General features: G+C 39.4%; 40 protein-coding genes, 11 tRNA genes, 3 rRNA genes, 3 pseudogenes and 1 other annotated feature (1 of these 58 cut by a window edge). Of the genes and pseudogenes, 55 read left to right on the plus strand and 2 right to left on the minus strand.

Annotation, left to right across the window (positions count from 1 at the left end; genetic code table 11):
* The 9 genes and pseudogenes from TZ94_RS01665 to TZ94_RS01705 all read left to right on the plus strand — a co-directional run.
* Window positions 1-258 (plus strand): annotated as a pseudogene (locus TZ94_RS01665) (ROK family protein) (its annotated part extends 63 nt beyond the left edge of the window); the annotation flags it as partial.
* A gap of 449 nt (window positions 259-707) precedes the next feature.
* Window positions 708-1,166 (plus strand): annotated as a pseudogene (locus TZ94_RS01670) (DUF4365 domain-containing protein); the annotation flags it as partial.
* 940 nt (window positions 1,167-2,106) lie between these two features.
* The gene (locus tag TZ94_RS01675) at window positions 2,107-2,682 is read left to right on the plus strand and encodes a DUF6287 domain-containing protein (protein ID WP_045613559.1); all 576 of its coding nucleotides are present in this window, start codon (window positions 2,107-2,109) and stop codon (window positions 2,680-2,682) included.
* Window positions 2,683-2,891: 209 nt separating this feature from the next.
* Window positions 2,892-3,578, plus strand: a complete 687-nt coding sequence (locus tag TZ94_RS01680) for an XRE family transcriptional regulator (protein ID WP_045613560.1) — start codon at window positions 2,892-2,894, stop codon at window positions 3,576-3,578.
* Window positions 3,579-3,581: 3 nt separating this feature from the next.
* Window positions 3,582-4,997: a Y-family DNA polymerase gene (locus tag TZ94_RS01685; RefSeq protein WP_045613562.1), complete on the plus strand. Its 1,416-nt coding sequence runs from the start codon at window positions 3,582-3,584 to the stop codon at window positions 4,995-4,997.
* Entirely contained in the window at window positions 4,994-5,356 is a 363-nt protein-coding gene (locus tag TZ94_RS01690; RefSeq protein ID WP_045613564.1) for a hypothetical protein, read from the plus strand. Before TZ94_RS01685 ends, TZ94_RS01690 begins: the two co-directional genes overlap by 4 nt.
* Complete coding sequence (locus TZ94_RS01695) at window positions 5,349-5,642, plus strand: DUF5960 family protein (RefSeq protein WP_045613566.1); 294 nt, start codon at window positions 5,349-5,351, stop codon at window positions 5,640-5,642. The genes TZ94_RS01690 and TZ94_RS01695 overlap by 8 nt, the downstream gene beginning before the upstream one ends.
* A gap of 245 nt (window positions 5,643-5,887) precedes the next feature.
* Window positions 5,888-7,696: a glutamine--fructose-6-phosphate transaminase (isomerizing) gene (gene glmS / locus TZ94_RS01700; RefSeq protein ID WP_045613568.1), complete on the plus strand. Its 1,809-nt coding sequence runs from the start codon at window positions 5,888-5,890 to the stop codon at window positions 7,694-7,696.
* Between the two features lie 105 nt (window positions 7,697-7,801).
* Window positions 7,802-8,329, plus strand: coding sequence for a hypothetical protein (locus TZ94_RS01705; protein ID WP_045613569.1), 528 nt, complete (start codon window positions 7,802-7,804; stop codon window positions 8,327-8,329).
* 75 nt (window positions 8,330-8,404) lie between these two features.
* On the opposite strand, the gene TZ94_RS01710 is transcribed toward TZ94_RS01705, so the two are convergent.
* Together TZ94_RS01710 and TZ94_RS01715 are read right to left on the minus strand one after the other, a co-directional pair.
* Window positions 8,405-9,880 (minus strand): M protein trans-acting positive regulator PRD domain-containing protein, encoded by a 1,476-nt coding sequence (locus tag TZ94_RS01710; RefSeq protein ID WP_045613571.1) that lies wholly within the window; start codon window positions 9,878-9,880, stop codon window positions 8,405-8,407.
* Window positions 9,881-10,037: 157 nt separating this feature from the next.
* Complete coding sequence (locus TZ94_RS01715; RefSeq protein WP_045613573.1) at window positions 10,038-11,522, minus strand: DUF1846 domain-containing protein; 1,485 nt, start codon at window positions 11,520-11,522, stop codon at window positions 10,038-10,040.
* Between the two features lie 149 nt (window positions 11,523-11,671).
* Between TZ94_RS01715 and TZ94_RS01720 the strand changes: the two genes are divergently transcribed.
* The 46 genes and pseudogenes from TZ94_RS01720 to TZ94_RS01940 all read left to right on the plus strand — a co-directional run bounded on the left by TZ94_RS01720 (window position 11,672) and on the right by TZ94_RS01940 (window position 50,312).
* Window positions 11,672-13,282 (plus strand): glycoside hydrolase family 13 protein, encoded by a 1,611-nt coding sequence (locus TZ94_RS01720; protein WP_045613575.1) that lies wholly within the window; start codon window positions 11,672-11,674, stop codon window positions 13,280-13,282.
* A 171-nt stretch (window positions 13,283-13,453) separates the two neighbouring features.
* Window positions 13,454-15,421, plus strand: coding sequence for a peptide ABC transporter substrate-binding protein (locus tag TZ94_RS01725; RefSeq protein WP_045613577.1), 1,968 nt, complete (start codon window positions 13,454-13,456; stop codon window positions 15,419-15,421).
* 160 nt (window positions 15,422-15,581) lie between these two features.
* Window positions 15,582-17,540 (plus strand): peptide ABC transporter substrate-binding protein, encoded by a 1,959-nt coding sequence (locus tag TZ94_RS01730; RefSeq protein ID WP_045613579.1) that lies wholly within the window; start codon window positions 15,582-15,584, stop codon window positions 17,538-17,540.
* A gap of 194 nt (window positions 17,541-17,734) precedes the next feature.
* Window positions 17,735-19,183 carry an LCP family protein gene (locus TZ94_RS01735; protein WP_045613580.1) on the plus strand — a complete coding sequence of 483 codons (1,449 nt, stop codon included), beginning with the start codon at window positions 17,735-17,737 and terminating at the stop codon, window positions 19,181-19,183.
* Window position 19,184: 1 nt separating this feature from the next.
* Window positions 19,185-19,916, plus strand: coding sequence for a capsular polysaccharide biosynthesis protein Cps4B (gene cps4B, locus TZ94_RS01740; RefSeq protein WP_045613583.1), 732 nt, complete (start codon window positions 19,185-19,187; stop codon window positions 19,914-19,916).
* Window positions 19,917-19,924: 8 nt separating this feature from the next.
* Complete coding sequence (locus TZ94_RS01745; RefSeq protein WP_045613585.1) at window positions 19,925-20,617, plus strand: CspC family polysaccharide chain length determinant protein; 693 nt, start codon at window positions 19,925-19,927, stop codon at window positions 20,615-20,617.
* A 10-nt stretch (window positions 20,618-20,627) separates the two neighbouring features.
* Window positions 20,628-21,329: a tyrosine-protein kinase gene (locus TZ94_RS01750; protein WP_045613587.1), complete on the plus strand. Its 702-nt coding sequence runs from the start codon at window positions 20,628-20,630 to the stop codon at window positions 21,327-21,329.
* 16 nt (window positions 21,330-21,345) lie between these two features.
* Window positions 21,346-22,716, plus strand: coding sequence for a sugar transferase (locus tag TZ94_RS01755; RefSeq protein ID WP_045613589.1), 1,371 nt, complete (start codon window positions 21,346-21,348; stop codon window positions 22,714-22,716).
* Window positions 22,717-22,720: 4 nt separating this feature from the next.
* Window positions 22,721-23,506 (plus strand): LicD family protein, encoded by a 786-nt coding sequence (locus TZ94_RS01760; RefSeq protein ID WP_045613591.1) that lies wholly within the window; start codon window positions 22,721-22,723, stop codon window positions 23,504-23,506.
* Window positions 23,507-23,525: 19 nt separating this feature from the next.
* Window positions 23,526-24,248, plus strand: a complete 723-nt coding sequence (locus tag TZ94_RS01765; protein WP_045613593.1) for a WecB/TagA/CpsF family glycosyltransferase — start codon at window positions 23,526-23,528, stop codon at window positions 24,246-24,248.
* On the plus strand, window positions 24,223-25,308 hold the full coding sequence (locus TZ94_RS01770) for a glycosyltransferase family 4 protein (protein ID WP_045613596.1): 1,086 nt from the start codon (window positions 24,223-24,225) through the stop codon (window positions 25,306-25,308). The genes TZ94_RS01765 and TZ94_RS01770 overlap by 26 nt, the downstream gene beginning before the upstream one ends.
* Entirely contained in the window at window positions 25,305-26,399 is a 1,095-nt protein-coding gene (wecB, locus tag TZ94_RS01775; protein WP_045613598.1) for a non-hydrolyzing UDP-N-acetylglucosamine 2-epimerase, read from the plus strand. Before TZ94_RS01770 ends, wecB begins: the two co-directional genes overlap by 4 nt.
* Window positions 26,399-27,364, plus strand: coding sequence for a glycosyltransferase family 2 protein (locus TZ94_RS01780; RefSeq protein WP_045613600.1), 966 nt, complete (start codon window positions 26,399-26,401; stop codon window positions 27,362-27,364). The genes wecB and TZ94_RS01780 overlap by 1 nt, the downstream gene beginning before the upstream one ends.
* Before the next feature lie 6 nt (window positions 27,365-27,370).
* The gene (locus tag TZ94_RS01785) at window positions 27,371-28,786 is read left to right on the plus strand and encodes a flippase (protein WP_045613602.1); all 1,416 of its coding nucleotides are present in this window, start codon (window positions 27,371-27,373) and stop codon (window positions 28,784-28,786) included.
* Between the two features lie 217 nt (window positions 28,787-29,003).
* Window positions 29,004-30,152: a hypothetical protein gene (locus TZ94_RS01790; RefSeq protein ID WP_045613605.1), complete on the plus strand. Its 1,149-nt coding sequence runs from the start codon at window positions 29,004-29,006 to the stop codon at window positions 30,150-30,152.
* Between the two features lie 114 nt (window positions 30,153-30,266).
* Window positions 30,267-31,364: a UDP-galactopyranose mutase gene (glf, locus tag TZ94_RS01795; RefSeq protein ID WP_045613607.1), complete on the plus strand. Its 1,098-nt coding sequence runs from the start codon at window positions 30,267-30,269 to the stop codon at window positions 31,362-31,364.
* A gap of 15 nt (window positions 31,365-31,379) precedes the next feature.
* Window positions 31,380-32,435 (plus strand): sugar transferase, encoded by a 1,056-nt coding sequence (locus tag TZ94_RS01800; RefSeq protein ID WP_045613609.1) that lies wholly within the window; start codon window positions 31,380-31,382, stop codon window positions 32,433-32,435.
* A 375-nt stretch (window positions 32,436-32,810) separates the two neighbouring features.
* Window positions 32,811-34,002 (plus strand): annotated as a pseudogene (gene ftsA / locus TZ94_RS01805) (cell division protein FtsA); the annotation flags it as partial.
* Complete coding sequence (locus TZ94_RS10150) at window positions 33,978-34,178, plus strand: cell division protein FtsA C-terminal domain-containing protein (protein WP_414308116.1); 201 nt, start codon at window positions 33,978-33,980, stop codon at window positions 34,176-34,178. The pseudogene ftsA and the gene TZ94_RS10150, both read left to right, overlap by 25 nt.
* A 16-nt stretch (window positions 34,179-34,194) precedes the next feature.
* Window positions 34,195-35,448 (plus strand): cell division protein FtsZ, encoded by a 1,254-nt coding sequence (ftsZ, locus tag TZ94_RS01810; protein ID WP_045613614.1) that lies wholly within the window; start codon window positions 34,195-34,197, stop codon window positions 35,446-35,448.
* Between the two features lie 5 nt (window positions 35,449-35,453).
* Complete coding sequence (locus TZ94_RS01815) at window positions 35,454-36,131, plus strand: YggS family pyridoxal phosphate-dependent enzyme (RefSeq protein ID WP_045613616.1); 678 nt, start codon at window positions 35,454-35,456, stop codon at window positions 36,129-36,131.
* A gap of 2 nt (window positions 36,132-36,133) precedes the next feature.
* Window positions 36,134-36,682 carry a cell division protein SepF gene (locus TZ94_RS01820; protein ID WP_045613617.1) on the plus strand — a complete coding sequence of 183 codons (549 nt, stop codon included), beginning with the start codon at window positions 36,134-36,136 and terminating at the stop codon, window positions 36,680-36,682.
* Window positions 36,682-36,942, plus strand: coding sequence for a YggT family protein (locus tag TZ94_RS01825; protein ID WP_045613619.1), 261 nt, complete (start codon window positions 36,682-36,684; stop codon window positions 36,940-36,942). The genes TZ94_RS01820 and TZ94_RS01825 overlap by 1 nt, the downstream gene beginning before the upstream one ends.
* A complete protein-coding gene (locus TZ94_RS01830; RefSeq protein ID WP_045613621.1) occupies window positions 36,939-37,724 on the plus strand; it encodes an RNA-binding protein in 786 nt (261 codons plus the stop codon). The genes TZ94_RS01825 and TZ94_RS01830 overlap by 4 nt, the downstream gene beginning before the upstream one ends.
* A 6-nt stretch (window positions 37,725-37,730) precedes the next feature.
* Window positions 37,731-37,991 (plus strand): DivIVA domain-containing protein, encoded by a 261-nt coding sequence (locus tag TZ94_RS01835; RefSeq protein ID WP_045613622.1) that lies wholly within the window; start codon window positions 37,731-37,733, stop codon window positions 37,989-37,991.
* 16 nt (window positions 37,992-38,007) lie between these two features.
* Window positions 38,008-38,820, plus strand: a complete 813-nt coding sequence (locus TZ94_RS01840; protein WP_045613625.1) for a DivIVA domain-containing protein — start codon at window positions 38,008-38,010, stop codon at window positions 38,818-38,820.
* Window positions 38,816-39,028 (plus strand) — a binding site (T-box leader). It overlaps the preceding gene by 5 nt.
* A gap of 46 nt (window positions 39,029-39,074) precedes the next feature.
* Window positions 39,075-41,867 carry an isoleucine--tRNA ligase gene (ileS, locus tag TZ94_RS01845; RefSeq protein WP_045613627.1) on the plus strand — a complete coding sequence of 931 codons (2,793 nt, stop codon included), beginning with the start codon at window positions 39,075-39,077 and terminating at the stop codon, window positions 41,865-41,867.
* Window positions 41,868-41,965: 98 nt separating this feature from the next.
* On the plus strand, window positions 41,966-42,334 hold the full coding sequence (locus TZ94_RS01850; protein WP_045613629.1) for a hypothetical protein: 369 nt from the start codon (window positions 41,966-41,968) through the stop codon (window positions 42,332-42,334).
* A 132-nt stretch (window positions 42,335-42,466) separates the two neighbouring features.
* Window positions 42,467-43,159 carry a phosphoglycerate mutase gene (locus TZ94_RS01855; RefSeq protein WP_045613631.1) on the plus strand — a complete coding sequence of 231 codons (693 nt, stop codon included), beginning with the start codon at window positions 42,467-42,469 and terminating at the stop codon, window positions 43,157-43,159.
* Window positions 43,160-43,280: 121 nt separating this feature from the next.
* Window positions 43,281-43,433, plus strand: a complete 153-nt coding sequence (gene rpmG, locus TZ94_RS09415) for a 50S ribosomal protein L33 (RefSeq protein ID WP_001809375.1) — start codon at window positions 43,281-43,283, stop codon at window positions 43,431-43,433.
* A gap of 11 nt (window positions 43,434-43,444) precedes the next feature.
* Complete coding sequence (secE, locus tag TZ94_RS01865; protein WP_045613633.1) at window positions 43,445-43,621, plus strand: preprotein translocase subunit SecE; 177 nt, start codon at window positions 43,445-43,447, stop codon at window positions 43,619-43,621.
* Window positions 43,622-43,670: 49 nt separating this feature from the next.
* Entirely contained in the window at window positions 43,671-44,207 is a 537-nt protein-coding gene (nusG, locus tag TZ94_RS01870) for a transcription termination/antitermination protein NusG (protein ID WP_045613635.1), read from the plus strand.
* Between the two features lie 135 nt (window positions 44,208-44,342).
* Window positions 44,343-44,414 (plus strand) — tRNA-Glu (locus TZ94_RS01875).
* Between the two features lie 228 nt (window positions 44,415-44,642).
* Window positions 44,643-46,190: ribosomal RNA gene (locus TZ94_RS01880) — 16S ribosomal RNA — on the plus strand.
* A 50-nt stretch (window positions 46,191-46,240) separates the two neighbouring features.
* A tRNA-Ala gene (locus TZ94_RS01885) sits at window positions 46,241-46,313 on the plus strand.
* A 125-nt stretch (window positions 46,314-46,438) separates the two neighbouring features.
* Window positions 46,439-49,340: ribosomal RNA gene (locus tag TZ94_RS01890) — 23S ribosomal RNA — on the plus strand.
* A gap of 77 nt (window positions 49,341-49,417) precedes the next feature.
* A 5S ribosomal RNA gene (gene rrf / locus TZ94_RS01895) occupies window positions 49,418-49,533 on the plus strand.
* Together the 16S, 23S and 5S rRNA genes with 11 tRNA genes alongside form the textbook arrangement of a ribosomal RNA operon.
* Before the next feature lie 4 nt (window positions 49,534-49,537).
* Window positions 49,538-49,610: transfer RNA gene (locus TZ94_RS01900), tRNA-Val, on the plus strand.
* A 2-nt stretch (window positions 49,611-49,612) separates the two neighbouring features.
* Window positions 49,613-49,685: transfer RNA gene (locus TZ94_RS01905), tRNA-Asp, on the plus strand.
* An 18-nt stretch (window positions 49,686-49,703) separates the two neighbouring features.
* Window positions 49,704-49,776: transfer RNA gene (locus TZ94_RS01910), tRNA-Lys, on the plus strand.
* Between the two features lie 5 nt (window positions 49,777-49,781).
* A tRNA-Leu gene (locus tag TZ94_RS01915) sits at window positions 49,782-49,863 on the plus strand.
* A 12-nt stretch (window positions 49,864-49,875) separates the two neighbouring features.
* Window positions 49,876-49,948, plus strand: a tRNA-Thr gene (locus TZ94_RS01920).
* A gap of 27 nt (window positions 49,949-49,975) precedes the next feature.
* Window positions 49,976-50,047: transfer RNA gene (locus tag TZ94_RS01925), tRNA-Gly, on the plus strand.
* Window positions 50,048-50,054: 7 nt separating this feature from the next.
* Window positions 50,055-50,140, plus strand: a tRNA-Leu gene (locus TZ94_RS01930).
* Between the two features lie 11 nt (window positions 50,141-50,151).
* Window positions 50,152-50,225, plus strand: a tRNA-Arg gene (locus tag TZ94_RS01935).
* 13 nt (window positions 50,226-50,238) lie between these two features.
* Window positions 50,239-50,312, plus strand: a tRNA-Pro gene (locus TZ94_RS01940).
* The last annotated feature ends 3 nt before the right edge of the window (window positions 50,313-50,315 follow it).

The raw sequence follows: 50,315 nt of genomic DNA on the forward strand, positions 1-50,315 counted from the left end.
GATGGACAACTTGTAGAGTCTCACGAAGTAGCAACTGAGGCACATAAGGGTGGTCTGCATATCTTACAAAAAACAAAAGACATTGTAGCTAGCTATCTCGAAAAAGGTCCAGTAGCAGGTGTGGCGATTTCCTCTGCGGGAATGGTTGACCCTGATAAAGGTGAGATTTTCTATGCTGGTCCACAGATTCCAAATTATGCTGGGACTCAATTTAAAAAAGAAATTGAAGAAAGTTTCCAAGTTCCTTGTGAGATTGAAATAGAAACATTCATTTTGTAGATAAAGAAAAAACATTGGAAACGCTACCATTTTCACTTGCTTTTTTACTGTATTTTTTTTATAATAATTGTGTACCGAAAAATGTACAATTTCCTGAATAAGGTGTCTCTCCTAAATTATGACACTTTATGTCCTCAATTAATTTCGAGGGAATACTTTCAATTTATTCAATCTAATTCCCCCGATTGGACAAAAAGCGACCGTAGTTCTCCCAACTACGGTTTTTTGTTCAAGTATAATAGAATTATCTCGAAGGAGTGTATGGTAAATTTATTGTCAGAAAATCATTAATTTAGAAAATATATTGAACTTATGATAAAAATTTTCATAGTATAATTTACGGGTAATTTAAGTTATTATTTACTATATGTTTTTCTTTGTTAATGGTATAATGTAAGATACATAGAGCAATGTATTGAGGTGAGAATTTGGCAAATAATCAAAAGACTGAAACATTAGGTGTTTCACATCTGTCAACATTCATAGATAAGCATGAGTTACTTCAATCTTATTTTGATAAAAATGATAAAACTCCAGCGTGGGATGGAGAAATTCATGTTCTTAAGTCATCTAGTGAGAAAAAAAGCGAAATACTTGGTAAAGTGCCTGTTCAAATTAAAGCCACTAGGCAAAAAAATGATATACTCAAATCATTTTTATTAGATATAAGTGATCTAGAATTATATAAATCCAATGGTGGTGTGGTTTTATTTGTAGTTTGGTTAAATGAAGATAATGGTTTAAGAGATATTTACTATAAGTCATTACCTCCTCTGTCTATAAAGAATTTGCTCAAAAAGAGTAAATTAAAAAATAAATCTACCAATAAAAAGAAACTTTCTATACAGATTTTCAAACTGGATGAGAAAAAAATGTATCCAATGTTATAGGTATAAATCAATCTGTAGTAAATACATCTGCTAAGTGTTCTATAGCCTTTTGCCTAATTAGGTATACAATTGTTCTTGACTTTCCTATATCATCTACAATTTTATCAACTACAACATATTAGATTAAAACTTATTACAGAAAAAATCGCTCACTAAGACGAAAACAATAGAATGAAATAAACACACTGAGACAAGTATTTCAGTGTGTTTTTATGGTAAAATATAATAGATTAATAAACGAAGAGTAGATATTATCAGTTAATAATCAGTGAATAGTATGCTGAGAATCTTAGCAATTAATTTAAAACAACCTCAAATTTATCGTATTTATCGAATAATTATGGGAGTAGTTTGATTAATTATGTTCACAAAAAATTGTATAAAACGACAATTTAAATGGTGTGAACTTTTAGGTAAAATCTAGCTCAATTCGTGTATTTTTAGGGTAAAATTCACACCATTCAAATGAAAGTTATTCAAATTAGATGAAATTCTGTTTTCTGTAAATGTGGGAAAACATTGATTTTAAGCCCATCTTGAAACTTATTCAAATAGAAATGTTTCCAACCAGGTCTTAAGAAAGCTCGTAAAGCATCACAATTTAGTAAACGTTAATTCGAAAGAATTACTATACTTACAAAGAGCACCTTTCGGGGTGTTCTTTTTTATACTTTCTTACTAAATTGGTGCAATTGACACAGTTGTTGCGACTTTAGTCGCTTACAAATGTGGCTGCAACCTGACAAAGTCAGTTGCCTCAAAACGTTAATCAACACGATTATATCAACGTTTACAGACATTCAAGAATTTACTCTTGGATGTCTTTTTTGTTTCAAAAAATCAAAGTTCACCCCAGTAGTTTTTGTCTTATACAATTTCTTCCTAGTATTAGTTTAGTATGATATAATTAAATAAGAATAATATAAAGGAGTTATAAATGAAAATAGGAAAAGGCATCAACTGGCTGTTGATTTTGTTATGTTCCTTAATCTCGGTAGTGCTGATAAGTTTTCTCTTCTTTAATCATAAGAAGCAAGATGCAGAAGTAGTGAATACTCCTACAACGGAACAGCGTTCTACTACTAGTACGACAACGACTAGTTCAACAACCACTAGTTTAACGACTACCCAAGATAGTATTACTACTACGGAGGAGGAAAGACCTTCGACACAAGAAGAGAAAACGAATGCTGAATCACAAAAAATAGATGAGCAGGCCATTCTAAACGGAGATTACTCTACTCTAGCTGGGACATGGAGAAATGGACTTGGCCAAGAGTTTACATTCGATAAAAATGGATTAGTAAACAGTGGGAACATTGAGAAAGTGAGCATGGGTAACGATGGGAGTATTAACTTTAGCGTTAGATCTGGAGCTACAGGATTTGGCATGAGTATTTATCCTGCGGGGACTACTATGAAATGGGTTGATTCTGACTTAAGTAAAAACAGACTTACTGCTGGTCAAGCTGCTCCAACTAGCTCAGAACAAGTTTTTTATAAAGTAGACTAAATGATTAACCATCTCAGATTTGATGAGATGGTTTTCTTCTTTATTTGTGAGTCATTATCACTTTATGAAGATGAAGCAAGTAGGTTTAAAATTTGATTTTCCCAGTAGACATTTGTCTACTTTTTTTATATAATAAAACTAAATCAAAATGGTTGAGTTTTAAAAATAGAGTCAACCTTCAATGAAAGTATCACACTAGGAGGGAAGTCATGTACCAACCAGAAAAACTAAAGGCTCGGAGAAAAGAGTTAAAGCTAACACAGAAAGAAATTGCAGAGCAGCTTGGCATTAGTTTTCAGGCTTATTCAGCCTGGGAACGTGGAGTCAAGGAGCCTTCTGAAGAAAAGGTTAGTCAGCTAGAAAAAATCTTAAAAGTACCCAAAGGCTATTTCACCCAAATTGAGATTGTCCGTCTCTATAATAGCCTCTCTAACCAAGGGAAAGAAAAGGTGGTAGTCTATGCTCGCAACCTGGCCCAAGAAGAACAAGCCAAGAAAGTGACTGTCATGCCAGAAAAACTTTTCGAGTATCATGTCTACGAACGCATGTCGGCTGGTATCGGTGCTTCAGTTTATGATGATCGGAATTTTGATACGGTTTACTTTAATGAGGAACTAGCTCACGATTTTGCTTCCTGGGTCTCTGGAGATTCTATGGAACCCAAATATCAAAATGGTTCCGTGGCTCTGATTCGAGAGACTGGATTTGATTATGATGGCGCTGTCTATGCAGTGGTTTGCAATAACCAGACCTATATTAAACGAGTTTACCGAGAAGAAGATGGTCTGCGTCTGGTCTCTATCAATCCTAAATACAAGGATATTCACATTTCTTACGAAGAAGATCCGCGAATTGTAGGCATTATCGTGGGTAATTTTGTACCGATGGAGGGATAGCCGATGGGCTACTTTGATTATTCCAGAGAGCCTAAAAGTGATATTGCCTTTGTTGATATGAAGTCTTTTTATGCCAGTGTTGAGTGCGTAGAAAGAGGACTTCATCCCCTCAAAACTTCCCTTTGTGTCATGAGTCGAGCAGATAATTCTGTTGGTCTAATCCTTTCCTCCTCTCCTATGTTTAAAAAGGTCTTTGGGAAAGCAAATGTAGGTCGTGCTTATGACCTCCCTTTTGATATCAAAACACGTAAATTTTCATACTACAATGCCCAGAAACAAGGTTTACGGACAGACCCATCCTATGTGAAATTTATCGAAGACTGGGCTCGGTTGACCGTGATTGTCCCTCCTAGGATGGATAAGTATATCGCGGTCAATATGGAAATTCAACGAATTTTTCAGAATTATAGCAGTCCAGATGATATTTATCCTTACTCTATTGATGAAGGTTTTATCGATCTGACTAGTTCACTTAATTATTTTGTCCCAGACCAGCAGATTTCTCGTAAAGATAAGCTGGATATGCTTTCGGCTCGTATCCAGAGGGATATCTGGCGGCAGACAGGGATTTACTCGACAGTCGGCATGTCTAATGCCAATCCTCTGCTTGCTAAGTTGGCCTTGGATAATGAAGCCAAGCACACACCGACTATGCGAGCTAATTGGTCTTACCAGGATGTGGAAGACAAAGTTTGGTCCATTCCAAAGATGACCGACTTTTGGGGGATTGGACATCGGATGGAGAAGCGCTTGAATGGTTTAGGGATTTATTCAATTAAGGAATTGGCTAATAGAAATCCTGATGTTCTGAAGAAAGAACTTGGTCAAGCTGGACTTCGCTTGTGGTTTCATGCCAATGGGATAGATGAGAGTAATGTTCATAAACCCTATAAGCCAAAATCTCATGGCCTTGGCAATTCACAAATTTTACCGCGAGATTATGTCAAACAGCGAGACATCGAAATTATCCTCCGAGAAATGGCGGAACAAGTAGCTATCAGACTTCGAAGAGCTGGTAAAAAGGCGACAGTGGTATCTATCCACCTTGGTTTTTCTAAGCAGGAACAGAAACGCTCCATTCATACCCAGATGAAGGTTGAACCGACCAATAACACCAGTATTTTGGTCGGTCATGTCCTGGAATTATTTCACAGCAAATATACTTCTGGGGCCGTCAGGAGTGTTGCCGTTAGTTATTCAGGATTTGTGGACGAATCCTTTGGTTTGATTTCCCTTTTTGATGATGTATACAAAGTAGAAAAAGAAGAAAGGCTCCAGACTGCCATTGATTCCATTCGAGAGCAATTCGGATTTACTTCTCTCTTGAAGGCGACTGCCTTAGAGGATGCCTCAAGAAGTATTGCCAGAAGTAAGCTGATCGGAGGGCATTCTGCTGGAGGATTAGATGGACTCAAATGATTGATCGTTCTTACTTACCTTTTCAATCCGCGAGGGACTACCAGGATCCAGGGATGCAGAAGTGGATGGGCTTCTTTTTATCAGAGCATACGAGCTCGCTCAGTGAAGAAAAAAATCGTGTCGATTTGTCGACTGATTTGGATCAAGTTGAGAAGTTGTTGTTACTTTCCCAGCTATACGTCGGACGACTAAAAGGCTCTTTTGTGGTCAAGGGGAATAATCATAAAAGTACGATAATCGGTGAAGTAAGAGAATTGTCTCCTGAAGAGGTCTCGGTTAAAACTGATGAGAGCTATAGACTGCTAAGGGTCCAAGACATTCTCGCAATCCAACTTTGTCAGGAGGAAGTTTATGACTAGAAGAGAGCTATATGAAAATAAATTGCAGATGGACTATTTCTCAGATAACTATATTCGTTTCGAGGAAGATTTCCAAAAATACTCTGCCATGAATGTGCCCCTGATTTTTCTGATTGACGACATCTTACGAACCATGGCCATTAACCAAAAGGACTATTTTGTCTTGAATAAGGAAAATACCAAGGACGGCAGGGAGCATAGGTTTTATTTTAGGGTGAAGATGAAAAAAGATTGTCCACGAACCCGAACTTATGTCTATCTTGGACTTGGGCAAAATTATCAGTAAAGATTTTGGTCTTAAATATATGTTGTTGCAATAATAACGCTGCAAACAACTATCATTTCCAGCCATTCAAGAGAGATTTCTTGAATGGTTTTTTGTTTGTATTTTAAAAGCAATTGAACTATACCAATTTTTATCCTTGACAAGTGAAAGAAACAAGTATATACTGTTTTTGCTGATTCTGCAAATCGAGAATTAGACTATACCAATTTAAGGAGAAAGCACAGCTGGTCTGTGTCGTATATACTATGTGTGGAATTGTTGGTGTTGTTGGAAACACAAATGCAACTGATATTTTGATTCAAGGACTTGAAAAACTCGAATACCGTGGTTATGATTCGGCTGGGATTTTTGTCCTAGGTGGTGCTGAAAGCCATTTGGTGAAAGCGGTTGGTCGTATTGCAGAATTGTCTGCCAAGACAGCTGGAGTGGAGGGAACAACTGGTATCGGACATACTCGTTGGGCCACTCACGGGAAACCAACAGAAGACAATGCTCACCCGCACCTCTCTGAGACTGGTCGTTTTGTCTTGGTTCATAATGGAGTGATTGAAAACTACCTTGAAATCAAGGAAGAATACCTTGCAGGTCACCACTTCAAGGGACAAACAGATACAGAAATCGCTGTTCACTTGATTGGTAAATTTGCGGAAGAAGACGGCTTGTCAGTACTTGAAGCCTTCAAAAAAGCCCTTCACATCATCCGTGGTTCATATGCCTTTGCCTTGATTGACTCTGAAAATCCAGATGTCATCTATGTAGCGAAGAACAAATCACCACTTTTGATTGGTCTTGGAGAAGGCTATAACATGGTCTGCTCAGATGCCATGGCTATGATTCGTGAGACTAACCAATACATGGAAATCCATGACCAAGAGTTGGTAATTGTGAAAGCTGATAGTGTCGAAGTTCAAGATTATGATGGCAACAGTCGTGAGCGTGCTAGCTACACTGCTGAACTTGACTTGTCAGATATCGGTAAGGGAACATATCCTTACTACATGCTTAAGGAAATCGACGAGCAACCAACGGTGATGCGTAAGTTGATCAAAGCCTACACAGATGAAGCTGGTCAAGTTGTCGTAGATCCAGCTATCATCAAGGCTGTTCAAGACGCAGACCGCATCTACATCCTTGCAGCTGGAACATCTTATCACGCAGGATTTGCTTCTAAGAAGATGCTAGAAGAATTGACAGATACGCCTGTTGAACTTGGGATTTCCTCTGAGTGGGGCTACGGCATGCCACTTCTCAGCAAGAAACCACTCTTTATCTTTATCAGTCAATCTGGTGAAACAGCTGATAGCCGTCAAGTTTTGGTTAAGGCTAATGAAATGGGTATCCCAAGCTTGACAGTGACAAACGTGCCAGGATCAACGCTGTCACGTGAAGCCAACCATACTATGTTGCTTCATGCAGGTCCTGAAATTGCCGTAGCATCAACTAAGGCTTATACAGCCCAAATCGCATCCCTTGCCTTCCTTGCAAAAGCAGTCGGTGAAGCAAATGGCAACGAAAAAGCCAAAGCCTTTGACCTAGTTCACGAATTATCAATCGTAGCTCAGTCTATCGAGTCAACCCTTTCAGAAAAAGAATTGATTGATGCGAAAGTTCGTGACCTCCTTGAAACAACACGCAACGCCTTTTACATCGGACGTGGTCAAGACTACTATGTGGCTATGGAAGCGAGTCTCAAACTCAAAGAGATTTCTTACATCCAATGTGAAGGTTTTGCGGCTGGAGAACTCAAGCACGGAACGATTGCCTTGATCGAAGATGGAACACCTGTTTTGGCCCTCTTATCAGATCCAGTTCTTGCTAACCACACTCGTGGAAATATCCAAGAAGTGGCAGCTCGTGGAGCTAAGGTCCTCACCATCGCAGAAGAAAATGTTGCCAAAGATACAGACGATATCGTTCTTACGACGGTCCACCCTTACCTCTCACCAATCTCAATGGTCGTACCAACACAATTAGTCGCTTACTTTGCAACCCTACATCGTGGACTCGATGTAGATAAACCACGTAATCTTGCTAAGTCTGTAACGGTAGAATAAGGGAAATCCTGCTGTTACTCTTCAATTTTTCTTGTCATCCTATAAAAATCTTGTTATACTATTGAAAAGTAGTAAATAGTGAAGTATAAGGAGATTGAGGCGGGGATGAAAAAAGGGAAAATTTCAACTATCATAGGACTCTTGTTTGCAAGCTCGTTTTTGATTCGAACTGTCATCATTCATCAAATGAGAGCTTCAAAGAAACAAGAGAGTGAAAAGATTGCTGCAGTTCAGAAATTTATCAAATCTCAAGAACAGGCAGAGTCAGAAAAACAAAAAGGTTTTTATACGGATATCCTTCGAAATGGATCAGAAACTTCTGAGCCAAGACCTAGCTACGACAAAACTATATTTATGAATCAACAATACAATATTGGTGTTAGAGATGGAGCCTATTATCTACTGACACTCAGTAGCAACAAAGAAGTCTTGCTAGAAGGGGTCGACGACGCCTACGCCCTAGATGTTAAGAATGAAGATAACAATAAACAAGAAGTTGCCATGGTTGTTCATAAAGATGGAGCTTGGCATGTTATAAATGGTGAAGGGGAAATCACAGTAACTCTTGACCGACAATACATCACAGCTCATACCAAGCTTGTGATTAAGGATCAGACAGTTGATTTTGAATAATGTAACTGTTGTATGATTTTTAGAAATAAATAGATTTCAAAAACCTCCTAGAATTTTTCTAGGAGGTTTTTAAAATTATAAATCTTGCATAGAAATCTTATTAAGTTCGTTGACAACTTGTAGGATAGATAGTCGACTGATGTTCATAATTCTCTTGTTATCAATTCCTTTAATATCAAAATTAGTGACAATGGCATCATAGTCGCTTTGCCTAATTTCGTCAATATTTAAGGTTTCCTTGTCCCATGTTTCGTACTGAATATTATTAGAAGTGTGAAATTCATAGAGGGATATCAAGAATTGTGGATGGGCAAAGTCATATTCACTGAGAACCAAGACTCTAACTTTCTTTTTATATTCAAATAATTGATCTGTAAGGCCCTCTGCGTGGGTGAATAAGGTGTAGATTAGGTGAGAAAGGGCAGAAGTTTTTTCTTTTTGTCCCATAATATTCTTATATCTTACCATTTCAAGTACTGTTGCATCATAAAATTGGGGGAAGAATTTTTTAATTTTTCTAAGGGTATAATCTTTATTTTGTGAGATGATGGATTCAGAGTTAATTTCTCTTCGTTCAAGTAAGGCAGTGTTGTGCAAGTTCCAAATCAAGGTATCTGTATTGGAAAATTGGACACCAAATTCCCGAGTTAGATTATCTAGTATGTCCCGTGCTGCGTGATAAGAACGATTAACTTGTTCGTTGCTTTGACGGGCATCTAAGAAATCTTCAACTGTAAAGAAGAGCGTAGATTCAGTGAATGGACTGAAAATTTGACAGAGGTTGTCAGGTGTAATTTCAATATCTAATTGTTGGGCCAAGTCTTGTAATAGATTCTGAAAATCGGGAAGCTGATCGAATATAGGGTTCAACCAAGCAGCGTTTTGTTCTGGCAACTGAACCAGGCATCCTCTCTTCATTCTATGCAAATCTACAGAAGCTTGAGTTTTAATTTGATAAAGATTCTGATATTTCGCAGGGAATTTTGCTAATCCTAAGAATAGAGAAACAAAACGATCAATATTTTCTTCTTTGACTCCCGTAAAAGGCCACTCCAAAAAGTTATAAGCTTCGTGAAAATATTGGGAGAAGAAAAATCGAATATCTTTTTCATCTCCAATGATAGAAATTGGGGTTACCTTGAGTTTAAAGCGGTAGGTTCCATCAAGTGTCTTATTGATATCCGCAACCTTTTTTCGTAAAGACGGAAGGGAAATATCCAGAGTTTCAAAAAGATGTTCGTAGGTAAAAGGACTATCTAAAAAGAAGAAGGCCTTTAAAATTTGAAAATAATCAGATGTCTGCAAAAAATATTGGTAAATTCGTTCAATACCATTATTTTGTGTATTCACCATCATAATTCCTGCAGTCGAGTGTCTGATATCAAAATCAGGAAAGATTTCACGTAATTCTTTGATATCACTTTTAATGATGCGGGCATTGTAACCAATGGTTTTAGATAAAACATCTAGATAAATCCAATCAGGATTTTCGAATAAATACTCTAAAATCTTTAATTGTCTTTGTTCTTTAGGGCTGAGTAATTCTCTCATTGTAAATAAACTCCTGCAGTAACTTTTGAAAATTAGGAAATAAGATAGGTGGAGGACACCGAGGTTGTTTGCGTAAAATAAAGTCACCCCTTAGGAGAGATTAGGAATCTAACGATTAGGGGTGATAGTGGGTAAAAGAGTTCAACTAGCTTTCAATCTACTTGCGATACAAGCGGTCATATTGGTAGTAAGGATCAAAAGTTACGTTGATTCCAAGTTTACGAAGGACGTTCTTGTCTTCATCCGTTAAGATAATTGTAGAATGGGCTTCGCTTCCTTTGAGATTTCCGAGTTCTTTCATGGCATGATCTGCATCAGGATTTTGCATAGCTGTGATGGCTAGTGCAATGAGAATTTCGTTAGAATGAAGACGTGGGTTGCGACTGCCCAAGTGATTGATTTTCAAACCTTGGATTGGTTTTACCACTTCAGGTTCGATTAATTTTGTTTCTGCATCGATATTAGCTGATTTTTTGATAGCATTAATCAAGGCAGCTGCTGTTGGGCCAAATAGTTCTGAGTTCTTACCTGTAACGATTTCACCAGAAGGTAATTCAAGAGCTAGGGCAGGTCCGTCTGTTTCTTCAGCACGTTGTCGAGCGGCTACAGCTACCTTACGGTCAGCTGGTGTGATCCCCAGATCATTCATGAGAAGCTCAATCTTCTTCACAGCTGTTTCTCCAACCTTCTCAGCTTTGAAGTCAAGAACTGTCTGGTAATAGCGACGGATAATTTCCTGTTTTGATGCTTCGATGGCAGCGTCGTTATCAGTGATGGCAAAACCAACCATATTTACACCCATGTCAGTTGGAGATGCATAAGGAGACTCACCCAAGATACGTTCGAGCATACGCTTAAGAACAGGGAAAATCTCGATATCGCGGTTGTAGTTAACTGTTGTTTCTCCGTAAGTTTGGAGATGGAATGGGTCAATCATATTAACATCATCTAGGTCTGCTGTGGCAGCTTCATAAGCTAAGTTGACTGGATGATGGAGAGGGAGATTCCAGACTGGGAAAGTTTCAAATTTAGCATAACCAGACTTGATACCATTCAGTTGGTCGTGGTACATGTTAGACATACAAGTTGCCAACTTACCTGAACCAGGCCCAGGAGCAGTCACGACAATCAAATTGCGACTAGTTTTGATATAGTCGTTTTTCCCCATACCTTCAGGAGAAATGATGTGATCCATATCTGTCGGATACCCCTTGATAGGGTAGTGAAGATAAGAGTCGATTCCATTTTTCTCTAATTGATTACGGAAGGCATCTGCTGCCGGTTGACTAGCATATTGAGTAATGACAACAGAGCCAACAAAAATCCCCAATTCATTGAATTTATCGATCAAACGAAGCACTTCTTGGTCATAAGAAATACCCAAGTCGCCACGTGCTTTAGAATGCTCAATGTTGCTCGCATTGATGGCAATGACAACTTCTACTTGTTCTTTCAACTCTTGTAAGAGCTTGATTTTGTTGTCTGGTTCATAACCAGGAAGGACACGAGCAGCATGGAAGTCTTCCAACATCTTGCCCCCAAACTCCAAGTAGAGTTTACCGTCAAATTGGTTGATACGCTCCAAGATATGGTCGCGTTGTAAATTTAGATATTTTTCAGAACTAAAAGCTTGTTTTTTCATTATTTTACCTCTATTTTCTATTATATAAAAAAAATAGAAGATAAGAAACTAGAGAGTCACAAAAGTGAGAAAAAAGATAAAGCAAACGCTTGCACAAATTGCAAAAAAAGTCTATGATGGAGTAAAGTTAATTTAAAAGAGGTAAAAAGATGCAAGAAAAATGGTGGCATAATGCAGTCGTCTATCAAGTTTATCCAAAAAGTTTTAAGGATAGCAATGGTGATGGGATTGGCGATTTACCTGGCATTACCAGCAAATTAGACTATCTAGCGAAGTTAGGGATTACAGCAATCTGGCTTTCTCCAGTCTATGATAGCCCCATGGATGACAATGGTTATGATATTGCCAATTATCAAGATATTGCAGCTATCTTTGGAACCATGGAAGATATGGATGAGCTGATTGCTGAAGCTAAAAAACGAGACATTCGAATCATTATGGATTTGGTGGTCAATCATACATCAGATGAGCATGCTTGGTTTATCGAAGCGCGTGAAAATCCTCAAAGTCCCGAACGTGACTACTATATTTGGCGTGATGAACCTAACAATTTGACGTCAGCTTTTAGTGGTTCTGCCTGGCAATACGATGAAAAGTCTGGTCAATACTATCTCCACTTTTTCAGTAAGAAGCAGCCAGACCTCAACTGGGAAAATGAAGAACTTCGCCAAAAAATCTATGAGATGATGAATTTCTGGATTGATAAAGGGATCGGCGGTTTCCGTATGGACGTCATTGACATGATTGGGAAGATTCCGGATCAGAAGATTGTCAACAATGGCCCTATGCTTCATCCTTATCTTAAGGAAATGAATCAGGCAACCTTTGGCGATAAAGATTTACTGACAGTAGGGGAAACTTGGGGAGCAACACCAGAGATAGCAAAACTCTATTCGGATCCAGATGGGCAAGAATTGTCTATGGTCTTCCAGTTTGAACATATCTGTCTTCAGTATCAGGAAGGACAACCCAAGTGGCAGTACCAAAAAGAGTTAAATGTAGCGAAATTAAAAGAAATTTTCAACAAATGGCAGACAGAGTTGGGAGTTGAAGATGGCTGGAATTCCCTCTTCTGGAACAACCATGACCTCCCTCGTATTGTTTCTATCTGGGGAAATGACCAAGAATACCGCGAAAAATCTGCTAAAGCGTATGCCATCTTGCTTCATCTCATGAGAGGGACTCCTTATATTTACCAAGGGGAGGAGATTGGGATGACCAATTTTCCGTTTGAAAGCTTGGAGCAAGTAGAGGATATTGAATCCCTCAACTATGCGCGTGAAGCTCTTGAAAATGGTGTTCCAATGGAAGAAATCATGGATAGCATCCGTGTCATCGGTCGTGACAATGCCCGTACCCCCATGCAGTGGGATAGGACAAAAAATGCTGGTTTCTCAGATGGTCAACCTTGGCTTGCTGTAAATCCAAACTATGCGAAGATAAATGTAGAAGAAGCTTTAGCAAATCCAGAATCAATCTTTTACACTTATCAAAAACTGGTAAACATTCGTAAGGAAAATAGCTGGTTGATTCGTGCTGACTTTGAACTTCTCGAAACGGCTGAAAAAGTCTTTGCTTATATCCGTAAAGATGGAGACTGTCGCTTCCTAGTTGTGGCCAATTTGTCCAACCAACAGCAAGAGTTTACAGTAGAAGAGTCAGTCAAGTCTATCTTGATTGAAAACACCTCAGTAGAAAAAGCTTTGACTACACAGACCTTGGCTCCTTGGGATGCCTTCTGTGTTGAATTAACAAATTAAACCCATAAAAACTCAAGTGTCCAAAGATGCTTGAGCTTTTTTCTAAAATAAGTGTAAAAAATTCTTTAATAAATATTAGTTTGAATTTTCTAAAAAATTCCATGAAAACCCTTGCTTTTATAAAAAAATAGGGTATAATGGTGAAAAATAGTATTTTAAAGGAGAATACCGATGAAATCGAAAAAGTGGCTCGCAGTAGCAGGTATAACGATGAGTGCAGCTCTACTTTTGGCAGCCTGTAACAAGGCTGAGAAAAAAGCAGATGCTCCAACGACATTTTCATACGTATATGCCATCGATCCGACAACATTGGATTATAGCATTACTAGTAAAAGTTCAACATCAGACGTCATCGCCAACTTGGTCGACGGACTCTTGGAAAATGACAAATACGGGAACTTGATTCCATCGCTTGCTGAAGACTGGTCTGTTTCACAGGACGGTTTGACCTACACCTACAAGCTACGTAAAGGTGTCAAATGGTATACTTCAGAAGGAGAAGAGTATGCTGAAGTCAAGGCACAAGACTTTGTGACAGGTTTGAAGCATGCTGCAGATGGTAAATCAGATGGTCTAACTCTTATCCAAGACTCTATCAAAGGTTTGGCAGAGTATGTCAGCGGTGAGACAAATGACTTCTCAACAGTCGGTGTCAAAGCAGTTGACGATTATACAGTTGAGTATACTTTGAACAAACCAGAAAGCTTCTGGAATTCCAAGGTGACAACAGCGACTATGCTTCCTGTTAATGAAGAATTCTTAAATTCTCAAGGAAAAGATTACGGTGCGGCAGCGCCTTCGGGTATTCTCTACAATGGTCCGTATATTTTGAAGAACTTCACTTCAAAATCAGTGATCGAGTACGAAAAGAACCCAAATTATTGGGACAAAGACAATGTTAAAATTGACCACGTCAAGCTTACCTTCTACGATGGTTCTGACCAAGAATCATTGATTCGTAGCTTTGCGTCAGGCTCATATACAACAGCTCGTCTCTTCCCAACTAGCTCAAGTTTTGATTCAACGAAGAAAGAATACGGCGATAAGATCGTTTATAGTCCGCAAGAAGCGACAAGCTATTACTTTACTTTCAACGTAAATCGTCAGTCTTACAATAAAACAGCTAAGACAGATGATGCCCAAAAAACATCAACTAAAGAAGCGCTTCTTAATAAAAACTTCCGTCAAGCTATCAACTTCGCTCTTGACCGTCATGCTTACTCTGCACAGATGAATGGTGAAGAAGGTGCAGACAAGATTATCCGTACCAGCCTTGTGCCTTATGACTATGTACAGGTCGGCGAAAAGACCTTCGGTGAATTGGCTCAAGAGCAACTGGTAACATACGGAGATCAATGGAAAGATGTTGCTTTGACAGATGGTAAGGATACTCTTTACAATCCAACAAAAGCAAAGGCTGCCTTTGAAAAAGCAAAAACAGAATTGCAAGCCAAAGGTGTAACATTCCCAATTCATTTGGATATTCCAGTTGAACAGACAGATGTTATTGCTGTGCAACAAACCAACTCTCTCAAACAGTCTGTCGAAGCAGCACTTGGAAGTGAAAATGTTGTCATCGATGTACTTCAAATGACTGACAATGAGAAAATGAGTATCACATCTCAAGTCAAAGTGCCTTCTCAGAAAGACTATGACTTGAACGGAACTGGTTGGGGGCCAGATTATCAAGACCCAGCAACCTACCTCAATATCTTAGATGCTAAGAAGGGTTCTGCCCTTAAACACTTGGGGATCACAAAAGGGAAAGATCCAGAAGTCATGGCTCAAGTTGGACTTGATGAGTACAAGAAACTCTTGGATGATGCGGCGTCAGAAACCAGTGATCTCAACAAACGCTATGAAAAATATGCCAAAGCACAAGCTTGGGTATCTGATAGCTCACTTCTCATCCCTGTAGCATCTTCAGGTGGTTCTCCGACAGTTAGTCGCACAGTGCCATTCTCAAAAGCATACTCTCAAGTTGGTATCAAGGGAGATCCATTTGTATTCAAAGGCTTAGAATTGCAAAATGATATTGTAACTGCTAAAGAATACGAAGAAGCTCTCAAGAAATGGCAAAAAGAAAAAATTGAAACAAATGCCAAATATCAAAAAGAGTTAGTGAATCACGTTAAATAATCTTTAACTATCCGTAAAGAAATCTTGTTTTTAGCAGGATTTCTTTCTTTTTTTCTATTGCAAATAAGAGGTCGAATAGTATATAACTTTACTTTTAGACTAAAATTTGATAAAATAGTTGTATGTCATAAAACCTAACATAAAAGGAGAAAAATGGATCATGAAACTCAAAAAACAACTGATTGGAGCGGGGTTGACACTTGCCGCAGCGGTCTTATTGGCGGCATGCGGGAAATCAGCATCAGATGCTAAAACCTACTCGTCAACATTTGGTGCTGACCCGACAACCTTCAACTACCTGTTGGACTACTCTGGTGATAATACCGCTGTTGTAACCAACTTGGTGGATGGTTTGCTTGAAAATGATAATTACGGAAATCTTATTCCTGCTCTTGCAGAAGATTGGAGCGTTTCTAAAGATGGTTTGACTTATACTTACAAACTTCGTCAGGATGCTAAATGGTTCACTGCTGATGGGGAAGAATATGCTTCAATTAAAGCGCAAGATTTCGTCACAGGTATCAAGTATGCAGCTGACAACAAGAGTCAAGCACTCGATTTGATTCAAAACTCAATTAAGGGCTTGGATGATTATGTCACAGGCGTAAATACTGACTTTTCAAATGTTGGAGTTAAGGCTCTAGATGATTACACTGTCCAATATACCTTGACACGACCAGAACCATTCTGGAACTCTAAGACTACAAATAGTATCTTATTCCCTGTTAATGAAGAATTCTTAGCTTCTAAAGGTAAAGAATTTGGAGAATTAAAACCAGATGGTATTCTTTATAGCGGTCCGTATCTGTTAAAAGAATTTACATCAAAATCATCTCTTGAGTACATGAAGAACCCTCATTACTACGACCAAGAAAAAGTAACGATTGAAAAAGTTAAATTGGCTTATGTTGATGGTTCTGACCAAGATATGACTATCCGCAATTTCGAAAGCGGAGCTTACTCATCTGCCGGTGTCTACCCAAATAGTTCAAACTTTGCAAAGACGAAAGAGAAATACAAGGACAACATCGTCTATAGCTTGCAGGACGCGACTTCTTGGTACTATAATTTTAACGTTAATCGCCAAACATACAATCATACAGCTAAGACTAGTGATGAACAAAAACAAGCTACCCAAGCTGCTATTTTAAATAAAAACTTCCGTCAAGCAATCAACTTTGCAATTGATCGTACAGCCTACTCAGCTCAGTCTAATGGAGAAGAAGCTGCTAAAAATACTCTTCGTAACACACTTGTACCACCGACTTTTGTACAAGTTGGAGACAAGACTTTTGGTGAGACAGTCGCATCTAAGTTGGTAAACTACGGTACACAGTGGTCAAATATGAATCTTGAAGATGCTCAAGATGGATACTTCAACAAAGAAAAAGCACAAGCTCAATTTGCAGAGGCTAAAAAAGAATTAGAAGCACAAGGTGTAACCTTCCCGATTCATTTGGACTTGCCTGTAGACCAAGTTAACAAAACATTGCTTCCAAAGATTAATTCGCTTAAACAATCTGTCGAATCAACTCTTGGGGCAGAAAATGTAGTGATTGATGTAGTTCAAATTTCAACAGAAGACTATGCAAATGCGACTTTCCAAGCGCCAACCACAGCTGATCATGACTATGACTTGAACTTGGATGGTTGGTCTGCAGACTACCAAGATCCATCGACTTATCTCAATCCTTTCAACGCTGAGGATGGATTCTATCTCAAGATTTTAGGACTTGATCCAAGCAAGGATACTGATAAGATTACAAATATCGGATTGGACCAATATACTCAAAAATTGAAAGCGGCAGATGCAGAAAATACAGACGTGACAAAACGTTATGAAAACTATGCAGACGCACAAGCTTGGCTGATCGATAGTTCACTATTGCTTCCTGTAAATTCAAATGGTGGTGGAGCTTCAGTGACGCGTGTAACACCGTTCACACGAGCATACTCACTTGTCGGGATCAAAGGTACTGGAAACAACTACAAGTACATGAGATTGCAGACTGATGTCGTTACAAGTTCTCAATTTGCTGAAGCTAAATCTAAATGGGAACAAGAACGTAAAAATGCAGTTGAAAAGAGTCAAAAAGAATTCGAAAGCCACGTTAAATAAATAAAAATAGAGCTTATAAAAGCTCTGTTTTTATTTATTTTGTCCCCTGTAAACATTTAAACTATCAAAATATATAAACATATGTAAAAAGTAAACATATGCTGCAAAAAGCAAGCCCTTCCTTGGTAGATGTAGATAGCCTTGAGATATAGTTTGTGATATAATTAAATTAAAATATATTGTAGAGGTGTTTCGTGAGTACCAGACGCTTGAAAAAAAGTAAATCTAGTCAAATTCAGCAGAGCTTGAACGCAGGTTTGTTAATTATCTATGTAGTTCTTGCTTGTTTTTTATTGTTTCTAATTTTTAGATATCAGATTTTAGCCATCAATTTTGTGAATATCATTCTCTCAGTAGTACTCGTACTTGTGGCATTGCTGGCACTGATTTTAATTTTGAAGAAAAAAGCTAAAATCTTTACATTGATTATGCTTGTCTTGGCAGTGTTACTAAGCTCAGTAGCTGTAGTAGCAGTACAACAGTTTGTTAGTCTTGCAAATCAATTTAATGCCACTTCTAATTATTCGAGATACTCTATGAGTGTGGCAGTATTAGCTGACAGCGAAATTAATGATGTTTCTCAACTTTCTAGTGTGACTGCTCCAACAGGAACAGATGCTGAGAATATTCAAAAGTTGATAGATGACATTAAGACAACTCAGAGTAAAAATCTAACAGTGGAGGGGAGTTCTTCCTATTTGGCATCTTACAAGAGTTTATTGGCTGGTGAGACTAAGGCAATTGTTTTAAATGGTGTATTTGAAAATTTAATTGAGCAAGAATATCCTGATTATGCTAAAAAGATAAGAAAAATCTACATCAAAGATTTAACAAAGACAGTTGCAGCGCCAAAAGCAACTACGGGTAATAGTTTTAATGTGTATGTTAGTGGAATCGACACTTACGGACCGATTAGCTCTGTATCGCGCTCTGATGTTAATATCATCATGACAGTTAATCAAGACACCAAGAAGATTCTCTTGACGACAACTCCTAGAGATGCTTATGTTCCAATAGCAGATGGAGGAAATAATCAAAACGATAAGTTGACGCATGCTGGTATTTATGGTGTTGATGCCTCTATCCATACTTTGGAAAATCTCTACGATATCAATTTGAATTACTATGCTCGTCTTAATTTTACTTCATTCTTGAAGTTGATTGATCTTCTCGGAGGTGTCGATGTCTATAATGATCAAGAATTCACTTCGCTACACGGGAAATATCACTTCCCTGTAGGGAACGTTCATCTGGATTCTGAACAGGCTTTAGGTTTTGTTCGTGAACGCTATTCATTGACAAATGGTGATGGGGATCGTGGTCGTAATCAACAAAAAGTGATAGCGGCTGTCATCCAAAAACTAACCTCGGCAGAAGCCTTGAAGAATTTTGATGGCATTATCCAAAGTTTGCAGAATTCCATTCAGACCAATATGCCACCAGAGACAATGATTAATCTGGTTAATGCCCAATTGGCAAGTGGAGGAAAATACACTGTCACAAACCAAGATTTAAAAGGAACTGGGCGTATGGATTTACCATCCTACGCTATGCCGGATAGCAACCTTTATATGTTAGAAGTGGATCCAACAAGCTTGGAAACCGTTAAGGCGGCTATTAAAGATACCATGGAAGGGAAATAAGATGATTGACATTCATTCACATATAGTTTTTGATGTTGATGATGGACCGAAAAGTATAGAAGATAGTCGAGCGTTGTTAAAAGAAGCTTATGCACAAGGGGCTCGGACAATTGTTTCAACTTCTCATCGACGAAAGGGAATGTTTGAGACACCAGAAGATAAAATTGCTACTAATTTTAAGATCGTTCAGGAACTAGCCAAGGAGATAGCTCCTGACTTAACAGTTTTATATGGTGCTGAGATATATTTTACTAGTGACGTTCTAGATAAATTAGAAAATCATATCATACCGAAACTGAATGATACACGCTATGCCTTGATTGAGTTTAGTATGAATACATCTTATCGAGAGATTCATAGTGCCTTGTCAAAAGTTCTCATGTTAGGTGTGACACCTGTGATTGCTCATATTGAGCGCTACCACGCTTTAGAAAATGATGAGAAAAAAGTAAGAGAACTTATCAATATGGGATGCTACACACAAATTAACAGCTCTAGTATTCTGAAACCAAAACTATTTGGGGATACTTATAAGTTTATGAAAAAACGTGCTCGCTATTTTTTAGATAGAGATTTAGTTCATGTTGTGGCAAGTGATATGCATAACTTGGATAATAGACGACCTCATATGAAAGAAGCTTATGATTTAGTAAGTAGAAAATATGGCAAAGGAAAAGCTCAAGAGCTTTTTGAAATAAATCCTTTAAAAATTATAAAAGATGAAATTATATAGGAGAAACAATGAAACAACAAGATAAAATCGAAATCGATGTAGTGCAAATGCTTAAAGTTTTATGGAAACGTAAATTAATAATAGCATTGGTAGCAATTGTTACAGGTGCGGTTGCTTTTGGGTATAGTTCGTTTGTAGTTAAACCTCAATTTACAAGTACGACACGTATTTATGTGGTAAATCGTAATCAAGGTGATAAGCCTGGTCTAACCAATCAAGATTTGCAAGCTGGCTCATACTTGGTAAAAGACTACCGAGAAATTATTCTTTCTCAAGATGTATTAGAAAAAGTAGTAGCTGAACAAGGGTTGAGTTTTGATGCAAAATCCCTCGCTAAAAAAGTTCAAGTAACGGTTCCAGCAGATACTCGTATAGTGTCAATTTCAGTAAGAGATGGGAATCCTGAAGAAGCTAGTCGAATAGCAAATGCTCTTAGAGAAGTAGCTGCTCAAAAAATCATCTCTGTAACGAAAGTATCTGATGTAACTACATTGGAGGAAGCTCGTCCTGCCCTATCACCATCTTCTCCAAATATTCGTCGCAATACAATCTTTGGTGTTGGTGCAGGAGCAAGTATTGTCATTCTATTAGCTCTATTGGTCGAAATATTGGATGACCGTGTGAAACGTCCAGAAGATATTGAAGAAGTAATGCATATTTCGCTTTTGGGAGTTATTCCAAATTTAGAGAAATTAAAGTAAGGGAGAAAATATGGCAAAGTTAGAATTATCAGAAAAACGCCAAGCATTCGTAAAAAAAGCAGAAGAATATTATAATGCTTTGCGTACTAATATACAATTGAGTGGAGATAAGTTGAAGGTTATTGCTATTTCTTCGGTTAGACCTGGAGAAGGAAAATCAACGACTTCAACTAATATTGCATGGGCTTTTGCGCGTGCTGGTTATAAAACGCTCCTAATTGATGCCGATATTCGAAATTCTGTTATGTCTGGTGTCTTCATTTCGAGAGAAAAAATCACTGGTTTAACAGATTACTTGTCTGGGACAAAGGACTTATCTCAGGGGTTGTGTGAAACAAATGTAGAAAATCTATTTGTTGTTCAATCTGGAGCTATTTCTCCGAATCCAACGGCACTTCTTCAAAGTGAGAAATTTGAAGTCATGATAGAAACACTACGCAAGTATTTTGATTATATCATTGTAGATACAGCTCCTATAGGAGTAGTTATCGATGCTGCAATTATTGCGCAAAAATGCGATGCTTCTATTTTAGTGACAGAGGCTTCTGCAACTAAACGTAGAGAAGTTCAAAAAGCTAAGACCCAATTAGAACAAACTGGAACACCATTCCTTGGTGTAATTCTGAATAAGTTCAATATTCATCTTGAAAAATATGGTACATATGGTACATATGGTGGTTATGGGAACTATGGTTCTTATGGTAAAAAATAAGTTTAGGGAGTAAAATATGGAAGGAAGGGGTTTCTATAACGTAACTCTAGCGTTTTTGCAGAGTATACTTGTTAGTGTATTAGCTTATATACTTATTTCTGTAACAGAAACAGAAATTGTTGCAAAAACTGTTTTTGTCCTTTATTTTCTTCACTTTGCTGCCTTCTACATCAGTGGATATGGAAAGGATTTCTTCAAGCGAAGTCAATCGGTCGAATTGTTAGAGATAGTAAAATACATTATCTTTTTTGCCTTGTTAATTAGTTTCTCTAGTTTCTTCTTGAAAGATCAATTTGTAATCTCTAGAAGAGGAATGGTTTACTTCCTTTCATTATATGGAATTTTCAACTACATTCTCAGCTTTGTTATAAAAAAATATTGGGTACAATTTAACCATAATTTAAAAGGGAGTCGTAAAATTCTTTTAATAACTGCAACAACACGTACTGAGAAAGTAATTGACCGCCTCTTGACTGCTAATGATGTTTCTGGAAAGCTTGTAGCAGTGAGTGTTTTGGATGATCCAAGTTTTAAACACGATAAAGTTACGATTGTTCCGCGTGAACATCTCATTCATTATGCAACTCACGAAGTAGTGGATGAGGTTTTCGTAAATTTACCAAGTGAGGATTATGATATTGGTAGCATTATTTCTCAATTTGAAACGATGGGGATTGATGTAACTGTTAATCTAAATGCCTTTGATAAGAATTTAGGTAGAAACAAACAAATCCATGAGATGGCTGGATTAAATGTAGTAACTTTTTCTACAAATCTCTACAAACCAAGCCACATAGTTGCCAAACGAATGATTGATATTTTAGGAGCAATTGTTGGACTGATCATCTGTGGATTGGTAAGTATAGTCCTTGTTCCAATGATTCGAAAAGATGGTGGACCAGCAATCTTCTCTCAAACCCGAGTCGGTAAAAATGGTCGCTATTTCACATTTTATAAATTCCGTTCCATGAGGGTAGATGCAGAAGAAATCAAGCAGCAATTGATGGATCAGAATACCATGCAAGGTGGTATGTTTAAAATGGATAATGATCCTCGAGTTACAGAAATTGGTCGTTTTATACGTAAAACTAGTATTGACGAGTTACCCCAGTTTTGGAATGTACTGATTGGGGACATGAGCCTAGTTGGAACTCGTCCTCCAACAGTGGATGAGTATGAAAAGTATACTCCTGAACAGAAACGTCGATTGAGTTTTAAACCAGGCATTACTGGGCTATGGCAAATTAGTGGTCGAAGTGGAATTACCAATTTTGACGATGTTGTCAAACTAGATGTAGCTTATATCGATGATTGGACAATTTGGAAAGATTTCGAAATTTTATTAAAAACAATAAAAGTAGTGCTGATGAGAGATGGAGCAAAATGATTCTATGAATAAAGTGAGAGAAATTCAATTAGGAGAGTTAACTCTTTTAGAAAGTTATATCGATCTTTGTAAAAGACATGATTTGCGTTATTACGCCTTGGGTGGGACATTACTCGGTGCCATTCGTCATAAAGGATTTATCCCATGGGATGACGATATGGATTTAGGAATGCCTAGAAAAGATTATGAAAAATTCTTGTCAATCTGTGAGAAAGAGCTTCCTGAAAGTGTTATTTTAAGACTTCACGACGATAATCTAGGTAATACTTCTATTATGGATACTTCAATCCAAATTCAATTTGGCAATGAATGGTGTAGTCCCTTTATTGATATCTTTCCCTTAGATGGTTACCCAGAAGACGGAATTCATTACTGGGTGCATACAAATAAAATAAAGTTCTATCGTGCCTTGTCTAAAATTTCTGTCATCGATCGCATACATGAGAGAGATAGAGGTTCATTCGAAAATGCGATTGTAAAAGTTTCAAAAACTTTGAAATTAAATAAACTTTTAAACACTTCAAAAATTAATAAAAAATTGCAAAGTATCATCAAACAATATGATTACGAGACTAGTACTATGGTCGGAAATGTCTTGGGTTCCTACCGAGAACGTGAACTCGCAAGAAAAGAAGTGTTCGGGGAACCGCAATTACTAGAATTTGAAAATTTACAAATAAGTTGTCATGCAAATCCCGATGAATATTTGACAAAAATATACGGTGATTACATGCAACTGCCAAAAGAAGCTGAGCGTAAGGGTCATTTTGAGTCTACGTGGGGAGATTAAATTGAATAGTTTTAATTTAATGGGGGTCAGAATTGACCCCTTAACAATGGACGAAACTGTCCAAGCTGTTGAAAAATTTGTTCTTGAGCAACGGCCACTCCATCTAATGGGGGTGAACGCAGACAAAATTAATCAATGTCAAACAGATGAATCTATTAAAAAGATAGTGAACGCTTCTGAGATTATTAATGCAGATGGAGCTTCAGTTGTTCTTGCTTCCCGCTTTTTGGGTTATCAAGTTCCTGAGAGAGTTGCTGGGATTGATTTGATGCAAAGATTGCTCTTGTTGGCCAATGAAAAGTCTTATTCGGTTTATTTTTTTGGTGCCAAGGAAGAAGTTTTAATAGACATGCTAGAAATCTTTAAGAAAGACTATCCAAATTTACGAGTCCTTGGATATCGTAATGGTTATTTTTCTGAAGAAGATGAGTACGGTATTCAAGAAGATATCCGAGAGAAAAATCCTGATTTTGTTTTTGTTGGGATTACCTCTCCCAAGAAAGAATACATCATTCAAAAATTTATGGATCAAGGTGTTAATTCTGTCTTTATGGGAGTGGGAGGAAGCTTTGATGTCCTTTCAGGACATATCAAGCGGGCACCTATATGGATGCAAAAGGCCAATCTGGAATGGTTGTTCCGTGTGGCCAATGAACCAAAACGCCTATTTAAGCGCTATTTTGTAGGAAATGCCACTTTTATTAAGAGAGTAGTACATGAAAAACGGAAAGCAAAAAAATAATATTCTGCACATTTCGCGGACTATGGATATCGGTGGGGCAGAACGCATTGTCTGTCAGTTGGCGACAGACCTCAAGGATGAATTTGATCAGGTACATGTCGCGTCTACTGGTGGACTATGGGAAGATAAACTAGCAGAGAATGGGATTCAACACCATCGGATTCTAGACGTCGATAGCAAACAGCCAGCTACTGTGCTCAAGATTCTTGCTAGTCTCTCCAAAATCATCAAAGAAAACGAGATCATTCTTGTCCACACCCATCACCGGATGGCTGCTTTCTATATTCGTTTGTTGCAGATGCGCCATCCAAAATTGATCCATGTCTACACAGCCCATAATGTTTTCAAGGATAAATTACCACTTTATAAATTCGCCCTAGGAAAGGCTCATGCTATTGCCGTCGGTGAGGCTGTCAATGAGAACTTAAAAGCAGATGTCGGCATAAAAGAAACGGCAGTTATCTATAACGGTGTTCTCATGAAAGAAAGTCAGGACATGGTTGCTGAGATTGCTCAAACACCTGGTGTAAAAATCGGTTGTATTGCTCGCTTATCCGAACAAAAAGGCTTACCCTACCTGATCCAAGCCATGTCACTTGTGACAAATCCAAGTGTATCCTTGTTTATTGTCGGTGACGGAGAATTGAAAAATGATTTGATAAATCAAACAAAAGAGCTAGATCTGGAAGATAGAATTCATTTTTTGGGCTACCGAAGCGACGTGGTAGAGTGTATCAATAGCTTTGATTTTTTAGTCTCCTCTTCCTTGTATGAAGGGTTAGCCTTGAATGTAATCGAAACCTTTATGAATGGGAAAACCATGGTGGCAACAGACATTCCTGGTATCAAGGAAATTGTCAATGACAGCAATGGAATGCTTGTTCCGGTCAAAGATCCAAAAGCCCTGACGCAAGCAATTGAGGAATTGGCGGGAAAGCCTGAGAAAAGAGCCGCTTTAGCAGCTCAAGCAAAGAGAGATTATGAAAGTAAGTATAGCTATCCGATCTTTTTAGACAACTATCGGAACTTTTACCAATCGATGAGGAAGGGTTCAAAATGAAAAAAGTAATGTTAGTGTTTGGGACACGTCCAGAAGCCATTAAAATGTGTCCTTTGGTCAATGAACTCAAACAACACGATACCATTGAAACTGTAGTCTGTGTAACAGGGCAGCACAAGGAAATGCTGGACCAAGTGTTAGACGTTTTTCGTGTTGTTCCAGACTATAATCTTGGCATTATGAAGGCCAATCAAACCTTGTTTACTATTACGACCTCTATCTTGGAAAAAATCCAACCAGTCTTGGAGCAAGAAAAACCTGATATTGTCCTCGTGCATGGGGATACCACAACCACCTTTGCGACAGCTTTGGCAGCCTTTTATATGGGCATCAAAGTAGGGCATGTGGAAGCAGGTCTTCGGACTTACAATCTTCAAAGTCCTTATCCTGAAGAGTTTAACCGCCAAGCTACTTCCATAGTGGCAGATTACAATTTTGCTCCAACCCAGGTTTCAAAAGAGAATCTTCAAAAAGAAGGACGGACCAATATTTTCGTTACAGGAAATACCGTTATTGATGCCTTGAAAACTACAGTCCAAGAAGACTACGACCACCCTATATTGGAGTGGGCAAAAGAGAGCAAGCTCATCATGTTGACAGCTCATCGTCGCGAAAATCTTGGAGAACCTATGGAGCACATGTTCCGTGCGGTCAACCGGATTTTAGAAGAGTTCGAAGATGTCAAGGTGGTCTATCCTATTCACAAAAATCCAAAAGTTAGAGAATTGGCTAGCAAGATTTTTGGAGAGAATGAGCGAATGAAAATCATTGAGCCCTTGGAAGTGATTGATTTTCATAATTTCATGAACCAAAGCTATATGATTTTAACAGACTCTGGCGGTGTTCAGGAAGAAGCTCCATCTTTAGGGAAACCAGTTTTGGTTATGCGTGATACAACAGAACGTCCAGAAGGGATTGCCGCAGGAACCTTGAAATTAGTTGGAACAGAAGAAGAAAAAATTTATACGAATTTTAAGCTTCTTTTGGAAAGTGAAAAGGATTATAACAAGATGAGCCAGGCAAGTAATCCTTATGGGGATGGAACGGCTTGTCAACAGATTGTAGAGATTATTATGAAGGGATTATCATAATGGAAAAGGTTTCGATTGTTGTTCCAGTATACAACGTTGAAGATTATTTGAAATATTGTGTTGACAGCTTAATTAATCAATCGTACAAGGATATTGAGATTATTTTGGTAGATGATGGCTCTACTGATGATTCTGGAAGAATATGTGATAAGTATGCCCAAGAAGATGACCGTATTAGAGTCTTGCATATTGAGAATGGAGGCCTTTCTAATGCTCGAAATACGGGTGTAAAGTTTGCTTCTGCTGAGTGGATAATTTTCATTGATTCTGATGATTACTATGATCGTAGAACTGTTGAGTATTTAGTGCAACTTCAAAAGAAGTATGCTGTTGATCTTGTTGCAACTTCCGTCATCGAAGTTAGGGACTTCCAAAGTGAAGATTTTTTAGGTTCATTAACTAACATAGATTCTTTGAAATTAGATCGCTATACAGCTTTGAAGGAGATGTTTTATGGAAATATAGTTGGAACTCATCCAGGGGGAAAACTATACAAAAAAGAAATCTTGATGAAGTTTCCTTTTCCAGAGGGTATGATCTATGAAGATTTGGCTGTCTCTTTTGAGCATATCGGAGCATGCAATGAAATTGCCGTAGGGTGTATCAATTTATACAAATATTATCGAAGACCTGGAAGTATTGTCAATTCTTCTTATAGTGATAAATTTTTAGACTTCTATAAGGCTATAGAGATGAATAGAGAATTTGTTCAGAGAGATTATCCTAATGATAAGGAAATGAAGAAAGCACTTACTGTACGTTATGTCTTTAAGGGGTTACATGTAGTACATGCTATGCTCGGTTCAGATATGTATTCGGCTGTCAATAAAATCAGAAAAGAATACACTAGATACTTCAACGATATTATTCCTAATCCAAATATAACAGGGAAAAATAAAGTGAAATACCTGATGCTTTTGGTTTCTCCAAAACTGTATGAAAAAATTAGAGAGAAGATGGGTTAGGTAAGAATGAAGGTTTTAAAAAATTATGCATATAATCTCTCTTACCAGCTACTAGTGATAATTCTTCCTATTATAACAACACCTTATGTAACTAGGGTATTTAGTTCAACTGATTTAGGGACTTATGGTTATTTCAATTCAATTGTAACCTACTTTATTTTATTGGCGACATTGGGAGTGGCCAATTATGGTACAAAAGAAATTTCAGGCCATCGTAAAGATATCAGAAAAAACTTTTGGGGCATATATACCTTGCAGTTTGGTGCGACCATTCTGTCGATATGCTTATACATTCTCTTATGTCTGTCCTTGTCATTTATGCAAAATCCCGTTGCATATATTTTGGGCTTGAGTCTGGTATCTAAAGGGATGGATATCTCCTGGTTATTTCAAGGGTTAGAGGATTTTCGCAAGATAACAGTTAGAAATATTACTGTCAAACTTGTTGGAGTTATTTCGATTTTCTTATTTGTAAAATCAGCAAATGATTTATATCTTTATGTGTTTTTGCTAACAATATTTGAATTATTGGGGCAGTTTAGTATGTGGTTGCCATCTAGAGAATTTATCGGGAAACCACATTTTGATTGGTCCTATGCTAAACAACACTTGAAACCAGTTGTTCTCTTGTTTCTGCCCCAAATAGCTATTTCGCTATATGTTACTTTGGATCGTACTATGCTAGGGGCATTAGCCTCAACTAAAGACGTCGGAATTTATGACCAAGCCTTAAAATTGGTCAATATTTTGCTTACACTAGTGACTTCGTTAGGAAGCGTAATGCTTCCTCGTGTTGCCAATCTCCTATCAACTGGAGATCACAAGGCTGTAAACAAAATGCATCAGATGTCTTTCTTAATATACAATTTAGTCATTTTTCCTATTATTGCAGGAATCTTAATTGTTAATGATGATTTCGTGCAATTTTTCTTAGGACAGGATTTCCAAGATGCTAAATATGCGATAGCAATTATGATTTTTAGAATGTTCTTTATTGGCTGGACAAATATTATGGGTATTCAAATCTTGATTCCACATAATAAAAATAAAGAATTTATGATTTCGACAACTATTCCAGCTATTGTGAGTGTTGGTTTAAATTTATTATTACTACCTAAATTAGGTTATATCGGAGCAGCCATTGTTTCTGTATTAACAGAAGCCTTAGTATGGGCTATTCAACTGTATTTTACAAGAAACTATTTAAAGGAAGTGCCTCTTCTAGCTTCGACATTTAAAATTATAGGAGCATCAGCTCTCATGTACGGTGTACTATTCGTTGTAAAAACTACAGTGAATTTTACGCCTGTTATAAATGTTATGGTATTTGCTACAATAGGAGCGATACTTTACATTTTTCAAATACTATTCTTAAAGGTAATTAGTCCAAAAGAGTTGAAACAGCAGTTAATGAATAAGTGAAATTGGATGGAATAAATAGAAATTTCAGTAGCTTATAGTCTTATTGTAAAATGAACTCTTGTATAGATTAAATTCGCTTTGGTTGATTAAATAGTTAGGAAAGAGAGGATAGAAGAGTATAAGTGAACTAGAAGATTAAAGAAATAATATTTTTTCTCATACGATTCAATATTTCTTTTTCTTAGAATTCACCCTGTATGATTCTTTTTCAAAAAATATGATAAAAATTAAATTTGAAAACCTACTAGTCAGCATTGTTGTATCTGTAGTGGTATTTTTTAATACCATATCAACTACGATGCTGGATAGGACTTTTTTTCAAGTCAAAGTAAATTTCCTATTTTTGGTTGTATTGCTTTTAGGGCTTCGTTTTTTGTATAAAATGCGTGTCTCATACAAATATCTAATACTTTCTATTCTATTATTGCTTTCGGGGGTTTTAGTGTATGTTCAAACGAATAGGCTTAATTTTCTAGTCTATTCGATGCTGCTAGTCCTCTTGGTTAATGTAGATATGAAAGTAGTTTTGAGGAACTATGTAGTTGTAGCTGGCATTCTCGTAGTTGGAGTTTTTCTTTTATCACTTGTTGGCATGGTTCCTAATCTACAATATAATCGTGCGGGTGTTATTCGAAATTCGTTTGGATTTATTTATCCTACGGACTTTGCATCACATTGTTTTTATCTATTTTTAGCAATTTCCTATCTTCTAAAAGACAAATTTATATGGACTAGATCGCTGTTTGGTGTCTTGCTATCAGCTTTCATTATAAAATACTGTGATGCACGTTTAAATGCTTTGTCAATCTTGTTAGCGACAGTTATTTTCATTTATTTTTATTACAGCAATGGGAAAAAACTAAAGATTTTTGCCTTGCTACCATATTCAGCTGTTGTATTCGCATCAGTTGTTACCTATTTTTCATACAAGTTTTCATGGTCTAATCCATTTTTGGTATCGATTAATAAATTGATTACTGGGAGGCTGGCTCTAGGTAGAAATGCATTTGATACGTTTGGGGTTCATTTATTTGGAACAAGAAATGTTCAATTTATCGGGTCGGGTGGAAAGACAGAATCTGTAATAGGTTATAACTATGTAGATTCCTCCTATGTACAGATGTTGTTTACATATGGAATAGTACCTGTGGTACTATTACTAATAATTTATGTTGTCGCCTCAAGGAAACAGTATAAGGAGGGGCAATATTTATTAGTTGCAATTCTATCATTGATTGCTTTTAACTGTATGATTGAAGCCTTTTGGTTTGTTCCTACATATAATATATTCATGTTTTTACTATTTACAACAAATACCTTTAGCGAAAAAGAATCAAATGATAGTGTTACATTAAATATAACCTAGCTTCAGCATTAATTTTTAGGTGGGTTTGATAGACAATATGTAGCCTTTTAGGGTAATGTTGACTCCGAGTCGGCATTGATAAGAAATTGTAGAATTCATTAACGGAGTTTTAAAATGTATGACTATTTAATTGTTGGTGCAGGTTTGTCTGGAGCAATCTTCGCACACGAAGCAACGAAACACGGTAAAAAAGTAAAAGTGATTGACAAGCGTGATCACATCGGTGGGAATATCTACTGTGAAAATATTGAAGGGATCAACGTTCATAAGTACGGTGCCCACATTTTCCATACGTCCAACAAAAAAGTGTGGGACTATGTCAACCAATTCGCTGAGTTCAATAACTATATCAACTCACCAATTGCCGACTACAAGGGCAGTCTTTACAATCTTCCCTTTAATATGAATACATTCTACGCTATGTGGGGAACCAAGACTCCTCAAGAAGTTAAGGATAAGATTGCTGAGCAAACGGCTGACATGAAAGACGTTGAGCCTAAGAACTTGGAAGAACAAGCCATCAAGTTGATCGGCCCAGATATCTACGAAAAGTTGATTAAGGGCTATACTGAAAAACAATGGGGCCGTTCTGCTACAGATCTTCCACCATTTATCATCAAACGTCTACCAGTTCGTTTGACCTTTGATAACAACTACTTTAATGATCGTTACCAAGGGATTCCGATCGGTGGTTACAACGTCATCATTGAAAATATGTTGGGCGATGTAGAAGTGGAACTTGGAGTTGACTTTTTTGCCAATCGTGAAGAGCTGGAAACTTCAGCTGATAAGATTGTCTTTACAGGGATGATTGATCAGTACTTTGATTACAAGCATGGGGAGTTGGAGTATCGCAGTCTTCGTTTTGAACACGAGGTCTTGGATGAGGAAAACCATCAAGGGAATGCGGTTGTCAACTATACAGAGCGTGAGATTCCTTATACTCGGATCATTGAGCACAAGCACTTTGAGTATGGTACACAACCTAAGACAGTTATCACCCGTGAATACCCGGCTGATTGGAAACGTGGAGATGAACCATACTACCCAATCAACGATGAAAAGAACAATGCCATGTTTGCCAAGTACCAGGAAGAAGCCGCCAAAAATGACAAGGTTATCTTCTGTGGACGTTTGGCAGACTATAAATACTACGACATGCACGTGATCATTGAGCGTGCTTTGGAAGTTGTAGCAAATGAGTTTGATTGAAAGAAACAATAATCTATGAAATACTACTTAAAAGAAGAATTCCTGCATGATGTCAACGCAAAGAACGCGGGAAATAAAGCGCGCAATGACGTAGAAAGTATTGTGAAAGAAGAAGGCTATCACCCCTTGGTCTTGTCCGTCGACAATTGGTATCAAATGAGTACCCTTGCGGCTCAACGCCATAAGGCAAAGGCTTTTGGACAAGCCTTGGATCAACTAAAGCAAGGAGATGAGTTGTTGATCCAGTTTCCCATGCTCCACCATAGCTTTTTCTCCACCCATTTGGTTAAAAAAGCGCAAAAAAGAGGGATTAAAGTCTATCTTTTGATTCATGACCTAGAAGTGCTCCGCCATGCCAACATGACTTCACTGCCTTTAAAACACAGAATTCGGATGTACCTCCAAGAAGCAAGTTTTCTCAAAGCAGCTGATGGAATCATCGCCCACAACCCGGTTATGAAATCTGTTTTGGTGGATAAAGGAATTGCGGAAGATAAGATTGTTAGCCTTGGCATTTTTGACTATTTGATTCCTAATTTCCAAGAGAAGATCGTTCAAACAAAAGACCAGCCGATGATTGTGGCAGGTAATCTAGCACAAGAAAAAGCTGGTTACTTGTATAAATTGCCGGCAAATCCTGCCTATAACCTCTATGGTGTTGGTTTTGATGAAAGTAGAGCTTTAGAGAATGAAACTTACTTTGGTTCTTTTCTGCCTGACGAGCTTCCTGTAGCCCTTGAGGGTGGATTTGGACTCGTATGGGATGGGGATAGTGCTGAAACCTGTAGTGGTGTCTTTGGCGAGTACCTTCGCTACAACAACTCTCACAAGGCATCCCTTTACTTGGCATCTGGATTCCCGCTTGTAGTGTGGAAGCAGTCAGCTCTCTCTCATTTTGTTCTAGTGAAAGAGTGTGGTATCGCAGTCGAGTCACTACATGACTTGCCGCAAGTAATAGAGGAGTTAACTTTAGATGACTACCAGACTCTATTAGAAAACACCAAGCGTGTAGGAAAAGAGATTCGAGAAGGATATTATTTACGTACTGCATTAAAACAGTTGAAAATGTAAAAGAAGTTAGGTCTCCTGGCTTCTTTTTTTAAAGTATAGAAATTTTGACTGGTGGACTAGGATTCCGAACTGATTGAATAAATAGTTTATGGCATTTTTTATATAAAAAAATATAGAAAACTTTGAAAACCATTCTGTTTTCAAATATTTTTACTAAATTTTCAGGTTAATTCAATAAAAATTATATAGAAAATTAAAAATAACAATTTGTAAAATAATATTAAACTAAATTTAATGAAAAACCTTCGATAAAATCATAAAAAATTAAGCACCAAACTAATTTTTATGATATAATATTCTGTGAATAGCTATGCCTTCTTGTAGCTGTTAAAAAATCAAAGTGTGAAACTTGGAAGATAGAGAGGACGCAATGTAATGACTAGAAATGGTTTCTTTACAGGCTTAGATATTGGAACAAGCTCTATTAAAGTGTTAGTTGCTGAGCTTGTAGATGGTGAAGTAAATGTAATCGGTGTTAGCAACGCCAAAAGTAAAGGTGTCAAGGATGGAATTATCGTTGATATCGAAGCCGCAGCAACGGCTATCAAATCTGCTATTTCTCAAGCAGAAGAAAAAGCAGGAATTTCAATCAAGTCTGTAAACGTTGGACTTCCAGCAAACTTACTGCAAGTGGAACCAACTCAAGGAATGATTCCTGTAACGTCAGACACAAAAGAAATTACAGATCAAGACGTTGAAAATGTTGTTAAATCAGCTTTGACAAAGAGCATGACGCCAGATCGCGAAGTAATCACTTTTGTGCCGGAAGAATTTGTGGTTGACGGTTTCCAAGGTATTCGTGATCCTCGTGGTATGATGGGTGTTCGTTTGGAGATGCGTGGGCTACTCTACACTGGTCCAAGAACTATTCTTCACAACCTTCGTAAGACAGTAGAACGTGTTGGAGTTCAAGTTGATAACGTGATTATTTCACCACTTGCTATTGTTCAATCTGTTCTGAATGAAGGTGAACGTGAATTTGGAGCGACTGTTATCGATATGGGTGGTGGTCAAACAAGTGTTGCAACTATCCGTAACCAAGAACTTCAATACACAAATGTTTACCAAGAAGGTGGCGATTACGTTACAAAAGACATTTCAAAAGTTCTTAAAACTTCTAAGAAGATCGCAGAAGGCTTGAAACTTAACTACGGTGAAGCTTACCCGCAACTTGCAAGCAAAGAGACTTTCCAAGTTGAAGTTATTGGGGAAGTAGAACCTGTTGAGGTTACTGAAGAGTACTTGTCTCAAATCATTTCAGCTAGATTGAAACACATCTTCGAACAAATCAAACAAGATTTGGAAAGAAGACATTTGCTAGACTTGCCAGGCGGTATTGCTCTGATTGGTGGAAATGCTATTCTACCAGGTGTTGTTGAGCTTGCCCAAGAAGTGCTTGGAGTGCGTGTGAAACTATACGTACCAAACCAAGTAGGTATCCGCAATCCAGCATTTGCCCATGTGATTAGTCTGTCTGAATACGCTGGAAGTCTTACAGAAGTTAATGTTTTGGCTCAACGAGCTATCAGAGGAGATCAAGTCTTGCGTCAACAACCAATTGACTTCAGAACTCCAAGTCAGGAAAAACCTGCAACTTCTCAACGTTCAGTATTTGGAACAACTTCAACTGAATCAGCTGAATCAACTTATTCGACTGAATCAACAACTCCAAATCAATCAGAAGAAAAGCCGAAATTGACTGAACGATTCCGTAGTTTGATCGGAAGCATGTTTGATGAATAGGATAGAGGAATAAAATATGACATTTTCATTTGATACAGCAGCAGCACAAGGTGCAGTAATTAAAGTAATTGGTGTCGGTGGTGGCGGAGGAAACGCCATTAACCGCATGGTTGACGAAGGCGTTTCAGGTGTTGAGTTCATCGCAGCCAACACAGATGTACAAGCTTTGAGCAGTACAAAAGCTGAAACAGTTATCCAGCTTGGCCCTAAATTAACTCGTGGACTTGGTGCTGGAGGACAACCTGAAGTTGGTCGCAAGGCTGCTGAAGAAAGCGAAGAAGTAATCACTGAAGCAATCAGTGGTGCAGATATGGTCTTCATTACTGCTGGTATGGGTGGTGGTTCTGGTACAGGTGCTGCACCAGTTATCGCTCGTATCGCTAAAGGTTTAGGCGCTTTGACTGTTGGTGTGGTAACACGTCCATTCGGTTTTGAAGGAAGTAAACGTGGTCAATTCGCAGTTGAAGGTATTAACGAACTTCGCGAACATGTTGATACTCTTTTGATTATCTCAAACAACAATTTGTTAGAAATCGTTGATAAGAAAACTCCACTTCTTGAAGCTTTGTCTGAAGCAGATAACGTTCTTCGCCAAGGTGTTCAAGGGATTACAGATTTGATTACAAATCCTGGTTTGATCAACTTGGACTTCGCAGACGTGAAGACAGTAATGGCAAACAAAGGAAATGCCCTCATGGGTATCGGTATCGGTAGCGGAGAAGAACGTGTTATTGAAGCGGCTCGTAAAGCTATCTACTCACCACTCCTTGAAACAACAATCGATGGAGCAGAAGATGTCATCGTTAACGTAACAGGTGGTTTGGATATGACCTTGATTGAGGCTGAAGAAGCTTCAGAAATCGTCAATCAAGCTGCTGGTCATGGTGTAAACATCTGGCTTGGTACTTCTATTGATGAATCAATGAAAGATGAAATTCGTGTAACTGTTGTTGCAACTGGAGTTCGTCAAGATGCAGTTGAAAAAGTGGTAGCACCACAAGCAAGACAAGCATCATTCCGTGAGCCAGCAAGAACTGGGCACACTCACACTTACGACCGTCACTTTGATTTGGCTGAAACAGCTGAACTTCCAACTCCTTCTCAACGCCATACTGAAGCACCTAAAGCATCAGCATTTGGTGATTGGGACTTGAGACGTGATTCAATCGTTCGTCAAGGTGAATCAGTCGTATCACCAGTTGAGCGTTTCGAAGCTCCATCTTCTGATGAAGATGAGTTAGAAACACCACCATTCTTTAAAAACCGTTAATAGAGATGGATTTAAAAGAAAATACAAATCAGGTATTTCAACAGGTTACAAAAGCAATTCAAGAAACCGGCCGTGAAGACGGTTCGGTTTCTGTAATTGCCGTAACAAAATATGTTGATATTGCAACTGCAGCAAATTTGATTGACCAAGGAGTCAAACACATTGGTGAAAACCGTGTCGACAAATTTCTTGAGAAGTATCATGCTTTAAGTGATAAAGATGTTACTTGGCACTTGATTGGTAGCTTACAAAGAAGAAAAGTCAAGGATATCATTCCTTATGTTGATTATTTTCACGCTTTAGATTCTTTGAAATTAGCTCAAGAAATTCAAAAACGTGCCAATCGTACGGTTAAATGTTTTTTGCAGGTCAATATTTCTGGAGAGGAAAGCAAGCATGGTTTTTCAAAAGAAGAACTATTGACAGTCTTGCCAGACTTGTCTAGCTTGGATAAAATCGAGTATGTTGGTCTCATGACCATGGCTCCCTTTGAAGCCCAAACAGAAGAGTTGCAAAAAATCTTTAAAGAAACGCAAGAGTTGCAACAATACATTCGTGAACAACAACTCCCCAATATGCCAATGACAGAATTAAGTATGGGAATGAGTCGTGACTATAAAGAAGCGATTCAGTGTGGCTCGACTTTTGTTCGAATTGGTACAGCATTTTTTAATAGGAAATAATCATGTCATTAAAAGATAAATTTGATAAATTTATAGATTACTTTACAGAAGATGGAGATGAAGTTGCTTCAGATGTTGTAGCTGCACGTTCTGAACGTCCACTAGCTTCAGTTCCTCCAAAGAGAGAATTACCACAGCAAGCTGCTGCTCAAGAATCTTCTCCAGTTGAAGCAAAAGAAAAGAACATTACAAAACTTCATGCTCGTCAGCAACAACTAGCAATTGAAAGTCATCGTAGCACTGAAAAAGTTACTATCGATGTTCGTTACCCACGTCGTTACGAAGATGCAACAGATATTGTTGATTTGTTAGCTGGTAACGAGAGTATTTTGATTGACTTCCAATATATGACAGAAGTTCAGGCTCGTCGTTGTTTGGATTACTTGGATGGAGCACGTCATGTCCTTGCTGGGGAGTTGAGAAAAGTCGCACATACAATGTATCTTTTGACACCAGTTGGTGTTGTGGTTAACATTGAAGATATCCGTTTGCCAGAGGAAACTCAAGGCGAAGAGTACGACTTTGACATGAAGAGAAATAGAGTACGTTAATGTTTCTAATAATTCGTTTTATCCAAAATGCTACAGATATCTATTCGATGATACTTGTAGCTTTTGCTCTATTATCATGGTTTCCAAATGCTTATAACACCCAGTTGGGTAAGTTTTTAGAGATTTTGTGTAAACCTATTCTTGAACCTCTGAAACGTCTACCTCTTCAAATTGCAGGTTTGGATTTCTCCGTTTGGATAGCTCTAATTCTCATCCGTGCAATCAGTCGCTATCTTATCAATTTGCTGGTTATGTTATGAGTACAGAACTTTACCAACATTTCGCAACAGAAGATATTCCATTCATTGACAAGGGGCTAGAATGGATAAGGCAGGTAGAAGAACATTACGCACCAATCTTAACTCCTTTTATAAACCCTCACCAAGTTTTTATCTTGGAGACACTGGGAAATAATAAGGGAGTCAAGACGTTTACTAGTACCAGTTTTGTTCCTACAGAGTATGCAAGGGTGATACTTGCGCCGGATTATTTTACGCCAACCTTGGAAGATTTTGAAATGACCTTGCTTGAGATTGAGTATCCCAGCAAGTTTCAACAGCTGACCCATTCAAAAATTTTGGGTACGGTTCTTAATCGACTAGGTATTGACCGCAAGTTATTTGGAGACATTCTGGTAACAGAACAGAAAGCTCAAATTGTTGTGGATCAAAGATTTACTACACTTTTTCAGGATGGGATTCAAAAAATTTCCAAGTTGCCTGTAAGATTAGTGGAACGTCCTTTTTCAGATATAATAGAGTCAAAAATCGAATATCAAGAAAGGGAAATCCTAGTTTCAAGTTTACGTTTGGATACCTTCTTATCAAGTATATTGAAATTATCTCGTTCACAAACTTCAGCTCTAGTTGAAAAAAAGTTAGTTCAGGTCAATTATCATATAGTTGAAAAATCAGACTATCAAGTTAAAGTTGGGGATTTGATAAGTGTCAGACGCTTTGGCCGAATCATCTTGCTCAAAGAAAACGGTCAAACGAAGAAAGATAAGAAAAAATTAGCAGTTCAGCTACTATTAAGCAAGTGAGAAAAAATGTTGATTACACCAAAAGATATTGTAGATAAAGCTTTCTCAACAAAATTCCGAGGCTACGATAAGGAAGAAGTTGATGAATTTTTAGATAAGATTTATATTAACTACGAAGAATTAGTCCGTAACAAGGATGAGACAGAACGCTATATTAAAAGATTAGAAGAACATCTTTCCTATTATACGAATGATATTCCTAAGAGAACCGTGTCAAACGAGCAAGAGCAAGAACCAGAAGCAATGAATGATTCTATTTTTTATTAAGTAAGTGAGGAAAAATATGCCAATTACATCGTTAGAAATTAAGGATAAAACCTTTGGTGTTCAATTTAGAGGTTTTAATCGTGAAGAAGTTGATGAATTTTTAGATATTGTAGTTCGTGACTATGAAGATTTGGTTCGTAGTAATCATGAAAAAGAGCAACATATTAAAAACTTAGAAGAGCGTCTATCTTATTTTGACGAAATCAAAGATTCGTTGAGTCAGTCAGTTTTGATTGCCCAAGACACAGCTGAACGTGTAAAACAAGCTGCGAATGACCGTTCTAATAACATCATTAAGCAGGCTGAGCAAGATGCTCAACGTTTACTTGATGAAGCTAAGTATAAAGCCAATGAAATTTTGCGACAAGCTACAGATAATGCTAAAAAAGTTGCTGTGGAAACTGAAGAGTTGAAGAACAAGAGTCGCGTCTTCCACCAACGTTTGAAATCAACAATCGAAAGTCAGTTGGCTATTGTTGATTCATCAGATTGGGAAGAAATTTTGCGTCCGACTGCAACATATTTGCAAACTAGTGACGAAGCTTTCAAGGAGGTTGTCCAAGAGGTTCTAGGTGAAGATGTATCGTCATACCATGAAGAAGAGCCGATTGACATGACTCGTCAATTCTCTCCAGAAGAAGTTGCAGAACTTCAAGCACGTATTGAAGCAGCTAACAAAGAATTGTTGGAAGCAGAGCCAGTTGCTGAAGAGCCAACTGAAACTGAAGTTGAAGTTCAGCCAGTTGCTGAAACTCCTGTTGAACCATCGCATGAGGAAGGACCTCAAGACGATGCTAACACTCAACAAGAGTCAGTTCTAATTTTATAAGATTATAATAGAGAACAAGAATTTATCAAATATATTTCTAGCGAGTAGGAGATGGTGGAAGTCCTACAATCCCTATTGGTAAATTTATCCTCTCTTAGCATCAAGTCTGAAAAGAGTAAGACTTGACGTTGCCCACGTTACGGGAAAAGAGGGAAAGAGACTAGGTCTTTTTCCGAACAAAGGTGGTACCACGATTTTCGTCCTTTTTGCGAGTCGTGGTTTTTATATTGTCAATTTATATTAAAGGAGTAAACATGAAACTTAAAGAAACTCTCAATCTTGGGAAAACAGAATTTCCAATGCGTGCCGGACTTCCAACCAAAGAGCCGGTTTGGCAAAAAGAGTGGGAAGAAGCAAAACTCTATCAACGTCGTCAAGAGCTAAATGAAGGAAAACCACATTTCACGCTTCATGATGGCCCTCCATACGCTAACGGAAATATCCACGTAGGACATGCCATGAACAAGATTTCGAAAGATATCATTGTTCGTTCTAAGTCTATGTCAGGATTTTACGCACCATATATCCCAGGTTGGGATACACACGGTCTGCCAATCGAGCAAGTCTTGGCTAAACAAGGTGTTAAACGCAAAGAAATGGACTTGGTTGAGTACTTGAAACTTTGCCGTGAATACGCTCTTTCTCAAGTCGATAAACAACGCGAAGACTTCAAGCGCTTGGGTGTTTCTGGTGACTGGGAAAATCCATATGTAACCTTGACGCCAGACTATGAAGCGGCGCAAATCCGTGTTTTCGGTGAAATGGCTAATAAAGGCTACATCTACCGTGGAGCTAAGCCTGTTTACTGGTCTTGGTCATCTGAGTCAGCTCTTGCTGAAGCGGAAATTGAATACCATGATTTGGTTTCAACTTCACTTTACTATGCCAACAAGGTTAAAGATGGCAAAGGTGTCCTAGATACAGATACTTACATCGTTGTCTGGACTACAACACCATTTACCATCACGGCTTCTCGTGGATTGACTGTTGGTGCAGATATTGATTATGTATTAGTGCAACCAGCTGGAGAATCTCGTAAATTTGTGGTCGCTTCAGAGTTGCTGAACAGCTTGTCTGAAAAATTTGGCTGGGCGGATGTTCAAGTGTTGGCAACTTACCGTGGTCAAGAATTGAACCACATCGTGACAGAACACCCATGGGATACAGCAGTAGATGAACTTGTTATCCTTGGTGACCACGTTACAACAGATTCTGGTACAGGTATCGTCCATACAGCCCCTGGTTTTGGTGAGGATGACTACAATGTCGGTGTTGCCAATGGTCTCGAAGTTGCTGTAACTGTCAACGAACGTGGTATCATGATGGCCAATGCTGGTGCAGAGTTTGAAGGTCAATTCTACGACAAGGTTGTTCCAACAGTTATTGAAAAACTAGGTAACCTGCTTCTTGCTCAAGAAGAAATCTCTCACTCCTACCCATTTGACTGGCGTACGAAAAAACCAATTATCTGGCGTGCAGTACCTCAATGGTTTGCTTCTGTATCTAAATTCCGCCAAGAAATCTTGGACGAAATTGAAAAAGTCAAGTTCCACTCAGAGTGGGGTAAAGTCCGTCTTTACAATATGATTCGTGACCGTGGTGACTGGGTTATCTCTCGTCAACGTGCTTGGGGAGTTCCTCTTCCAATCTTCTACGCAGAAGATGGCACACCAATCATGACAGCTGAAACCATCGAACATGTGGCTCAACTCTTTGAAGAACATGGTTCCATCATCTGGTGGGAACGTGATGCCAAAGACCTCTTGCCTGAAGGATTTACCCATCCGGGTTCACCAAATGGCGAGTTCAAGAAAGAAACAGACATCATGGACGTATGGTTCGACTCAGGTTCATCATGGAATGGGGTTGTAGTGAACCGTCCAGAGCTCAAATACCCAGCTGACCTCTATTTAGAAGGTTCAGACCAATACCGTGGCTGGTTCAACTCATCACTCATCACATCTGTTGCCAACCATGGTGTCGCACCATACAAACAAATCTTGTCACAAGGTTTTGCCCTTGATGGTAAAGGTGAGAAGATGTCTAAATCTCTTGGAAACACCATTGCTCCAAGCGATGTTGAAAAACAATTTGGTGCGGAAATCTTGCGTCTCTGGGTAACCAGTGTAGACTCTAGCAACGATGTACGTATCTCTATGGATATCTTGAGTCAAGTTTCTGAAACTTACCGTAAGATTCGTAACACGCTTCGTTTCTTGATTGCTAATACTTCTGATTTTAATCCAGCTGAGGATGCAGTTGCTTACGAAGAGCTTCGTTCAGTGGACAAGTACATGACCATTCGCTTTAACCAACTTGTTAAGACCATTCGTGATGCTTATGCCAACTTCGAATTCTTGACAATCTATAAGGCATTGGTTAACTTTATCAACGTTGATTTGTCTGCTTTCTACCTTGACTTTGCCAAAGATGTTGTCTACATCGAAGGTGCAAAATCACTTGAACGGCGTCAAATGCAAACTGTCTTCTATGACATCCTTGTGAAGATCACCAAACTTTTGACACCAATCCTTCCTCACACTGCTGAAGAAATCTGGTCATACCTTGAGTTTGAAGCGGAAGACTTCGTTCAATTGTCAGAATTACCAGAAGATCAAACATTTGCCAACCAAGAGGAAATCTTGGATACATGGTCAGCCTTCATGGACTTCCGTGGACAAGCTCAAAAAGCCTTGGAAGAAGCGCGTAATGAAAAAGTCATCGGTAAATCTCTTGAAGCTCACTTGACCGTTTATCCAAATGAAGTGGTGAAAACCCTACTCGAAGCAGTAAACAGCAATGTAGCTCAACTCTTGATCGTGTCAGAATTGACTATCGCTGAAGGTGCTGCTCCAGAAGGTGCAGTAGCCTTTGAAGATGTAGCTTTCACTGTAGAACGTGCAGCGGGTGAAGTGTGTGACCGTTGCCGTCGTATCGATCCAACAACTGCTGAACGCCACTATCATGCAACTATCTGTGACAACTGTGCAAGCATCGTTGAAGAAAACTTTGCAGACGCAGTTGCAGAAGGCTTTGAAGCTAAATAATCTAACAAAAATACAGGAAAATTCCTGTATTTTTTTAAAATAAAAACTTTATTAAAAATATGGTATAATATACCTTATTAAAATAAAAGGAGATATTTATGAAGACAAAAACACTAGCACAAGCAGATGGATTTATTGGTATTGTTGCAGGAGTTATTTTAGCTTTCTTACCAATTTTTATGCTTATTCTTATAACTATTTCTCGAGATGAAGATGTTGTAGGATTTGTATTGGGGCTTACTTTCGTTGTGTTCTCATTGGTGAAAATTGCAACCCTCATTCTTGGAATTATCTCACTTGTCTATTATAAGGATGACAAACGTATTTCATTAGCGCCTTCAATTCTATTTATTGTAGGATCTGTAGTTGCATTGATTCCTTTCTTAGGATGGATTGGTGGAATCGTCCTCGTGATTGGTGGAGCTTTGTACCTAGCAAGTTTGAAACAATTCAAAATTGAAGAATGAATCATTATTAAAGGGAAGAGTTGACTGCTCTTCTCTTTTTAGTTGATTTTAACTAGCTTTTTTGTGAAAAATTGTGTAAAATAGAATAGATAAACGAGGGGGACCTCAAAAAATAAAAGGAGAATCCATCTAATGGTAAAATTGGTTTTCGCTCGCCACGGTGAGTCTGAATGGAACAAAGCTAACCTTTTCACTGGTTGGGCTGATGTTGATTTGTCTGATAAAGGAACACAACAAGCGATTGACGCTGGTAAATTGATTAAAGACGCTGGTATCGAATTTGACCAAGCCTACACTTCAGTATTGAAACGTGCAATCAAAACAACTAACCTTGCACTTGAAGCTGCTGACCAATTGTGGGTTCCAGTTGAAAAATCATGGCGCTTGAATGAACGTCACTACGGTGGTTTGACTGGTAAAAACAAAGCAGAAGCTGCTGAACAATTTGGTGATGAACAAGTTCACATCTGGCGTCGTTCATACGATGTATTGCCTCCAGCAATGCCTCGTGATGACGAATATTCAGCTCACACTGACCGTCGTTATGCTTCACTTGACGACTCAGTAATTCCAGATGCTGAAAACTTGAAAGTTACTTTGGAACGTGCCCTTCCATTCTGGGAAGACAAAATCGCTCCAGCACTTAAAGATGGTAAAAACGTATTCGTAGGTGCACACGGTAACTCAATCCGCGCCCTTGTGAAACACATCAAACAATTATCAGATGACGAAATCATGGATGTTGAAATTCCAAACTTCCCACCATTGGTATTCGAATTTGACGAAAAATTGAACGTAGTTTCTGAATACTACCTTGGTAAATAATGTAAAATAGAGTCTAGGATTATTCCTAGGCTTTTTTATTTTGAAAATAGAAAAAATGCATAGTGTAATTTAACTTGTCAAAGCCAGGGATTCTTGTTATAATAGATAAGATGGAGGCGCTATGGCACTTAAAAAAGCAAGTTTAGCCTGTGCGGTTTGTGGTTCGAGAAACTACTCAATTAAAATTAGTGGGAATCCCAAACCGACTCGCTTAGAAGTAAATAAATTTTGTAAACATTGTGGTAAATACACAACACATCGAGAAACGAGATAGGAGATAAAAAAATGAGTTTTATTAAGGATATCTTTACACTTCTTAAAGATACAACTTGGCCAACTCGAAAACAAAGTTGGGTAGATTTTAAATCTATTATGGAATATACTGCCTTCTTTGTTGTTTTGATTTATATATTTGACCAATTAATCGTTAGCGGATTGATTCGATTCATTAATATTTTTTAAAATAGAATAATAGGCTAAAAAGAAGTTTACTATTAAGAAAGGAAAAAAGATGGATAGTTTTGATAAAGGATGGTTTGTCCTACAAACATATTCTGGTTATGAAAATAAAGTAAAAGAAAATCTTTTGCAACGTGCACAAACATACAATATGTTGGATAACATCTTGCGCGTTGAAATCCCAACCCAAACTGTACAAGTTGAGAAAAATGGGAAGAAAAAAGAAGTTGAAGAAAATCGTTTCCCAGGATATGTCCTTGTAGAAATGGTAATGACCGATGAAGCTTGGTTTGTAGTCCGTAACACACCAAACGTTACAGGATTCGTTGGATCGCATGGGAACAGATCTAAACCAACGCCACTTTTGGAACAAGAAATCAGAGATATCTTGATATCAATGGGACAAACAGTTCAAGAGTTTGATATCAATGTTGAAGTTGGTCAAACAGTCCGCATTATTGATGGTGCATTTACAGATTACACAGGAAAAATCACAGAAATTGATAATAATAAAGTGAAAATGATCATCTCAATGTTTGGTAATGATACAGTAGCCGAAGTAAATCTAAATCAAATCGCTGAATTGTAAGAGTGAAACTACTTTTATCATACAGATAACTAGATGTTTGTTTGTAAACCGAAAGATTAATTAGTCAACTTTTTTTAACAAACCAGTTGACAAGCGCCAAAAAGTAGGTATAATAGAAAGAGTTGAAAAACTCAAGGTCCGTTGGTCAAGGGGTTAAGACACCGCCTTTTCACGGCGGTAACACGGGTTCGAATCCCGTACGGACTATGGGTGTATCGCGGTTGATGGGAATAGGATATAAAAAAAGTTAAAAAAACCTGTTGACAGAGAAAACTGACTGTGATATACTAATATAGTTGTCGCAAGCGCGACAAAGACCTTTGAAAACTGAACAAGACGAACCAATGTGCAGGGCACTATAACTGAAGGTTATAGTACTGAACAATGAAAAAACAATAAATCTGTCAGTGACAGAAATGAGTGAGAACTCAAACTTTTAATGAGAGTTTGATCCTGGCTCAGGATGAACGCTGGCGGCGTGCCTAATACATGCAAGTAGAACGCTGAAGCTTGGTGCTTGCACCGAGCGGATGAGTTGCGAACGGGTGAGTAACGCGTAGGTAACCTGCCTGGTAGCGGGGGATAACTATTGGAAACGATAGCTAATACCGCATGACAACAGTTATTGCATGATAGCTGTTTAAAAGGGGCAATTGCTCCACTACCAGATGGACCTGCGTTGTATTAGCTAGTTGGTGGGGTAACGGCTCACCAAGGCGACGATACATAGCCGACCTGAGAGGGTGATCGGCCACACTGGGACTGAGACACGGCCCAGACTCCTACGGGAGGCAGCAGTAGGGAATCTTCGGCAATGGACGGAAGTCTGACCGAGCAACGCCGCGTGAGTGAAGAAGGTTTTCGGATCGTAAAGCTCTGTTGTAAGAGAAGAACGAGTGTGAGAGTGGAAAGTTCACACTGTGACGGTATCTTACCAGAAAGGGACGGCTAACTACGTGCCAGCAGCCGCGGTAATACGTAGGTCCCGAGCGTTATCCGGATTTATTGGGCGTAAAGCGAGCGCAGGCGGTTAGATAAGTCTGAAGTTAAAGGCTGTGGCTTAACCATAGTACGCTTTGGAAACTGTTTAACTTGAGTGCAAGAGGGGAGAGTGGAATTCCATGTGTAGCGGTGAAATGCGTAGATATATGGAGGAACACCGGTGGCGAAAGCGGCTCTCTGGCTTGTAACTGACGCTGAGGCTCGAAAGCGTGGGGAGCAAACAGGATTAGATACCCTGGTAGTCCACGCCGTAAACGATGAGTGCTAGGTGTTAGACCCTTTCCGGGGTTTAGTGCCGTAGCTAACGCATTAAGCACTCCGCCTGGGGAGTACGACCGCAAGGTTGAAACTCAAAGGAATTGACGGGGGCCCGCACAAGCGGTGGAGCATGTGGTTTAATTCGAAGCAACGCGAAGAACCTTACCAGGTCTTGACATCCCTCTGACCGCTCTAGAGATAGAGTTTTCCTTCGGGACAGAGGTGACAGGTGGTGCATGGTTGTCGTCAGCTCGTGTCGTGAGATGTTGGGTTAAGTCCCGCAACGAGCGCAACCCCTATTGTTAGTTGCCATCATTCAGTTGGGCACTCTAGCGAGACTGCCGGTAATAAACCGGAGGAAGGTGGGGATGACGTCAAATCATCATGCCCCTTATGACCTGGGCTACACACGTGCTACAATGGCTGGTACAACGAGTCGCAAGTCGGTGACGGCAAGCTAATCTCTTAAAGCCAGTCTCAGTTCGGATTGTAGGCTGCAACTCGCCTACATGAAGTCGGAATCGCTAGTAATCGCGGATCAGCACGCCGCGGTGAATACGTTCCCGGGCCTTGTACACACCGCCCGTCACACCACGAGAGTTTGTAACACCCGAAGTCGGTGAGGTAACCATTTGGAGCCAGCCGCCTAAGGTGGGATAGATGATTGGGGTGAAGTCGTAACAAGGTAGCCGTATCGGAAGGTGCGGCTGGATCACCTCCTTTCTAAGGATAAGGAATGCACATTGGTCTTGTTTAGTCTTGAGAGGTCTTGTGGGGCCTTAGCTCAGCTGGGAGAGCGCCTGCTTTGCACGCAGGAGGTCAGCGGTTCGATCCCGCTAGGCTCCATTGGTGAGAGATCACCAAGTAATGCACATTGAAAATTGAATATCTATATCAAATAGTAACAAGAAAATAAACCGAAAACGCTGTAGTATTAATAAGAGTTTATGACTGAAAGGTCAAAAAAGTAAGGTTAAGTTAATAAGGGCGCACGGTGGATGCCTTGGCACTAGGAGCCGAAGAAGGACGTGACAAACGACGATATGCCTTGGGTAGCTGTAAGTAAGCGATGATCCAGGGATTTCCGAATGGGGGAACCCAACAGGTACTACCTGTTACCCATATCTGTTAAGGATATGAGGAGGAAGACGCAGTGAACTGAAACATCTAAGTAGCTGCAGGAAGAGAAAGCAAAAGCGATTGCCTTAGTAGCGGCGAGCGAAACGGCAGGAGGGCAAACCGAAGAGTTTACTCTTCGGGGTTGTAGGACTGCAATGTGGACTCAAAGATTATAGAAGAATGATATGGGAAGATCAGCCAAAGAGAGTGAGAGCCTCGTATTCAAAATAGTCTTTGTACCTAGCAGTATCCTGAGTACGGCGGGACACGTGAAATCCCGTCGGAATCTGGGAGGACCATCTCCCAACCCTAAATACTCCCTAGTGACCGATAGTGAACCAGTACCGTGAGGGAAAGGTGAAAAGCACCCCGGGAGGGGAGTGAAATAGAACCTGAAACCGTGTGCCTACAACAAGTTCGAGCCCGTTAATGGGTGAGAGCGTGCCTTTTGTAGAATGAACCGGCGAGTTACGATATGATGCGAGGTTAAGTTGAAGAGACGGAGCCGTAGGGAAACCGAGTCTGAATAGGGCGCTTTAGTATCATGTCGTAGACCCGAAACCATGTGACCTACCCATGAGCAGGTTGAAGGTGCGGTAAGACGCACTGGAGGACCGAACCAGGGCACGTTGAAAAGTGCTTGGATGACTTGTGGGTAGCGGAGAAATTCCAAACGAACTTGGAGATAGCTGGTTCTCTCCGAAATAGCTTTAGGGCTAGCGTCGACATAAAGATTCTTGGAGGTAGAGCACTGTTTGGGTGAGGGGTCCATCCCGGATTACCAATCTCAGATAAACTCCGAATGCCAATGAATTATGGTCGGCAGTCAGACTGCGAGTGCTAAGATCCGTAGTCGAAAGGGAAACAGCCCAGACCACCAGCTAAGGTCCCAAAATAATTGTTAAGTGGAAAAGGATGTGGGGTTGCACAGACAACTAGGATGTTAGCTTAGAAGCAGCTATTCATTCAAAGAGTGCGTAATAGCTCACTAGTCGAGTGACCCTGCGCCGAAAATGTACCGGGGCTAAAACAATTTACCGAAGCTGTGGATACCTTTATAGGTATGGTAGGAGAGCGTTCTATGTGTGGCGAAGGTGTACCGTGAGGAGCGCTGGAACGCATAGAAGTGAGAATGCCGGTATGAGTAGCGAAAGACAGGTGAGAATCCTGTCCACCGTAAGACTAAGGTTTCCAGGGGAAGGCTCGTCCGCCCTGGGTTAGTCGGGACCTAAGGAGAGACCGAAAGGTGTATCCGATGGACAACAGGTTGATATTCCTGTACTAGAGTATGTAGTGATGGAGGGACGCAGTAGGCTAACTAAAGCAGACGATTGGAAGTGTCTGTCTAAGCAGTGAGGTGTGAACTGAGTCAAATGCTTAGTTCTATAACATTGAGCTGTGATGGGGAGCGAAGTTTAGTAGCGAAGTTAGTGACGTCACACTGCCAAGAAAAGCTTCTAGCGTTAAACATACTCTACCCGTACCGCAAACCGACACAGGTAGTCGAGGCGAGTAGCCTCAGGTGAGCGAGAGAACTCTCGTTAAGGAACTCGGCAAAATGACCCCGTAACTTCGGGAGAAGGGGTGCTGACTTTACGTCAGCCGCAGTGAATAGGCCCAAGCAACTGTTTATCAAAAACACAGCTCTCTGCTAAATCGTAAGATGATGTATAGGGGGTGACGCCTGCCCGGTGCTGGAAGGTTAAGAGGAGTGCTTAGCGGTAACGCGAAGGTATGAATTGAAGCCCCAGTAAACGGCGGCCGTAACTATAACGGTCCTAAGGTAGCGAAATTCCTTGTCGGGTAAGTTCCGACCCGCACGAAAGGCGTAATGATTTGGGCACTGTCTCAACGAGAGACTCGGTGAAATTTTAGTACCTGTGAAGATGCAGGTTACCCGCGACAGGACGGAAAGACCCCATGGAGCTTTACTGCAGTTTGATATTGAGTGTCTGTACCACATGTACAGGATAGGTAGGAGTCTATGAGATCGGGACGCCAGTTTCGAAGGAGACGTTGTTGGGATACTACCCTTGTGTTATGGCCACTCTAACCCGGATAGGTGATCCCTATCGGAGACAGTGTCTGACGGGCAGTTTGACTGGGGCGGTCGCCTCCTAAAAGGTAACGGAGGCGCCCAAAGGTTCCCTCAGAATGGTTGGAAATCATTCGCAGAGTGTAAAGGTATAAGGGAGCTTGACTGCGAGAGCTACAACTCGAGCAGGGACGAAAGTCGGGCTTAGTGATCCGGTGGTTCCGTATGGAAGGGCCATCGCTCAACGGATAAAAGCTACCCTGGGGATAACAGGCTTATCTCCCCCAAGAGTTCACATCGACGGGGAGGTTTGGCACCTCGATGTCGGCTCGTCGCATCCTGGGGCTGTAGTCGGTCCCAAGGGTTGGGCTGTTCGCCCATTAAAGCGGCACGCGAGCTGGGTTCAGAACGTCGTGAGACAGTTCGGTCCCTATCCGTCGCGGGCGTAGGAAATTTGAGAGGATCTGCTCCTAGTACGAGAGGACCAGAGTGGACTTACCGCTGGTGTACCAGTTGTCTTGCCAAAGGCATCGCTGGGTAGCTATGTAGGGAAGGGATAAACGCTGAAAGCATCTAAGTGTGAAACCCACCTCAAGATGAGATTTCCCATGATTTTATATCAGTAAGAGCCCTGAGAGATGATCAGGTAGATAGGTTAGAAGTGGAAGTGTGGCGACACATGTAGCGGACTAATACTAATAGCTCGAGGACTTATCCAAAGTAACTGAGAATATGAAAGCGTAAGGTTTTCTTGGAATTTGATAGATATTCAATTTTGAGTAGGTATTACTCAGAGTTAAGTGACGATAGCCTAGGAGATACACCTGTACCCATGCCGAACACAGAAGTTAAGCCCTAGAACGCCGGAAGTAGTTGGGGGTTGCCCCCTGTGAGATATGGAAGTCGCTTAGCTCTAGGGAGTTTAGCTCAGCTGGGAGAGCATCTGCCTTACAAGCAGAGGGTCAGCGGTTCGATCCCGTTAACTCCCATAGGTCCCGTAGTGTAGCGGTTATCACGTCGCCCTGTCACGGCGAAGATCGCGGGTTCGATTCCCGTCGGGACCGTAATAACGAAAGTTATTTGACTCGTTAGCTCAGTTGGTAGAGCAATTGACTTTTAATCAATGGGTCACTGGTTCGAGCCCAGTACGGGTCATATTTGCGGGTTTGGCGGAATTGGCAGACGCACCAGATTTAGGATCTGGCGCTTAACGGCGTGGGGGTTCAAGTCCCTTAACCCGCATAATAGAAATTAGCCGGCTTAGCTCAGTTGGTAGAGCATCTGATTTGTAATCAGAGGGTCGCGTGTTCAAGTCATGTAGCCGGCATTTTTTTTAATATAAACCAGAGTCGATGCGAACGTAGTTCAGTGGTAGAACACCACCTTGCCAAGGTGGGGGTCGCGGGTTCGAATCCCGTCGTTCGCTTAGAGAGGCCGGGGTGGCGGAACTGGCAGACGCACAGGACTTAAAATCCTGCGATTGGTAACGATCGTACCGGTTCGATTCCGGTCCTCGGCATATAAAAATGAGCACCCTTAGCTCAACTGGATAGAGTACCTGACTACGAATCAGGCGGTTAGAGGTTCGACTCCTCTAGGGTGCATTACAATTTAATTCGGGAAGTAGCTCAGCTTGGTAGAGTACTTGGTTTGGGACCAAGGTGTCGCAGGTTCGAATCCTGTCTTCCCGATTG

Source organism: Streptococcus infantis (genome assembly GCF_000960085.1).
Taxonomy (GTDB): Bacteria; Bacillota; Bacilli; order Lactobacillales; family Streptococcaceae; genus Streptococcus; species Streptococcus infantis_C.

Excerpts from the sequence above, each read along its gene's own strand:
- TZ94_RS01675 (WP_045613559.1), top strand. The coding sequence starts at position 2,107 with ATGAAAATAGGAAAAGGCATCAACTGGCTGTTGATTTTGTTATGTTCC.
- TZ94_RS01680 (WP_045613560.1), top strand. The coding sequence starts at position 2,892 with ATGTACCAACCAGAAAAACTAAAGGCTCGGAGAAAAGAGTTAAAGCTA.
- TZ94_RS01685 (WP_045613562.1), top strand. The coding sequence starts at position 3,582 with ATGGGCTACTTTGATTATTCCAGAGAGCCTAAAAGTGATATTGCCTTT.
- TZ94_RS01690 (WP_045613564.1), top strand. The coding sequence starts at position 4,994 with ATGATTGATCGTTCTTACTTACCTTTTCAATCCGCGAGGGACTACCAG.
- TZ94_RS01695 (WP_045613566.1), top strand. The coding sequence starts at position 5,349 with ATGACTAGAAGAGAGCTATATGAAAATAAATTGCAGATGGACTATTTC.
- glmS (WP_045613568.1), top strand. The coding sequence starts at position 5,888 with ATGTGTGGAATTGTTGGTGTTGTTGGAAACACAAATGCAACTGATATT.
- TZ94_RS01705 (WP_045613569.1), top strand. The coding sequence starts at position 7,802 with ATGAAAAAAGGGAAAATTTCAACTATCATAGGACTCTTGTTTGCAAGC.
- TZ94_RS01710 (WP_045613571.1), bottom strand. The coding sequence starts at position 9,880 with ATGAGAGAATTACTCAGCCCTAAAGAACAAAGACAATTAAAGATTTTA.
- TZ94_RS01715 (WP_045613573.1), bottom strand. The coding sequence starts at position 11,522 with ATGAAAAAACAAGCTTTTAGTTCTGAAAAATATCTAAATTTACAACGC.
- TZ94_RS01720 (WP_045613575.1), top strand. The coding sequence starts at position 11,672 with ATGCAAGAAAAATGGTGGCATAATGCAGTCGTCTATCAAGTTTATCCA.
- TZ94_RS01725 (WP_045613577.1), top strand. The coding sequence starts at position 13,454 with ATGAAATCGAAAAAGTGGCTCGCAGTAGCAGGTATAACGATGAGTGCA.
- TZ94_RS01730 (WP_045613579.1), top strand. The coding sequence starts at position 15,582 with ATGAAACTCAAAAAACAACTGATTGGAGCGGGGTTGACACTTGCCGCA.
- cps4B (WP_045613583.1), top strand. The coding sequence starts at position 19,185 with ATGATTGACATTCATTCACATATAGTTTTTGATGTTGATGATGGACCG.
- TZ94_RS01745 (WP_045613585.1), top strand. The coding sequence starts at position 19,925 with ATGAAACAACAAGATAAAATCGAAATCGATGTAGTGCAAATGCTTAAA.
- TZ94_RS01750 (WP_045613587.1), top strand. The coding sequence starts at position 20,628 with ATGGCAAAGTTAGAATTATCAGAAAAACGCCAAGCATTCGTAAAAAAA.
- TZ94_RS01755 (WP_045613589.1), top strand. The coding sequence starts at position 21,346 with ATGGAAGGAAGGGGTTTCTATAACGTAACTCTAGCGTTTTTGCAGAGT.
- TZ94_RS01760 (WP_045613591.1), top strand. The coding sequence starts at position 22,721 with ATGAATAAAGTGAGAGAAATTCAATTAGGAGAGTTAACTCTTTTAGAA.
- TZ94_RS01765 (WP_045613593.1), top strand. The coding sequence starts at position 23,526 with ATGGGGGTCAGAATTGACCCCTTAACAATGGACGAAACTGTCCAAGCT.
- TZ94_RS01770 (WP_045613596.1), top strand. The coding sequence starts at position 24,223 with ATGAAAAACGGAAAGCAAAAAAATAATATTCTGCACATTTCGCGGACT.
- wecB (WP_045613598.1), top strand. The coding sequence starts at position 25,305 with ATGAAAAAAGTAATGTTAGTGTTTGGGACACGTCCAGAAGCCATTAAA.
- TZ94_RS01780 (WP_045613600.1), top strand. The coding sequence starts at position 26,399 with ATGGAAAAGGTTTCGATTGTTGTTCCAGTATACAACGTTGAAGATTAT.
- TZ94_RS01785 (WP_045613602.1), top strand. The coding sequence starts at position 27,371 with ATGAAGGTTTTAAAAAATTATGCATATAATCTCTCTTACCAGCTACTA.
- TZ94_RS01790 (WP_045613605.1), top strand. The coding sequence starts at position 29,004 with ATGATAAAAATTAAATTTGAAAACCTACTAGTCAGCATTGTTGTATCT.
- glf (WP_045613607.1), top strand. The coding sequence starts at position 30,267 with ATGTATGACTATTTAATTGTTGGTGCAGGTTTGTCTGGAGCAATCTTC.
- TZ94_RS01800 (WP_045613609.1), top strand. The coding sequence starts at position 31,380 with ATGAAATACTACTTAAAAGAAGAATTCCTGCATGATGTCAACGCAAAG.
- ftsZ (WP_045613614.1), top strand. The coding sequence starts at position 34,195 with ATGACATTTTCATTTGATACAGCAGCAGCACAAGGTGCAGTAATTAAA.
- TZ94_RS01815 (WP_045613616.1), top strand. The coding sequence starts at position 35,454 with ATGGATTTAAAAGAAAATACAAATCAGGTATTTCAACAGGTTACAAAA.
- TZ94_RS01820 (WP_045613617.1), top strand. The coding sequence starts at position 36,134 with ATGTCATTAAAAGATAAATTTGATAAATTTATAGATTACTTTACAGAA.
- TZ94_RS01825 (WP_045613619.1), top strand. The coding sequence starts at position 36,682 with ATGTTTCTAATAATTCGTTTTATCCAAAATGCTACAGATATCTATTCG.
- TZ94_RS01830 (WP_045613621.1), top strand. The coding sequence starts at position 36,939 with ATGAGTACAGAACTTTACCAACATTTCGCAACAGAAGATATTCCATTC.
- TZ94_RS01835 (WP_045613622.1), top strand. The coding sequence starts at position 37,731 with ATGTTGATTACACCAAAAGATATTGTAGATAAAGCTTTCTCAACAAAA.
- TZ94_RS01840 (WP_045613625.1), top strand. The coding sequence starts at position 38,008 with ATGCCAATTACATCGTTAGAAATTAAGGATAAAACCTTTGGTGTTCAA.
- ileS (WP_045613627.1), top strand. The coding sequence starts at position 39,075 with ATGAAACTTAAAGAAACTCTCAATCTTGGGAAAACAGAATTTCCAATG.
- TZ94_RS01850 (WP_045613629.1), top strand. The coding sequence starts at position 41,966 with ATGAAGACAAAAACACTAGCACAAGCAGATGGATTTATTGGTATTGTT.
- TZ94_RS01855 (WP_045613631.1), top strand. The coding sequence starts at position 42,467 with ATGGTAAAATTGGTTTTCGCTCGCCACGGTGAGTCTGAATGGAACAAA.
- rpmG (WP_001809375.1), top strand. The coding sequence starts at position 43,281 with ATGGCACTTAAAAAAGCAAGTTTAGCCTGTGCGGTTTGTGGTTCGAGA.
- secE (WP_045613633.1), top strand. The coding sequence starts at position 43,445 with ATGAGTTTTATTAAGGATATCTTTACACTTCTTAAAGATACAACTTGG.
- nusG (WP_045613635.1), top strand. The coding sequence starts at position 43,671 with ATGGATAGTTTTGATAAAGGATGGTTTGTCCTACAAACATATTCTGGT.